Origin of the sequence: Rhodococcus sp. FH8 (assembly GCF_019266085.1) — a bacterium.
Lineage (GTDB): Bacteria > Actinomycetota > Actinomycetes > Mycobacteriales > Mycobacteriaceae > Rhodococcus_F > Rhodococcus_F qingshengii.
In genome coordinates this window covers 230,687-288,357 of record NZ_LPNQ01000057.1, presented here as the reverse complement: position 1 = coordinate 288,357, position 57,671 = coordinate 230,687, and the positions used below count along the sequence as shown (strand labels likewise).

46 protein-coding genes, 2 tRNA genes and 1 pseudogene (2 of these 49 running past the window's edge) are annotated in these 57,671 nt (G+C 61.1%); 34 read left to right on the top strand and 15 right to left on the bottom strand.

Annotated features, from left to right (window positions below; genetic code table 11):
• A protein-coding gene (gene egtC / locus ATN38_RS03975) for an ergothioneine biosynthesis protein EgtC (RefSeq protein ID WP_218747609.1) crosses the window boundary here: on the top strand, nucleotides 1-669 show its 3' portion. 78 nt of this gene lie to the left of the window's left edge; 669 of the gene's 747 nt are visible here — the last part of the coding sequence; its start codon lies off the left edge, out of view; its stop codon occupies nucleotides 667-669.
• Nucleotides 666-1,637: an L-histidine N(alpha)-methyltransferase gene (gene egtD, locus ATN38_RS03970; protein ID WP_218747608.1), complete on the top strand. Its 972-nt coding sequence runs from the start codon at nucleotides 666-668 to the stop codon at nucleotides 1,635-1,637. The genes egtC and egtD overlap by 4 nt, the downstream gene beginning before the upstream one ends.
• A 12-nt stretch (nucleotides 1,638-1,649) precedes the next feature.
• On the opposite strand, the gene ATN38_RS33350 is transcribed toward egtD, so the two are convergent.
• Nucleotides 1,650-1,994 carry a DUF4288 domain-containing protein gene (locus tag ATN38_RS33350; RefSeq protein WP_046379990.1) on the bottom strand — a complete coding sequence of 115 codons (345 nt, stop codon included), beginning with the start codon at nucleotides 1,992-1,994 and terminating at the stop codon, nucleotides 1,650-1,652.
• Here ATN38_RS33350 and ATN38_RS33345 point away from each other — a divergent pair.
• Both ATN38_RS33345 and ATN38_RS03955 read left to right on the top strand, forming a co-directional pair.
• Nucleotides 1,983-3,632, top strand: coding sequence for a DUF222 domain-containing protein (locus tag ATN38_RS33345; protein WP_374104614.1), 1,650 nt, complete (start codon nucleotides 1,983-1,985; stop codon nucleotides 3,630-3,632). The genes ATN38_RS33350 and ATN38_RS33345 overlap by 12 nt on opposite strands.
• 108 nt (nucleotides 3,633-3,740) lie before the next feature.
• A pseudogene (locus ATN38_RS03955) lies at nucleotides 3,741-4,945 on the top strand (sorbosone dehydrogenase family protein).
• Between the two features lie 3 nt (nucleotides 4,946-4,948).
• Here the strand turns inward: ATN38_RS03955 and ATN38_RS03950 are convergent.
• From ATN38_RS03950 to ATN38_RS03925, 6 genes are all read right to left on the bottom strand, one after another.
• Complete coding sequence (locus tag ATN38_RS03950) at nucleotides 4,949-5,836, bottom strand: cyclase family protein (RefSeq protein ID WP_218747606.1); 888 nt, start codon at nucleotides 5,834-5,836, stop codon at nucleotides 4,949-4,951.
• Nucleotides 5,836-7,416, bottom strand: a complete 1,581-nt coding sequence (locus ATN38_RS03945) for an SLC13 family permease (RefSeq protein WP_218747604.1) — start codon at nucleotides 7,414-7,416, stop codon at nucleotides 5,836-5,838. The genes ATN38_RS03950 and ATN38_RS03945 overlap by 1 nt, the downstream gene beginning before the upstream one ends.
• A gap of 79 nt (nucleotides 7,417-7,495) precedes the next feature.
• Complete coding sequence (locus tag ATN38_RS03940; RefSeq protein WP_030536285.1) at nucleotides 7,496-8,152, bottom strand: hypothetical protein; 657 nt, start codon at nucleotides 8,150-8,152, stop codon at nucleotides 7,496-7,498.
• A 239-nt stretch (nucleotides 8,153-8,391) separates the two neighbouring features.
• Entirely contained in the window at nucleotides 8,392-9,372 is a 981-nt protein-coding gene (locus ATN38_RS03935) for a ribose-phosphate diphosphokinase (protein ID WP_003946284.1), read from the bottom strand.
• Between the two features lie 71 nt (nucleotides 9,373-9,443).
• Nucleotides 9,444-10,895 carry a bifunctional UDP-N-acetylglucosamine diphosphorylase/glucosamine-1-phosphate N-acetyltransferase GlmU gene (glmU, locus tag ATN38_RS03930; RefSeq protein ID WP_218747602.1) on the bottom strand — a complete coding sequence of 484 codons (1,452 nt, stop codon included), beginning with the start codon at nucleotides 10,893-10,895 and terminating at the stop codon, nucleotides 9,444-9,446.
• Between the two features lie 76 nt (nucleotides 10,896-10,971).
• Nucleotides 10,972-11,042 (bottom strand) — tRNA-Gln (locus ATN38_RS03925).
• Between the two features lie 154 nt (nucleotides 11,043-11,196).
• On the opposite strand from ATN38_RS03925, the gene ATN38_RS03920 reads away from it, so the two are divergent.
• The 11 genes from ATN38_RS03920 (at nucleotide 11,197) to ATN38_RS03870 (ending at nucleotide 25,139) form a co-directional block, all read left to right on the top strand.
• Nucleotides 11,197-11,850, top strand: coding sequence for a TetR/AcrR family transcriptional regulator (locus tag ATN38_RS03920; protein WP_003946303.1), 654 nt, complete (start codon nucleotides 11,197-11,199; stop codon nucleotides 11,848-11,850).
• Nucleotides 11,851-12,039: 189 nt separating this feature from the next.
• Nucleotides 12,040-12,681: a ScbR family autoregulator-binding transcription factor gene (locus ATN38_RS03915; protein WP_003946317.1), complete on the top strand. Its 642-nt coding sequence runs from the start codon at nucleotides 12,040-12,042 to the stop codon at nucleotides 12,679-12,681.
• Nucleotides 12,682-12,967: 286 nt separating this feature from the next.
• Nucleotides 12,968-13,414, top strand: a complete 447-nt coding sequence (locus ATN38_RS03910) for a holo-ACP synthase (protein WP_003946314.1) — start codon at nucleotides 12,968-12,970, stop codon at nucleotides 13,412-13,414.
• Nucleotides 13,407-13,649, top strand: a complete 243-nt coding sequence (locus ATN38_RS03905) for an acyl carrier protein (RefSeq protein WP_003946296.1) — start codon at nucleotides 13,407-13,409, stop codon at nucleotides 13,647-13,649. Before ATN38_RS03910 ends, ATN38_RS03905 begins: the two co-directional genes overlap by 8 nt.
• Nucleotides 13,646-14,836, top strand: coding sequence for an acyl-CoA dehydrogenase family protein (locus ATN38_RS03900; protein ID WP_042448906.1), 1,191 nt, complete (start codon nucleotides 13,646-13,648; stop codon nucleotides 14,834-14,836). The genes ATN38_RS03905 and ATN38_RS03900 overlap by 4 nt, the downstream gene beginning before the upstream one ends.
• On the top strand, nucleotides 14,833-15,789 hold the full coding sequence (locus ATN38_RS03895; protein ID WP_054781160.1) for an amino acid--[acyl-carrier-protein] ligase: 957 nt from the start codon (nucleotides 14,833-14,835) through the stop codon (nucleotides 15,787-15,789). The genes ATN38_RS03900 and ATN38_RS03895 overlap by 4 nt, the downstream gene beginning before the upstream one ends.
• Nucleotides 15,789-16,775, top strand: coding sequence for a DUF1839 family protein (locus tag ATN38_RS03890; protein WP_081558197.1), 987 nt, complete (start codon nucleotides 15,789-15,791; stop codon nucleotides 16,773-16,775). Before ATN38_RS03895 ends, ATN38_RS03890 begins: the two co-directional genes overlap by 1 nt.
• Nucleotides 16,776-16,777: 2 nt before the next feature.
• Complete coding sequence (locus tag ATN38_RS03885) at nucleotides 16,778-19,363, top strand: glycosyl hydrolase (RefSeq protein ID WP_218747600.1); 2,586 nt, start codon at nucleotides 16,778-16,780, stop codon at nucleotides 19,361-19,363.
• 128 nt (nucleotides 19,364-19,491) lie between these two features.
• On the top strand, nucleotides 19,492-23,118 hold the full coding sequence (mfd, locus tag ATN38_RS03880; RefSeq protein ID WP_042449219.1) for a transcription-repair coupling factor: 3,627 nt from the start codon (nucleotides 19,492-19,494) through the stop codon (nucleotides 23,116-23,118).
• Nucleotides 23,119-23,188: 70 nt separating this feature from the next.
• Entirely contained in the window at nucleotides 23,189-24,076 is an 888-nt protein-coding gene (locus tag ATN38_RS03875; protein ID WP_080726611.1) for a MazG family protein, read from the top strand.
• 277 nt (nucleotides 24,077-24,353) lie between these two features.
• Nucleotides 24,354-25,139 (top strand): glycosyltransferase family 2 protein, encoded by a 786-nt coding sequence (locus ATN38_RS03870; protein WP_003946311.1) that lies wholly within the window; start codon nucleotides 24,354-24,356, stop codon nucleotides 25,137-25,139.
• 2,215 nt (nucleotides 25,140-27,354) lie between these two features.
• On the opposite strand, the gene ATN38_RS03860 is transcribed toward ATN38_RS03870, so the two are convergent.
• On the bottom strand, nucleotides 27,355-28,281 hold the full coding sequence (locus ATN38_RS03860) for an endonuclease/exonuclease/phosphatase family protein (protein WP_052416977.1): 927 nt from the start codon (nucleotides 28,279-28,281) through the stop codon (nucleotides 27,355-27,357).
• Between the two features lie 228 nt (nucleotides 28,282-28,509).
• Between ATN38_RS03860 and ATN38_RS03855 the strand changes: the two genes are divergently transcribed.
• The 7 genes from ATN38_RS03855 to ATN38_RS03825 all read left to right on the top strand — a co-directional run bounded on the left by ATN38_RS03855 (nucleotide 28,510) and on the right by ATN38_RS03825 (nucleotide 37,541).
• Nucleotides 28,510-29,463, top strand: coding sequence for a glycosyltransferase family 2 protein (locus ATN38_RS03855; RefSeq protein ID WP_042449210.1), 954 nt, complete (start codon nucleotides 28,510-28,512; stop codon nucleotides 29,461-29,463).
• Nucleotides 29,463-30,737: a hypothetical protein gene (locus ATN38_RS03850; RefSeq protein WP_064443930.1), complete on the top strand. Its 1,275-nt coding sequence runs from the start codon at nucleotides 29,463-29,465 to the stop codon at nucleotides 30,735-30,737. The genes ATN38_RS03855 and ATN38_RS03850 overlap by 1 nt, the downstream gene beginning before the upstream one ends.
• Nucleotides 30,727-32,529, top strand: a complete 1,803-nt coding sequence (locus ATN38_RS03845) for a glycosyltransferase family 2 protein (protein ID WP_064443931.1) — start codon at nucleotides 30,727-30,729, stop codon at nucleotides 32,527-32,529. Before ATN38_RS03850 ends, ATN38_RS03845 begins: the two co-directional genes overlap by 11 nt.
• 239 nt (nucleotides 32,530-32,768) lie before the next feature.
• The gene (locus ATN38_RS03840; protein ID WP_144245860.1) at nucleotides 32,769-34,301 is read left to right on the top strand and encodes a hypothetical protein; all 1,533 of its coding nucleotides are present in this window, start codon (nucleotides 32,769-32,771) and stop codon (nucleotides 34,299-34,301) included.
• Nucleotides 34,294-35,451: a glycosyltransferase family 4 protein gene (locus tag ATN38_RS03835; protein ID WP_042448895.1), complete on the top strand. Its 1,158-nt coding sequence runs from the start codon at nucleotides 34,294-34,296 to the stop codon at nucleotides 35,449-35,451. The genes ATN38_RS03840 and ATN38_RS03835 overlap by 8 nt, the downstream gene beginning before the upstream one ends.
• Before the next feature lie 32 nt (nucleotides 35,452-35,483).
• Nucleotides 35,484-36,287, top strand: a complete 804-nt coding sequence (locus ATN38_RS03830) for a glycoside hydrolase family 16 protein (RefSeq protein ID WP_037132772.1) — start codon at nucleotides 35,484-35,486, stop codon at nucleotides 36,285-36,287.
• Between the two features lie 729 nt (nucleotides 36,288-37,016).
• Nucleotides 37,017-37,541, top strand: coding sequence for a hypothetical protein (locus ATN38_RS03825; protein ID WP_144245859.1), 525 nt, complete (start codon nucleotides 37,017-37,019; stop codon nucleotides 37,539-37,541).
• 9 nt (nucleotides 37,542-37,550) lie between these two features.
• Here ATN38_RS03825 and ATN38_RS03820 read toward each other — a convergent pair whose 3' ends face one another.
• The 4 genes from ATN38_RS03820 to efeU all read right to left on the bottom strand — a co-directional run bounded on the left by ATN38_RS03820 (nucleotide 37,551) and on the right by efeU (nucleotide 41,833).
• The gene (locus ATN38_RS03820; RefSeq protein WP_052416980.1) at nucleotides 37,551-38,378 is read right to left on the bottom strand and encodes a glycoside hydrolase family 16 protein; all 828 of its coding nucleotides are present in this window, start codon (nucleotides 38,376-38,378) and stop codon (nucleotides 37,551-37,553) included.
• Nucleotides 38,379-38,498: 120 nt separating this feature from the next.
• Nucleotides 38,499-39,785, bottom strand: coding sequence for an iron uptake transporter deferrochelatase/peroxidase subunit (gene efeB / locus ATN38_RS03815; RefSeq protein WP_003946328.1), 1,287 nt, complete (start codon nucleotides 39,783-39,785; stop codon nucleotides 38,499-38,501).
• Nucleotides 39,786-40,916 carry an iron uptake system protein EfeO gene (efeO, locus tag ATN38_RS03810; RefSeq protein ID WP_003946291.1) on the bottom strand — a complete coding sequence of 377 codons (1,131 nt, stop codon included), beginning with the start codon at nucleotides 40,914-40,916 and terminating at the stop codon, nucleotides 39,786-39,788. It abuts the gene before it with no gap.
• A gap of 14 nt (nucleotides 40,917-40,930) precedes the next feature.
• Nucleotides 40,931-41,833: an iron uptake transporter permease EfeU gene (efeU, locus tag ATN38_RS03805; protein WP_218747999.1), complete on the bottom strand. Its 903-nt coding sequence runs from the start codon at nucleotides 41,831-41,833 to the stop codon at nucleotides 40,931-40,933.
• A 140-nt stretch (nucleotides 41,834-41,973) separates the two neighbouring features.
• On the opposite strand from efeU, the gene ATN38_RS03800 reads away from it, so the two are divergent.
• The 6 genes from ATN38_RS03800 (at nucleotide 41,974) to ATN38_RS03775 (ending at nucleotide 46,648) form a co-directional block, all read left to right on the top strand.
• Entirely contained in the window at nucleotides 41,974-42,786 is an 813-nt protein-coding gene (locus ATN38_RS03800) for a lytic transglycosylase domain-containing protein (protein WP_116058051.1), read from the top strand.
• A 214-nt stretch (nucleotides 42,787-43,000) separates the two neighbouring features.
• Nucleotides 43,001-44,287, top strand: coding sequence for a phosphopyruvate hydratase (gene eno / locus ATN38_RS03795; RefSeq protein ID WP_003946309.1), 1,287 nt, complete (start codon nucleotides 43,001-43,003; stop codon nucleotides 44,285-44,287).
• Between the two features lie 20 nt (nucleotides 44,288-44,307).
• Nucleotides 44,308-45,033, top strand: coding sequence for a septum formation initiator family protein (locus ATN38_RS33170; RefSeq protein ID WP_074447086.1), 726 nt, complete (start codon nucleotides 44,308-44,310; stop codon nucleotides 45,031-45,033).
• Nucleotides 45,030-45,575 (top strand): DUF501 domain-containing protein, encoded by a 546-nt coding sequence (locus tag ATN38_RS03785; protein WP_003946286.1) that lies wholly within the window; start codon nucleotides 45,030-45,032, stop codon nucleotides 45,573-45,575. The genes ATN38_RS33170 and ATN38_RS03785 overlap by 4 nt, the downstream gene beginning before the upstream one ends.
• Nucleotides 45,572-46,537: a Ppx/GppA phosphatase family protein gene (locus ATN38_RS03780; protein WP_054188772.1), complete on the top strand. Its 966-nt coding sequence runs from the start codon at nucleotides 45,572-45,574 to the stop codon at nucleotides 46,535-46,537. The genes ATN38_RS03785 and ATN38_RS03780 overlap by 4 nt, the downstream gene beginning before the upstream one ends.
• 34 nt (nucleotides 46,538-46,571) lie before the next feature.
• A tRNA-Leu gene (locus tag ATN38_RS03775) sits at nucleotides 46,572-46,648 on the top strand.
• A gap of 93 nt (nucleotides 46,649-46,741) precedes the next feature.
• Here the strand turns inward: ATN38_RS03775 and ATN38_RS03770 are convergent.
• From ATN38_RS03770 to ATN38_RS03760, 3 genes are all read right to left on the bottom strand, one after another.
• Nucleotides 46,742-47,428 carry a hypothetical protein gene (locus ATN38_RS03770; RefSeq protein WP_042448887.1) on the bottom strand — a complete coding sequence of 229 codons (687 nt, stop codon included), beginning with the start codon at nucleotides 47,426-47,428 and terminating at the stop codon, nucleotides 46,742-46,744.
• A gap of 962 nt (nucleotides 47,429-48,390) precedes the next feature.
• A complete protein-coding gene (locus tag ATN38_RS03765; protein WP_218747596.1) occupies nucleotides 48,391-48,585 on the bottom strand; it encodes a hypothetical protein in 195 nt (64 codons plus the stop codon).
• 289 nt (nucleotides 48,586-48,874) lie between these two features.
• Nucleotides 48,875-49,552, bottom strand: a complete 678-nt coding sequence (locus ATN38_RS03760; RefSeq protein ID WP_007728823.1) for a tellurium resistance protein TerA — start codon at nucleotides 49,550-49,552, stop codon at nucleotides 48,875-48,877.
• Between the two features lie 296 nt (nucleotides 49,553-49,848).
• On the opposite strand from ATN38_RS03760, the gene ATN38_RS03755 reads away from it, so the two are divergent.
• The 6 genes from ATN38_RS03755 to ATN38_RS03730 form a co-directional block, all read left to right on the top strand.
• Nucleotides 49,849-52,152: a bifunctional diguanylate cyclase/phosphodiesterase gene (locus ATN38_RS03755; RefSeq protein WP_225320105.1), complete on the top strand. Its 2,304-nt coding sequence runs from the start codon at nucleotides 49,849-49,851 to the stop codon at nucleotides 52,150-52,152.
• The gene (locus ATN38_RS32590; RefSeq protein WP_218747595.1) at nucleotides 52,145-54,535 is read left to right on the top strand and encodes a bifunctional diguanylate cyclase/phosphodiesterase; all 2,391 of its coding nucleotides are present in this window, start codon (nucleotides 52,145-52,147) and stop codon (nucleotides 54,533-54,535) included. The genes ATN38_RS03755 and ATN38_RS32590 overlap by 8 nt, the downstream gene beginning before the upstream one ends.
• 46 nt (nucleotides 54,536-54,581) lie before the next feature.
• Nucleotides 54,582-55,433, top strand: coding sequence for an SDR family NAD(P)-dependent oxidoreductase (locus tag ATN38_RS03745; protein ID WP_003943288.1), 852 nt, complete (start codon nucleotides 54,582-54,584; stop codon nucleotides 55,431-55,433).
• Between the two features lie 3 nt (nucleotides 55,434-55,436).
• Entirely contained in the window at nucleotides 55,437-56,342 is a 906-nt protein-coding gene (locus ATN38_RS03740; protein WP_003943284.1) for a TIGR03619 family F420-dependent LLM class oxidoreductase, read from the top strand.
• 68 nt (nucleotides 56,343-56,410) lie between these two features.
• A complete protein-coding gene (locus tag ATN38_RS03735; RefSeq protein WP_003943290.1) occupies nucleotides 56,411-57,097 on the top strand; it encodes a nitroreductase in 687 nt (228 codons plus the stop codon).
• 73 nt (nucleotides 57,098-57,170) lie between these two features.
• Nucleotides 57,171-57,671, top strand: partial view of a class I SAM-dependent methyltransferase gene (locus tag ATN38_RS03730; protein ID WP_003943278.1) — the 5' portion only. Its footprint extends 636 nt past the window's final position; only the first 501 of its 1,137 coding nucleotides appear in the window; it begins with the start codon at nucleotides 57,171-57,173; its stop codon lies beyond the right edge, outside the window.

Genomic DNA, 57,671 nt, shown 5'->3' with positions numbered 1-57,671 from the left:
CGACAGTCGTGGGCACCTCGCGAGATGCGTGGCGGCGGGACCATCAATGCCGACGGATTCGGCGCGGTGTGGTGGAACGGTGGAAGGCAGGGACGGTACCGCAGTATCTCGCCGATCTGGTCGGACCCGACAGTCGACGAGACGTTGTCCCACATCATTTCCGGATCCGTTCTCGCCGCCGTACGTTCCGCGACGGAGGGGATGGCCGTCGAGATCGGCGCCTGCGCACCGTTCGTCGACGGAACCTACGCTTTCAGCCACAACGGAGCGGTATCCGGTTGGCCTGGCTCACTCGCCGACTTGGCAGCAGAAGTTCCGGCCGTCGAATTGCTGAAGATGCCCGCGCCGACGGATGCTGCCTTGTTGTGGACAGTGCTTCGGCATCGGTTGAAGTCGAAGCCCGCGGAAGCCGCCGTGACGAGCCTGGTTCACGATGTGGCTGCGGCGGCACCGGATTCACGATTGAACCTCCTGTTCGGCGACGGGCAGGAACTGTGGGCCACGGCGTGGGGCCACACGTTGTACACGCGGGTCGACGAGTCGCGGGCACTGATCGTTTCCGAACCGTCCGATGGTTCGCCGGACTGGGAGCAGGTGCCGGACCGGCACATCGTCTGCGCGCGTCCCGGCCATTTGATCATCACCCCGATACCGATGGGAGAACAATGAAAACCCCTACGCTCGAGGTTTATCTGACACCGGCCGAATCGGTCGACGCATTGCGAGCCGAGGCCAGGGAGGGCTTGACCGCTACGCCGAAGTGGCTCTCGCCCAAATGGTTCTACGACGCGCGTGGAAGTGAACTGTTCGAGGAGATCACGGCCTTACCCGAGTATTACCCCACCCGTACCGAACGCGGCCTGCTCGCTCGGTACGCCGACGAGATCGCGGCGTTGACCGAACCCGAGATCCTGATCGAACTGGGTTCAGGTTCCTCTGAGAAGACGCGGTTGCTCCTCGACGCGATGACGGCTCGCGGAACTCTGCGAACGTATGTACCACAGGATGTTTCGGTGACGGCCCTCGAAGGTGCGGCGCAGCAAGTCGGTGCCGAGTTTCCCGGAATCGACGTGGTAGGGGTGGTCAGTGACTTCACCGGTTCGCTGCATCATCTACCCGGGGGTGGACGGCGCGCGGTCGCTTTTCTCGGTGGAACTCTCGGCAATCTCATTCCGGCAGAACGCGCCGAGTTCCTCTCGGGCATTGGCGCGGTGCTCGATCCCGGTGAGAACCTGATCCTGGGCGTGGGATTGGTGATCGATCCCGCAGTCCTCGTGCCCGCCTACGACGACGCTGCCGGTGTGACTGCTCAGTTCAATCTCAATGTTCTCTCGGTCCTGAACAAGCAACTGGGAGCGAACTTTCCCTTGGAGGACTTCCGTCACGTCGCGCTCTGGGATGCCGAGAACGAGTGGATCGAGATGCGCCTGGAAGCACTTCGTGAAGTCTCGGTGCACATCGACGACCTGGATCTGGAGATCACCTTCGCAGCGGGCGAGCAGCTGCGCACCGAGATCTCGGCGAAGTTCACCGAGGAGGGGATTGCCGCGGAACTCGCGTCCGCGGGCTTCGGGGTGCGGAAGGTGTGGACGGATCAGGATCAGCGCTTTGCGCTGTTGTGCGCGCAGCGGGCGTGAAGTGGGCGCTTGTCAGAGGATGCTGTCTCCCCCTAGAAGTGTCTCAAAAGTTCTGTAGGCGGCAATATTTGAGAAGTGTCGAGAGTAGAGATCTGCGGTGCCAGTATGGACAGCGTCCGACACCGGCGCAAGATCCACGAGATGCGCGAGTTTTACATAGGACTGGTCATCGCTCGCGCCGAGCGGATACTCCTGCTCGCCGGCCTTGCGCTCGAATTTTGACTGCGCCTCAGCGGGGTCGCCAGCCCAGATGAGATAACAGTCCTCTCGGTAGAAGCACCCGACCCCGTCATTCTTCCCCAACTCGAATATCGCTATGCCGAAGTACGGTTGATCTCGTGTCGGATGCTGAGTCATGCGATTGAACGTAGTGACATCGGAGCGCAAAAGGTATCGGTGAATATCCCGGGATTTCGCAAAAACTTGTCGGTGGGCGCCCGTAGAATCGCTCATATGTTCGAATCGAAGACTTCCGCGGACGCGCTGTTTCGGCAGCATGTGGAAATCGCGCGCGCCCACTTCCTCGAGATCGACGCGGTCACTGCGCTGTACTTGGACCGTTGTGAGGAGGATGCCGCGGTTGGAGTCAATGAGGCTTTTCGGGGTCAATTCGCGCACGTGGAGATCGCGTCGATACTGAGCATTACGGAGTACGCCGCGCAGAAAATGATTGCACTGGGATGTGACCTGCGCTGGCGACTTCCCCGGGTGGCGGCCGCTTTTGCTTGCGGTGACATCGATCTGGCCAAAGCGATGGCACTGTCCGAAGCTCTCGCCAACGTTTCCGAGCACGCGCTCGATGACATCGAGCGACTCCTCGTGGACGGTGCCTGCCGTGTAACCGGTAACAAGTTGAAGGCGCGCGCACGAGGTCTCATTGCTCGGCACGACCCTGATGGGGTGCGTGCCAGGCGAGTTCGTGCGGAGGCGGATCGGGACGTTCGGACGTGCGCGTCGCACGACGGTATGTCGACTCTGGACGGAATGCTTCCAGCGGTCGGCGCTCAGACTTTGGCCACCAGGCTCCGTGCGATGTCGATGCAGGTCTGTGGTTCCGATCCGAGAACTTTCGGGCAACGGCGTGCCGATGCACTGATCGCATTGGCGGAAGGAAAGACGTCGTTGGATTGTCAGTGCGACGGCGATTGCACCCGTAGGGATGATACGAAGACCTCCGCGCTCCCGATTGCGACAATTCTTGTGGGTGTCAACGCTTCCACCCTGCTCGGATTCGACGACCTGCCAGGCTATTTGCAGGGGTACGGCCACATCGATGCCGACCTTGCGCGCGCGATCGCCGCGGACGCCACGTGGCAGAGAGTCCTCACCCTTGCACCGTCCGAGGTGCAACATTGTTCGACTGCGGGGGCAGTCGGACCGGTGCTCGGCGTGGGTCGGTCGATGCGCTCACCGGAGATATTGCCCGCTGCGGCAAGGGATAATCGCTCGAGAAGGAACAGTGGTTCGCGGCGCGGTGAATCCACGTACCAGCCGTCCGCGGCGTTGGCGACGATTGTTAGGACGCGAGACGGTACGTGCCGCTTTCCGAATTGTGTTGTGCGTTCTGATAGTTGCGATATCGATCACACGGTGCCGTTCGATCACGGCAACCCCGCTCAGGGAGGGCCTACTGCAGAACGGAACTTGGCCTGTCTGTGTCGAAAACATCACCGACTGAAGACGTTTGGCAGGTGGACAGTGAAGCAAATCGGAGGTGGTCTTCTGGAGTGGAAAGATCCGTCAGGACGACGAACGGTTACCGCGCCCGTAGGCCCACACTGTGACCCCGAACTGAGAGTGCCCGACGCGGCGAGACTGCATTTGACGGACGACGATGCGCTGGAACGACGTTTCGGACTTCGGGACAGGGGAGTGGAAGCGGATCTCGAATACCTCCTGGACTGGAGTGTGCCTGGCTGGCGGAAGGCACGATCTGCATCAAGACGTAACGCATCCCCACTGGCGAACGCTTTGCCGGAGTTTGCCGACTTCTGAAGGGGTTTCGTTTCTCCTGTGGCCTGCGGGTATAGCGAGAGGGCCCGAAAAATGGTGTTTGTCTGTTTATAGTGAGGCGCAGAACGGTTTCCGACCCGAGGAGAACGCGTGCGTCATCCGAAGCTCGCCGCATTGACCGTGGCCCTGACTGCAGTACTGGTGATGCCGGTAACGCAGAGCGTGGCTCAACCATTCCCCTTCGACCCCGGCAGTTTCGGCAACGGAAGCACCGGATCGTTGGGGAGCGACGACCCGGACATACCCATCGAGGACACCCTCCCGCAGTTGTCGGTCACCACACTGGTCGACGGACTCGACCACCCCTGGGACGTAGTGGCGGCCCCGGACGGTGCAATCCTGACCGGACAACGATCCGGCGGATTCTTCGTTCGCCGAGGCGACAACACGACAGGTCCAGTCGCTGCTGACCTTTCGGATCTCTACGCGCAGTCCGAAACCGGGCTCATGGGCATCGCGCTTGCTCGCGACTTCGCTCAGTCGCGCACCCTGTACACCTGCCAAGGATTCAGTGCTGGGGGAGTCACGGACGTTCGAGTGATCGCGTGGACCGTCGACGCCGGATGGACCGCACTCACGCGAACCGGAACTGTACTGCCAGGAATCCCGGTCTCGTCCGGGCGTCACGGGGGTTGCCGAATTCTTGCGGCGCAGGACGGAACGCTGTTCGTCGGACGGGTGACACCGCGACGCCGAGCGTCCCCCAGGATCCGAATTCGCTGGGCGGCAAGGTCTTGCACATCAACGCCGACGGAACTCCGGCGGCGGGGAATCCGAATGCTTCCAGCCCGGTCTACACGCTCGGGCACCGCAACGTCCAAGGCTTGGCCGTGCAACCCGGAACCGGCCGGGTGTACTCGGTTGAACAGGGCACAAGCGTCGACGACGAAGTCAACCTGCTTACCCCCGGCGGAAATTACGGCTACCGCCCGGATCGGCTTCCCGGAACGTACGACGAATCCGTGCCGATGACCGACCCGGTGCGAGTGCCGGGAGCAATTGCGGCGGTGTGGCGTTCGGGTAGCTCGACGTTGGCTACCGCCAGCGCTGCCTTCACCGGTGGAGCTGCATGGGGTGCCTGGGACGGTGCGCTCGTAATGGGTGGCCTCAAGAGCAAGGAACTGATCTTCCTCCGCCTGAATGCCGACGGACGCTCGGTCGACGCGCAGACCTTCGGGTTGGAGAACCAGTTCGGTCGCTTGCGGTCGGTGACCCCGACGCCCGACGGCTCGCTCCTGGTGACCACCGACAACGGCGCCGGCGACAAGGTGCTGCGGGTGACGCCCACGCCCTGATCTTCAGTACCAGGCGATGACCCGGCACGGACCACCCGAACCACCCGCATGCGTCGGCGCTCCCACCATCACCGTGGCGCCGACCGCCGGAAGTGCGGACAGATTTGCGAGGGCTTCGACTGCGTACTTTCCTGAGCCCAAAGCACTTCGGTGAGCCCCGTGGGTGGTGCTTCGGCCCGCGTCGATGCTGAGGGTGTCCGAGCCCACGGCGACGATGTTGCGCTCGCGGACGAGAAAGTCGATCGCCTCGGGGTTGAATCCCGGTGTGTGTTGCACGCCGAGTGCATCTCGATTCGTGAAGGCGCCACCGGCACCGGCCCGGGTATCCCAACCCGAGTTCATCGCAACCAGGCTGCGGGGAGCGATGGTCCCGTGGAGGGACTCCCAATCGAGGATGTCCTGGCGGGTGAGCAGTGTGTCGGGGTCGACGGAGGCTCGGGCACTGATGTCGACGACCGCAATCGGCACGACGAGGTCGGCGACGGGAATCTTCTCGACGGTGATTCCGTCCGCACTGGCGTGTGCGGGAGCGTCGATGTGAGTACCAGTGTGTTCTTCGAGGCGGAGTTCGTTGAGGTAGAAGTTTCCACCTGACCCGGCGGAGCCGAGCGAGCCCAGAGACCCGCCGGCGTCGGCGATCTTCGCCAGGTTCCTCATCTCGAACGAGCGCGCGCCCGGCCACACCGGGAACTCCGGCGTCAGTACGTGGGTCAGATCGACGATGGTCTGACCTGGTGGTGCTGCCGACGCAGTGGGCTGTACAGCGCCGGCCATGACGGTCGCGCCGAGGGCACCGGTGCCCAGCGCCGCGAACATCGATCGACGGCTGACCTTCCTGCCTTCGCGTCCGATCGATTCGTAGACCTCCGACAAGACCTTCGGTGAGCACATCAGAAACTCCAGATCACTGGGATCAACACCGTTGCAACTATAAGGAACCACAACAACATCGGGAGTCCGAGCTTCCAGTAGTCGCCGAACTTGTAACCACCAGGGCCCATCACCATCATGTTCGCGGGAGTGGCTACAGGCGTCAGGAAGGAGGCCGCGGCAGCGACGGTGACCGTCATCAGAAGGGGCAGCACCGAGATGTCGAGTTCGATGGCGACCGAGATCGCGATCGGCGTGATGATCAACGCGGTTGCAGTGTTGCTGATCAGCTGGCCCAGAGTCGCCGTCACGACGAAGAGTCCAGCGACGACGACATACGGGCTTGCCCCACCGACGACGTCGACAAACGCATGCGCGAGCTTTTCGGCCGCGCCGGTCTGCTGGATTGCGGTCGACAGCGGGATCATTCCGCCGACGAGAATCAACGTTGTCCACGAGATGGACCGATGCGCCTGCTCGACGCTGATGACTCGTAGCAGCACCATCGCACATGCCGCGAGGAGTCCGGCTATCGCGGACGGCACCAATCCGAACGTCAGCATCACTACCATCGCCGCAACGACGACGAGAGCGATGACCGCGCGGGTTCCCAACGGGGCTGCCTGCTTACGGATCTGGGCAGGTGCGTCGACCACGAGGACGTTCGGATCGACGGAGGTGTGGGTGTCGAGATCGTCCCAGCTTCCTTGCAGGAGAAGCGTGTCACCGGCCGCCAACTTGACGTCCTTGGGGCCGCAGTCCTCACCGGCGCGCTGGACTGCGAGTATCACCAGATCTCCACTGTCGGTCACCATGCCCGGAAAAGCCCTGTCGCCGATCATTTCCGAGCGCGGCGGGATGATCACTTCGACCACGCCGTAGTGCTTGGTGATCAAGGGCTCTGCGGACGGCGCATCCTTTCCCATGAGCTGATACTGCTTCGCGAGGGTCTTGGCATGCCGGCTCAGGTCAGGCGACATCGACGTCCCCGCACGATGGGGGAGGACGTGAGGACCGAGAAGTACGGCGATCGCAATCGTTCCCAATACGAGCGGCGCACCGACCAAGGTGAAACTGAAGAACCCGAAAGCACCGGCCCCGGATTCCTCGGCGGCTTCGGAAACGATGATGTTGACCGGTGTTCCGGTCAAGGTGAGCATCGATCCGGCATGGGCGGCAAATGCCAACGGCAGAAGCAGTTGTGACGTCGATTTACCGAGACGTACCGCCAAGACGACCACCATCGGTACCAACGCGGCTACGGCCCCGTTGACGCTGATCAATGCGGTCAACGCGGCAACCAGCAACATGATCGCACTCACGAGACGGACTCGGGATTCGCCGACTTTCGCCAGCAGTTTCTCGCCCGCCCATGTGGTGACACCGGTGGCGTCGAGGGCTTCGCTGACGACAAAAAGCGCGGCGATGAACACCACCGTGGGATCGCCGAATCCGGCGAGCGCCTGCTCCATCGTGATCACACCGGTGGCGTACAGCGCCAGGGCAGTGCCGATCGCGATGATGCCGACCGGGATTCGGCCGATCACGAACAGCGCCACGACCAGTGCAAGCACGACGAAAGTGATGGTGATGTCATTCACGATTCGTAAAGGTACCTGCTCATACAGAACGGCCCCGTCTCGCAAGTGAGACGGGGCCGTGGGACGGACGCGAGGAGAATTAGTTGGAGGCGGCGATGCGGGCCTTCTCGAGAGCGGCCAGCGTGCGAAGAACCGTGGCCTTCTGCTTGTTCAGATCGCTCAGTCGTGCGCGAGCCGGCAACCCTTGTGCGAGTTCGGCGACCTTGATCTGCTCGTCGATCGAACCGAGCTGATCGAGAAGCCCTAGGACGCGCGTCTGGAGCGTGTCGATGTCCACGGTGTCGGTCTTGACCGGAGCGGCAACACGCGTCGCTGTGCCCGTGCTGGCGGGGCGGGAAGCGCGTGCGGGTGACGTGTCGGCGACAACCGTTGCGGCGCGGGGCCGAATTGCCTTGCGAACAGCGGCCGCATCGGGAAGGACGTCCATACGGATCTCGTTCAGGACTCGGCGTGCCTCGCGTGCGTTGACGCGGTACTCGCGCTCTTCGTCGTCGTCGGACTGCAGCGTGCCGCCGAGCGGGCGCAGACCGTACATGCCGAGGAAGCGCTTGGCGTCGTCGATGATGCCTTCGTTTTCACGGCATTTTCCGCAGCGGGGTTCGTTGCGGAACATGTCCACGGAGTTGTCGTCTCCGCACCAGACACAAGATCCTGGGCGCCACCGCCGGATCGTCGGAACTGATGAATTCAGGGAATGAGATTCGGGCCGGGATTCCAGGGTTTGCGCGTCGATCACGACGAGCCACACTAGGCGAAGATTGCGGCGCGGTGAACACCGCCCCAACATCGACCTGGGTTTCTCGACGGTAGCGTGATCAAGATCATGCCAATCGTCGCATTCGGCGGTATTCGTGTGTCCCACAGGTGGTTTCATGATGACCGGGTGGTCTGTTTCTGAGACCTTCACGAAGACGACGACGGGCGCGTACCGGTGACCGTGAAGTCACAGGTACGCGCCCGTCGTGCGGCGCGAGACTAGGCGCTGCCGTTGAACAGTGAAGTCACAGAACCGTTCTCGAAAACTTCCTTGATGGTGCGAGCGAGCAGCGGTGCGATGGACAGCACCGTCAGCGTCGGGAACTTCTTCGACTCGTCGATCGGAAGTGTGTTGGTGACAACAACTTCCTTCGCGCCACACGTCGACAGACGCTCGGCCGCAGGGTCGGAGAGGACGCCGTGGGTTGCAGCGATGACGACGTCACCTGCACCGGCCTCCTTGAGCACCTTGACCGCGCCGGCGATGGTTCCGCCGGTGTCGATCATGTCGTCGATCAGGATGCAGGTGCGACCTTCGACCTCACCGACGACGCGGTTGGACTTGACCTGGTTGGGTACCAACGGGTCGCGCGTCTTGTGAATGAATGCCAGCGGTGCTCCGCCGAGCGAGTCGGCCCACTTCTCGGCGACACGAACGCGGCCCGAGTCGGGGGACACCACCGTGATGTTCTCGAGGTTGTAGCCCGCGCGAATGTGGTTGGCCAACTGGCTGTGTGCGTGCATGTGATCGACGGGGCCGTCGAAAAAGCCCTGGATCTGATCGGTATGCAGGTCGACCGTGATGATGCGATCGGCGCCGGCGGTCTTGAGCAGGTCGGCAATCAGGCGAGCGGAGATCGGCTCGCGTCCGCGATGCTTCTTGTCCTGGCGGGCGTACGGGTAGAACGGAAGAACGGCGGTGATGCGCTTTGCCGATCCACGCTTGAGAGCGTCGATCATGATGAGCTGCTCCATCACCCACGTGTTCAGCGGTGCCGGATGACTCTGCAGGACGAACGCATCGGAGCCGCGAACCGACTCTTCGAATCGAACGAAGATCTCACCGTTCGCGAAGTCGCGCGCGGTCTGCGGGGTGACGCGGATGTCGAGTTCCTTCGCCACCTGCTCCGCCAACTCGGGATGTGCGCGACCCGAGAACAACATCAGGTTCTTCTGGTTGTCGATCCAATTCGCAGTCACTGGTTCATGCCGTCCTTTTGTACTTGCCGGTCGATCTGGTGGTGATCTGTGCTGTCTGTTGTGCAGGGCTGTCAGGTTGTTGCAGGGCCGTCAGGTTGTGCAGCTGCTGCAGCGGCATCGGCCGCGGGTGTGCCGGGACGATTCTTCTGGACCCAGCCCTCGATGTTGCGCTGCACCCCACCCGAGACGGCGAGCGCCCCAGGCGGTACGTCGTTCTTCAAGACCGTGCCCGCACCCGTGTATGCGCCGTCTCCCACGACGAGAGGGGCGACGAACATGGTGTCGGAGCCTGTTCGGACATGCGACCCCACCACAGTACGGCTCTTGTTCACCCCGTCGTAATTGACGAAGACGCTCGAAGCTCCGATATTGCTGTGATGGCCGATGGTGGCGTCGCCGACGTAGGTAAGATGCGGAATCTTCGAATGCTCGCCGATATCCGCGTTCTTGGTTTCCACGTAAGCGCCGATCTTGCCGTGTGCCCCGAGGCGGGTACCAGGCCGGAGATAGGCGAAGGGGCCGACAGTCGCGTCCGCGCCGACAACGGAGTCGGTCCCGTGCGAGCGGACGACGACTGCGCGCTCACCGACTCTCACGTCGTCCAAGGTGGTATCCGGGCCGATCACGGCGTCTTCGCCCACCGAGGTCGTGCCGGTCAACTGAACTCCGGGCAGGAGCGTAGCGTCCTGTGCGACGTGCACGCCGCAATCTATCCATGTGCTCGCAGGATCGACGACGGTGACGCCGGCACGCATCCACTTCTCGAGGATCCGACGGTTCATCTCGCGGGCGAGCGTCGAGAGCTGCACGCGATCGTTGGCCCCCGCGACGAGAACCGAATCCGCGATGTGCTGAGCACGAACACGCTTGCCCGCGCGACGGGCGATCATGATCACATCGGTGAGATAGAACTCGTGTTGTGCGTTGTTGGAGTCGAGGGACGCTAGCGCGTCGCGCAGAGTTTCGAAGTCGAAGGCGTAGACCCCTGAATTGACCTCGGTGATCGAGCGCTGCGAATCGGTGGCTTCCTTCTCCTCGACTATGGCGTTCACCTCGCCGTCCGTCGTACGAAGGATTCGCCCGTAGCCGGTGGGGTCGACGGCCGTCGACGTCAACACCGTCACCGCGGCCGCGGGAGCAGCCGTGTGCTGGGCGAGGAGGTCTGCGATGGTCTTGCCGTCGAGCAGAGGCACGTCGGCGGCTGTGACGAGTACGGTCCCGGAGAAGTCGGCCGGCAACCCCTCGAGCCCACAACTGACAGCGTGCCCGGTGCCCTTCTGCTCGTCCTGAACAGCGACGGTGACGGAACGGTCCAGTTCCCCGGCGACTGCGTTCACGGCTTCGGTGACACGCTCACGATCGTGACCGACGACGGTCACCAGGTGCGTGGGATTCAGTGAGGTTGCCGCGTGAAGCGAATGTGCCAGCATGCTGCGTCCGGCGAGAGTGTGGAGGACCTTGGGAGTCTTCGACTTCATTCGTGTACCGGCACCCGCTGCGAGAACGATCACGGCGGTCTGCACTGGTTTGAGCTCCCTCTGTCGATCAAACTGTCGATCAAGACATACATTCCGCTCGGGAAAGCATGTTGTTCACCAGCTCCGCCGCCAGGACTCGAACCTGAACTATCTGAACCAAAATCAGAGGTGCTGCCATTACACCACGGCGGATTGCCACGCATTGCCGAGCCTTGCGGCCGAACGCGCGAAAGAATAATCGCATGCCGACCCGCCGTAGGTCGAACCGCTCCTCCGATCGGGCCCCTGAAGTCCCGATAGGCTGAGCGTCCACAGCAGTAATTTGTGTGTCGGCGAGAGGAAGACAATGGCGACGGTGTCCGGTTCGGGTGGCGGGGATCCAGTTCCCGAACGAGTGACACGGATCCGGATGACCGGTACCCAACGTCGGCAACAGCTGATCGAGATCGGGCGGGCATTGTTCGCCGAACGGGGATACGAAGCGACCTCGATCGAGGAGATCGCCCAGCGCGCGAACGTGTCCAAGCCTGTCGTGTACGAGCACTTCGGCGGCAAGGAGGGGCTGTACGCCGTCGTAGTGGACCGGGAGATGTCGCGACTCCTCGAGATGATCACGTCTTCGCTCTCACAAAATCGCTCGAGAGTTCGAGTCGAGCGGGTTGCGTTGGCTTTGCTCACCTACGTGGAAGAGCACACCGACGGATTTCGGATACTCGTGCGCGATTCGTCCGTTGTCGCGCCCAGTGGGACATATTCGAGCCTCCTCAACGACGCGATCAGTCAGGTGGGCTACCTGTTGGCGGGGGACTTCTCCAGACGCGGTTTCGACCCCGGACTAGCAACGATGTACGCACAGGCGCTTGTCGGCATGGTGTCTACTACGGCTACTTGGTGGCTCGACGAACGGACTCCGTCGAAGGAAGTTGTCGCCGCTCACCTCGTGAATTTGTGTTGGAATGGGCTGACGAATCTGGAAGCCGATCCACAATTGGAGGGTTAACCAGGCGCGCCTGCCGCGCAGAGATGGATCGCGGTCTAAGCTGTGTTCGCTGTATCACGATCGTTTGATGGGCAAATGTCTCATTTGTTTGCAGGGTGGGTTGAATGCCGAACCGTGCCATCCATTTTGACGCTGTGAACGGGTAAGACCAAGAATTCGTTCGATGTGTGGTGATTGGAGGCCGGATCGATGGTGAGGCAAGAGCGGGCAGAAGCCACCCGTGATTCGGTGCTGCGCGGAGCAGCGGGTGTGTTCTTGCGCCTGGGCTATGCCAATGCCAGCTTGAGCGAGATCATCGCCGAGTCGCAGGTGACGAAAGGCGCCCTGTACTTCCATTTCGGGTCCAAGGAAGAACTCGCGCGGGCGGTGATAGACGAGGGTTCGGCACGTTTCGACGCAAAATGTGAGCTCTGGTTGGACCGTCGAACTCCCGCACTCGAGTCACTGATCGGTATTTCGTCGGTCATCGTCGACATCGGTGCGCATGACGCCATGGTTAGAGCGACGTTCCGCTTGTTGGTCGAGATCGGGGACTACCGGGGCTCCGGGCCGGCGACTCTGGACGTGTGGCTCGACATTTACCGTGAACTTGCCAGCCGTGCCGCCGACGAAGGTGATCTGCGTTCGGACGCGGATTCTGCTGACATTGCTCGTTTCCTGTTGGAAGTTGCGTCGGGAGTTCGGCTGATGGCAGCCGCGACCGGGACCGTTCGTGAGCTTTCGGACTCCATGAAGGCATCGTGGAATCTGATACTTCCGATCGTGGTCCCGGAATCGAAAGTGGAGTACTTCAGGCAATTCGCGGCCCGTCGCCTTGCCAGTGATCACTGAAATCACTGGCTCTCCGCACTGCTCCTTTGGTCAATTTGCTGCAAATGTCCTGGTAGGGACATTGTTCTCTTTATTCTGCATTCGAAACAAACTGAGAGTATGTTTATAGTGTTGATGGGAATCTGGAAGTCCGATCTTGCCGTCAATCTTCGGATTGCGGTATGTTCTATCGGTAGCTGAAGAATTGCTGATAATGAAGGTTTGTCAGGGCAGGGTGACGGCGTCGGCGCACCGGGCAGCATAGGGGGCTGCCCGGCGTGTACGACCCCAGATGGGGAGTCAACAGATGGGTGACACTGCGCCGACGCCGATGCTCGACATCGGCCCGCGGATCGGCTGTGACGTAGTGAACGTCGTGGATGTCACTCGAAGTATCGAACTCTTCGGGCGGAGGTATCTCGATCGGACCTTCACCCCGCACGAATTGCAGACGTGCGCCGGGCCGGCGCGGGATCAACGATTGGCTGCACGTTTCGCCGCCAAAGAGGCTGTGGTGAAGGTACTGCGGCCTGGTGACGTTCCCGTTCCGTGGAGTTCCATCGAAATCACTCGGGCCGAGTGGGGTGGCTGTGGGGTGACACTGTCCGGTAATGCCGCGGAACTCGCGCGGGCCCAGGATCTGCACGATTTTCAAGTATCTATCTCGCACGAAGCGGACGTGGCCATCGCAATGGTGATCGCAACACGCTCGGGCGCTCGCATCGAAAAGAAGGACGACATCGCTGATGATTGATCAGGCAATTCGGAAAGTGCTCGTCGAGCACGGTCGGCTGGCAGTCGACGTGAGCACGATCGACGGAGAGGCCGATCTTTACGAGTTGGGTTTGACGTCGCACGCGAGCGTGAATGTCATGTTGGCGCTGGAGGATTCGTTCGACATCGAGTTCCCTGACGAGTTGTTGCGGAAGAGTACTTTCGCAAGCGTCAAGGCGATCGAGGGTGCGTTGACGGAGTTGGGTGCTGCATGAACGCTCCGCAATCGCAGTGCTCCACCGGAACGGCCCTCGAGCGGGCCGCACGGTTGGCCGACGAAGTTGCAGCGGTGTGGGCCGACGAAGTCGATGCAGAAGCAAGGTTTCCGCGTGAAGCTGTCGACGCCATGCGAAGCGAACGGCTGCTGTCCGTAGCTGTGCCGAGGGAACTAGGCGGCGAAGGGCTCTCGCTGCAGGAAGTGTCGCAGATCGCCCGTGTGATCGGAACACGCTGTGCAGCAAGCGGAATGATTTTCGCGATGCATCAGACGCAGATATACTCGTTGGTCAAGCACGGCAACACCGAAGCACTACGCGAGTTTGTCGAAGAAACGGTCGACAAGCAATTGCTGTTGGCATCGGCAACCACTGAGCTGGGAATCGGTGGTGACGTCAGCCGGAGTTACTGCGCGGTGGAAGACTTGGGCGGTCACCTGCTGTTGATCAAGAACGCGCCTGTCATTTCGTACGGTGAACACTCCGACGCGATAGTCGTGACGGCTCGGCGAACACCGGAGAGTCAGCCGAACGATCAGGTTCTCGTGGTGTGTCGTACCCCAGACCTGACGCTCGAACGCACCACCGAGTGGAACACGCTGGGGCTGAGGGGAACTTGCAGTCTCGGTTACATCCTTCGGGCCACCTCGACGCCGGAGATGGTCGCCGACGTACCGTATTCCGATATCTCCACCCACACGATGCTTCCGGTCTCGCACGTCGTCTGGAGTTCGGTGTGGTTGGGAATTGCCGACGCTGCAGTCGAGAAGGCGCGCAAGTACGTGCGTGCCGCCGCCCGCAAGCAGCCCGGGGTCACTTCCCCCGGAGCGCTGCGGCTCGCCGAAGTTGCCGCTTCGGCACAACAATTCGCCGATCTCGTCGGCGCCTCTGCACGCAGGTACGACCGCGCAGTCCACGCGGAGGAAGGCGTTGCCGATTTCGAGGCGACGGGAGCGGTGGGATTTTCGCTCGCAATGAACAACCTGAAAGTCACAGCGTCGACAGCGGTGGTGGAAATCGTGGGGCAGACAATGTTGATCTGTGGAATCTCGGGATATCGCGAGGACACCGAATTCTCGCTCGGTCGGCACCTTCGTGACGCGCACGGCGCAGCGGTGATGGTGAACAACGATCGAATCATGGCAGGTTCAGCGCACATGGCTATCGGATACCGGGGAACGCTATGACGAACGAGACTGTGACGACCGAGACTGTGACAGGCGAGACCGATCTGGATCGGGCCCGGGCTGCATTTCAACGTGAACTGCTCGTCGAAGGACTTCTCGTCGAGACGGAGGTGCCGGGACTCTACGGGCGTTCCGGAGTGTTCGAGGACATCGTCGACGGTATCGACCGAGTGGTGATTGCAGCGGGGCCAGGCGACGCCGCGACTCGGCTGCGGTTCCCGCCGGTGTTCCCGCGGAGCAGTTTCGAGCGCACCGACTACATCGCTTCGTTTCCCAACCTCACCGGCGCCATCAACACCTTCGCCGGTTCCAATCGCGATCACGCGCGACTGCTGGCCGATCGCGCCGACGGACAATCGTGGGACCGCCACCTCGAGCCGACCGAGACCATGCTCGTGTCCGCAGCGTGCCATCCTGCCTATGCGCGGTACACCGGAGTTCTGCCCGAAGGCGGCGTGCTGCTGGACATCTACGGTTTTTGCTTCCGGCACGAACCGGCCATCGATCCGGCTCGCATGCAAGCGTTTCGGATGCACGAGTTCGTGACGATCGGTGACGCCGCGGCAGCGCGAGCGCATCGCGAGCACTGGATCGAGCGGGGGCTCGAGGTGCTCGGCCGGCTCGAACTCGACGCTACCCCGGTGATCGCCAATGATCCTTTCTTCGGGCGCGCCGGAAAGATGCTTGCAGCCAACCAGCGTGAAGAGAATCTCAAGACGGAACTGACAGTTCGGCTCTACGGAGATCTCGACGAGGGCACGGCGATCGTGTCCTCGAACAACCATCTCGACCATTTCGGTGTCAACTTCGACATCCGAACGGCGGAGGGGGAGGTGGCACACAGCTCGTGCGTCGGCTTCGGGATGGAGCGAATCGCGTTGTCCTTGTTGCGGACTCATGGTCTTGACGTGGCTGCATGGCCAACCTCCGTTCGTGAACGAATGGGCATCTGATGTCACGGCTCATCGACATTTCACCTGATCGCTACCGGCCCCATTCGTTGCACCAGGACGACCGCGTGTGGGCGCAGACCAACTGCTACACGGATCTGTGGATCGAAGTGTTGCATTCGCTGGGGTTGGACCCCGTCCCGGCATTGGCATGTGCCTTCTCATCGCGGTTCGACGGGACTCAGTGGACGTTCCTCAAGCTCAAGGCCGAGGACATCTACGCGCTGTACGGAATCGAAGTCGCCGAGATGAACGTCTGGCGGGCACCGCTGATCCATGTCGAGGACAACCTCGCGGTTGGGATGCTGTCGACGGTTGAAGTGGACGGATACTGGCTTCCCGACACTCTTGGAACGAGCTATCACGAGGGGCACACCAAGACCACGATCGTGCCCAATCGGATCGATCGCGTTGCCGGCGAGCTCGAGTACTTTCACAACAGCGGGTACTACTTGCTGCGAGGCGACGATTTCTCCGGCGTCTTCGATCTCGATCGTTCCTCACTTCCTTCGTTCGTGCCCTATGTCGAACAGATCAGGTTGAATCCGGTTCACGCGACCAACGCCGGAAACATCGCCGAAGTGGCTCGGCGGAATGTAGCGGTTCGAGCGGTGGGTAATCCCGTGCGAGAGCTGGGACGCAAGGTGATCGAAGACCTCGAATGGGTGCAGGGGGCGGGTATGGATGCCTTTCACCTCTGGTCCTTCGGGCTACTTCGTCAGTGCGGGGCCAGCGCGGAGCTGGCTGCCGACGCCAGCGAGTTCTTGGACACTGCAGGTTTCTCCGGGACAGGCGAAGCTGCGCCAGATTTCCGCAAAGTGGCATCCGGTGCCAAGAGCGTGCAGTTTCAGATGGCGCGTGCCTCCAGGGGTCGCGCGGTGGACCCGCGTGAGCAACTCGACGAGATGGCCGTGTCGTGGAAGAGGGCGATGGAAATCGTTGCCGACACAGTCGGCGTCGACTCGCATCGACACCTGAGGTTGGTCTGACAGTGCCTCGTTCGTCAGCAGACCTGCTGGCCGGCGCGATATGGCGATGCGCTGCAACCGAACCCGGATCCATATCTGACCCGGATGCCCTCGAAGCCGTGACCGAGTGGGTCGCAGCGTCCGTGCCTGGAACAGTCGTCGGTGCGTTACGTGCGGAGCAGACGGACGCCGGACGCACGAAGTCCGTTTCGTCGTCGTCTGTTTCAGAATCATCCGTTTCATCGTCGGACTGGTGGTTCGTGACTACCGTGGCCACGACTGGTGAGGGGTCGTGGCTGCTCCAGTTCGACGGTATGACGGCGTTTGCGGATGTCTGGATCGGCGGTGTCCGTGTCGCGTCCACTGAATCCATGTTCGCACCTGGGGAAGTGAGCATTCCGGCCGGAGTCGGCGCTGGTAAACGTGTCCAGGTGGCTGTTCATTTTCATTCTCTCTCCGCGATTTTGAGATCGAGGCGTCCTCGAGGACGTTGGCGATCGTCGATGGTCCGTGAACAGGGTCTTCGGTGGATACGAACCACGATGCTCGGTATGGCTCCCGTGTTCAGTGGTGTACCGGTACCGGTGGGTCCGTGGCGGGGTATCCGCTTGTTGGACAAGGGGATTGCCGCCTTAGTCTCTGCTGTCAAGCATGCGAGTGTTGACGGCACAACCGGTCGTGTTGCCGTCAGTGCTCGGCTCACCGGATTGCCGGCCTCGCTGGAGTACGTGACCGTGCGCGTCGGCGATCACTCGCGGCAATTGGCTGTATCCGCCGGACCGGATGGATTTCTCGAGGTGTCCGGCGTCGTCGAAGTGCCGGACGCGCAGTTGTGGTGGCCGCACACTCATGGCACCCCGCGCACTTATCGGGTGACGATGGAAGCGGTCGGAGTCTCCGAGCATCTCGGTTCAGTTGGCTTCCGGACGGTGGAGTTCGACAGATCCGATGGTGGATTCCGTTTGTATGTCAACGGCATCCGGGTGTACTGCCGTGGTTCGGTGTGGGTGCCGACCGACCCGATCTCGCTTCAAGGCGACGCCGGCACCACTCGCGTCTTGGAACGCCTGGCAGAGGCCGGCCTGAACATGATTCGAATCCCGGGGACGATGGTCTACGAGAGCGACCACTTCTGGGAGGAATGCGCGCGACTGGGCATTCTCGTGTGGCAGGACATGATGTTGGCGACGCTCGATCCGCCCGACACCGACGAATTCTTCGAACTCGTTGCCTCCGAGGTCACCGAGTTCTTGCACAGAGTGCGCGGAAATCCCGCTTTGGCAGTCTTCTGCGGCGGCAGCGAGACCGAACAGCAGCCGACCATGCTGGGCTTGGTCGATCAACACATCCCGCTCATTCATTCGAGACTGCCGGAGTTGATCTCGACGGTGGCACCCGAACTCGAGTACGTGACTTCGTCCCCCTCGGCGCCTCGCGGGGGCGAGCAATTGGCAACGCATGTCGGAAGCGGGGTCGCTCACTACTTCGGGGTGGGTGCCTATCGTCGTCCACTGGCCGACGTGCTCAGCGCGCGAGTACGTTTTGCGACCGAATCATTGGCATTTTCGATTCCACCGTCGAATGCGGTGATCGAGAACGAATTCGGTTCACTCGCCGTCGCGGGGCACCACCCGGCATGGAAAGCCGCGGTGCCTCGGGACAACGGATCGTCGTGGGATTTCGAGGATGTTCGGGACCACTACGTCCACGCGCTTTTCGGCGAAGACGCTCGTGAAGTCCGGTGGTCCGACCCGGAACGCTATCTCGACCTGGGGCGAGCAGCTGTATGTGAGGCGTTCGCATCGACGCTCGGATACTGGCGTCGCCCGGACTCTCGGTGCGACGGCGCCTTGACACTCGCACTGCGAGACCTGGAGCCCGGACCGGGATGGGGGGTCCTCGATTGGAGCGGCAGCCCCAAAGCTCCGTGGTTCGTGCTCCGTAGGAGCGCCAAACCGATTGCGCTCCTCGTCACGGACGACGGTATGGACGGATTGAGGCTCGACGCGATCAACGAGACCGCCGAACCTGTCGTCGGCGAGATCAGGTTTCGAGCGCACAGTCGGTCAGGTGTCGTCCCGGTCGACGTCGCGCTACCGGTCAAGGTGGAAGCGCATTCAAGTCTGACCTGGTCCGTGGACAGCCTTGTCGGCCGTTTCACCGACCTCACTCACGTCTTTCGGTTCGGGGCGCGGACATACGACGCCGTCACCGTCACACTCGAAGACGAAGACGGCGAGATGGTGGACGAAGTGGTCCACCTCCTGGGGGGTCCGGCGCGGCCTCGCGAGCGATCGGTCGGACTTGTTGCCACAGCGCGCAACGTCGGTGACTCGGAGTGGGTAGTCGACGTCTCGACGGATGCTTCAGCCCAATACGTTGCCCTCGAACTGCAGTGCTTCGAGCCCGAAGACTCCTGGTTCCACCTCGCGCCGAACGGTCGCAGGACTGTACGCCTACGGAGAACCGGTCAGGCGACGAAAGTGATCGGTCGCGTTCGGGCGCTCAACTCGCACGTGAGTGTGGCCGTGGCGCCGCCGATCACTCCGGTCACACAATCCTCGCCGTCCAAGCGGACGTCGAAGAAGACGAGTGCTACGGGAAACTGAACGGATCGGACTGCGCTGCGAGATCGCACACCGATAGAATCGAACCGGCGCACAACTCTGCCTCGGTGGGGATATTGCGCTCGGGCTGTGCGTCCGCAACCCGTCATCACTGTTCAGGAGCGCGTTCGTTGACTTCCTTGTCCTCTGCCCAGACTGCGCTCGCTGGACTCGCCGAGGTCGCCCTCGCAGATGCCGCGTTCACTCCGGTGATCGAATCCATCGGATCGGCCGCCTTGGACATCGTGGCTCCGAAGCCGGCTCGACCGTTCATCGCCGCTGCACTCGCCGCTCGCACGCCGGTGCTGCTGGTGACAGCCACCGGTCGTGAAGCCGACGATCTGACTTCGGAACTCACCGAGATGCTCGGTGGAGGAGTGGCGCAGTTTCCGTCGTGGGAAACATTGCCGCACGAGCGACTGTCGCCGAGCGCGGATACCGTTGGGCGACGGGTGGAGGTACTGCGCAGACTCGCCAGACCAGACGACGCCTCGTACGGATCGCCACTTCGGGTGATCGTCACCACGGTGCGCTCTCTCGTTCAGCCGATGGCGCCAGGCCTGGGCGAGATAGAACCGATCACGTTGCGCGTCGGCACCGAGATCGATTTCGATTCCGTTCTGGTTCGTCTGGTGGAGATGGCGTACAGCCGCGTCGACATGGTGGGAAAGCGTGGTGAGTTCGCGGTCCGTGGTGGCATTCTCGACCTGTTCTCGCCGACGGCGGATCATCCGGTCCGTATCGAATTCTGGGGTGACGAGGTATCGGAGCTTCGCTACTTCTCAGTTGCCGATCAGCGTTCGCTAGCGGACGTCGACGTCGATTCCGTGATCGCGCCGCCGTGTCGTGAACTGATTCTGACAGCTGATGTTCGTGATCGAGCTGCCGCACTCGCTGCTGAGAACCAGGCTGACGCGTCGTTGGTCGAGATGCTGGACAAGATCTCGGCAGGTATCCCCGTCGAGGGGATGGAAGCTCTGCTCCCGGTTCTCAAACCCGGTGAACTGCAACTACTTTCCGATGTACTTCCCGAAGGGGCGCACATTCTTCTGTGTGATCCGGAAAAGGTGCGCACCCGCGCCACCGACCTGGTGCGCACCGGCCAGGAATTCTTGGAAGCATCGTGGACGGCGGCGTCGATCGGCGGCGCTGCACCGCTCGACACGTCGATCCTCAACGGCGGAGGAGTCGATCTCGGTGCCTCCGCGTACCGGTCGCTTCGTCATGTTCGCGAATCTGCCGAAGCTGCCGGCCGACCCTGGTGGACAGTCAGCCCGCTGGCGTCGGGAAACGGTGAAGAACTCGAACTCCCGGTGCATGCGGCACCGCAGGTGCGCGGTTCCGACGACCTGTTGGCCGAGCTGTTCGTCAGCCTTCGGGCGCACGTGAGCACGGGCGGTCGCGCGGCGATCGTGGTGGCAGGTGCCGGAACCGCAAGCCGCGTCGTGGAGCGACTCGGTGAAGCCGAAGTGCCCGCCAAGATGCTCGATGCCGGCGCTACCCCCGCCCGTGGACAGGTCGCGGTGCTCCGCGGATCACTGCATGACGGACTGGTACTCGCCGGCGACGACTCGACGCCTGGGATGGTGATCGTCACCGAGTCCGATCTGACCGGCAACCGCGTTGCTGCGGTCGGCGACGGAAAGCGCTTGCCGGCCAAGCGCCGCAATCAGGTTGATCCCCTCGCGCTGTCGGCAGGGGACATGGTCGTGCATGATCAGCACGGTATCGGCCGGTTCGTCGAAATGGTCGAACGCACCATCGGTGGGGCGCGTCGTGAATACCTGGTCATCGAATACGCGCCGAGCAAGCGCGGTCACCCGGGCGATCGTCTGTTCGTCCCGATGGAATCGCTCGATCAACTCTCCCGATACGTCGGTGGGGAGTTGCCGGCGCTGAGCAAGCTCGGTGGATCCGACTGGGCAAACACCAAGCGTAAGGCCCGCAAGGCAGTTCGTGAGATCGCGGGCGAGCTGGTTCAGCTCTACGCAGCGCGTCAGGCTGCTCCCGGGCATGCGTTCGGCCCGGACACACCGTGGCAGAAGGAACTCGAAGACGCATTCGCGTTCACCGAGACGATCGACCAGTTGACCGTTATCAGTGAGGTCAAGGCCGACATGGAGAAGCCGGTTCCGATGGACCGGGTGGTCATCGGTGACGTCGGGTACGGCAAGACGGAGATCGCCGTCCGCGCCGCGTTCAAGGCAGTGCAGGACGGCAAGCAAGTGGCGGTGCTGGTGCCGACGACTCTGCTTGCACAGCAACATCTTCAGACCTTCACCGAACGAATGGCGTCGTTCCCGGTGAAGGTGCGAGGGCTGTCCCGGTTCACCGACGCCAAGGACTCGAAGGAAATCATCGCCGGCATGGCGGAAGGTGAGATCGACATCGTCGTCGGTACTCACAGGTTGCTGCAGACCGGTATTCGCTGGAAGGACCTCGGGCTTGTGATCGTCGACGAGGAACAGCGATTCGGAGTCGAGCACAAGGAACACATCAAGGCGCTACGCACCCACGTCGACGTCCTGACGATGTCGGCTACCCCGATTCCTCGTACTCTCGAGATGAGCATGGCCGGGATCCGTGAAATGTCCACGATCCTCACACCGCCGGAAGAACGTCATCCTATCCTCACGTACGTCGGCGCGTATGCGGACAAGCAGGTTGCCGCGGCCATCCGGCGTGAACTTCTGCGCGACGGTCAGGTCTTCTACGTTCACAACCGTGTCAGCTCGATCGACAAGGCAGCCAAGAAGATCCGCGAACTCGTCCCGGAGGCTCGCGTCGTCGTCGCGCACGGTCAGATGAACGAGGACACTCTCGAAAAGACTGTGCAAGGATTCTGGGAACGCGACTTCGACGTGTTGGTCTGTACCACGATCATCGAAACCGGTCTGGACATCTCGAACGCGAACACACTGATCGTCGAACGCGCGGATTCGCTGGGCCTCTCGCAGTTGCATCAGCTTCGCGGACGCGTCGGGCGTAGTCGTGAACGTGGATACGCCTATTTCCTGTACCCGGCCGAAAAGCCTTTGACGGAAACGGCATACGACCGACTGGCAACGATTTCGCAGAATTCGGACCTCGGCGCGGGTATGGCCGTCGCGATGAAGGACCTCGAAATCCGTGGAGCCGGAAACGTTCTGGGCGCAGAGCAGTCCGGCCACGTCGCGGGGGTCGGGTTCGATCTGTACGTCAGGCTGGTCGGTGAGGCGGTCGAAGCCTTCCGGGCTGCAGCCGACGGCAAACCGATCACCATGGACGAGGGCACGAAGGAAGTCCGGATCGACCTACCGGTGGACGCACACATCCCGCCCGACTACGTCACCAGTGACAGGCTCAGGTTGGAGGGGTACCGCAAGCTCGCTGCGGCAACTGATTCCGACGGCATCGCTGCCGTAGTCGAAGAACTGGTCGATCGCTACGGCCCACTGCCCGAAGAGGTTCGACGGCTGATCTCGGTGGCCAAGCTTCGACTGCTCTGCCGCGAGTATCAACTGGAGGAAGTCGCCGTCACCGGAACTCAGCTCAAGATCTCGCCTATGTCACTGCCCGATTCCAAACAGATCAGGCTCAAGAGGATCTATCCGAGCGCGCAGTACCGGGCAACGACCGGGCTCGTGCAACTCCCGCTGCCTCGCACCGGCGGAGTCGGCTCGGATCGCCTGCGGGACGTCGAACTACTTCAATACATCGCGGACTTCGTCCTGGCGATTGACGGGCGCGCCGCCGGTGCCGTCCTGGTCGAGGCGTGAGCACACGGTGAACGAGATATCAGATGGCGACCACCAGCCGACTGTGGTCGTGCTCGACCCGTTTCGCCCCATGTCCGTTCCAATTGATGCCTTGACTGCCCTCGCCGGTCCTGTCGAGATTGCCGAAGATGTGCCATCGCAGGTTCGGGACCGATTTGCCGAGTCTGTACCCGGCGCCCGGGTATTGGTGACGACCGACCGCGAGTGTGAGGCGGCGCGCAGCAGGCTCGAGGATGGTGCACGTTTGATTGCCGCTGAACGCGTGAAGGGCGACGGACTTGTCGCAGCGAGTGCGTTGATGGACCGGATGTGGAGTTTTGGCGGCTGGGAGGTTGCTCAGACTCACGAGAGCTTGTCGAACTACCTCCTGGAAGAGACGTATGAGGTGCTCGATGCGATTCTGGCCGGCGACCGCGAGGCGCTGAACGAGGAACTCGGTGACCTTTTGTTGCAGGTGTTGTTTCATGCACGGATAGCGGAGTGCGAGCCAACTGCACCGCCAGTCGACATAGACACGATTGCCGGCGCATTGGTGGCGAAACTCTGCCACCGGAGCCCACACCTGGCCGGCGAACCGTCGGAGTCGGTCGACATTGCGGCGCAGGAGCGAGCATGGGATCAGCGAAAGGCGGAGGAGAAGTCGCGTGCCTCAGAGCTCGACGGCATTGCACAAAGCCAACCCGCAGCGATGCTGGCTGAGCAGTATGTGAAGAGGGCTGTCCGTGGAGGGTTCCCCGAGGACCTGGTACCGGTTGAGTTGCGGGACGCGGTTGCGCGGTCCCTTGACGCCGACGAGGCTCTTCGCCTCGAGGCTCAGCGCTTTGCTGAACACTTTCGTGATGCGGAGTCGATGATTCAGTCGTCGGCGAGAAATTCGGTGAATGTGCAGGGCGAGGAGCCTTCTGCTCGTTCGACCGCACGGTGGGCTGATGCTTGGCGAATTCGGCGGCTCCCGTGATTTGATTGCCGTTCTGTAGCTGAGTGGAAGGTCACCTGAGTTCGAGGCTGCGAAATAAACAAACTCAAGGTATGTTTATCTCCAGACAAGCAAACCGTGCCGCTCTACGTGCAGGGTTGGGGGTACCAACCGTTGGTTCGGTACAGGTCAAGCGAGAGGCGAGCCAGTCTTCGTCGGACGGTGGGGCGTTCGGCGGTTGGCCAACTATTTGCTTGAAGCCAAAGGTTCACCGTTTTTGATATCTGGCGGGGGACGCAACCGGGGAGACAGAGGACCAATGAGCGTGGACACAACTGACCGCATCCAGATATCCGAGCAGGAGCATGCACCGGCTTCACAGCGTCCCTCTGTGACGGTGGTGGTGCCGGCGATGAATGAGGCGAAAAATCTGCCTTACGTTGCAGAGCGGATGCCTGACGGAATCGATGAGATCGTTTTCGTCGATGGCCATTCGATCGATGATTCGGTGGATGTTGCCAAGCGGTTGTGGCCGAAGGCGACGATCGTAACGCAGACGAGACGAGGGAAAGGCAACGCACTCGCATGTGGATTTCGGGCGGCAACGAGTGACATTGTCGTCATGATCGACGCTGACGGTTCGACGGACCCTGCGGAGATTCCTTTGTTCGTCGATGCGCTTGTGCAGGGGGCCGACTTTGCCAAGGGGACACGGTTTGCGCAAGGAGGGGGGAGCGATGACATCACTTTTTCTCGTAAACTTGGAAACAAAGCACTGAATGGAATCGTAAACATCAAGTTCCGTGCGTCTTTCAGCGACCTATGCTACGGCTACAACGCGTTCTGGCGTCGCCACATACCTGTCATGAACCTGCCGGAGACTGGTACCGCGGAGGCGCAATGGGGCGACGGTTTCGAGATCGAAACCTTGATCAATGTTCGGGTAGCCAATGCAGGACTGAAGATATCCGAAGTGCCGAGCTACGAGCGCGACCGTATCTATGGCGAGAGCAATCTCAACGCAGTACGTGACGGATTTCGAGTACTGCGAACCATCCGGAGTGAGCGTCGGGTTCCGCTACGGGAAGCGGCTCGCGCAAAGTAGTCGGTGACTGGCGAAGGCCCTCCCACCTGTCCGGCGGGAGGGCCTTCCTACGTTCAATCCCCGCACGAGACGATCTCGATGTGTCAACATTGTTGGATGTCGACATTTCGCCTCACCGGTTCGAATCTGCAGTGTCGCTGCGGACATGCAAATGACGCCCACCGGCACTTGCGGTCGGGGAGTGATTGTGGCTTATGTGAATGCACTCGATTTCGCCGCAGCAGTGGTCTCCTGAGCCGAATCACTCAAAGCCTCCGGCGGCACTGAGAGTAGTCGTGAACTCGGGATTCCAAACGTCGTCAAGATTGAATTCTTCATTTCCTTGTGAACCGAGGCGCGAATCCTTGGTCCGATCAACGCGTGATCACCCTGCGAAAGCTGTCGAATCTCGATGGTGCCGAACGCTTTCCGTAGGCGTTGGACTCCGCTGCGACCGCGATTCTCGTTAAACCATTCCTCGTCGGTTGGTGATACAAGCACTGTCGTTGCGACGCCTGCTTGGACCAACGGCGCGAGAAGCACCTCTGGGACCTGCACGAGACCAATCCGACCCAATGCGAGCCAGACGCGATACGGCAATCGGTCACGAAGCTTGTCCTTGAACCTGACGGCCCAGTTGTGTGCTCGAAGCGCGAAGGTTCCTCGCGAGCATTCTGCAGGCGCGAGAGACTGGCTTCGCGTGAACTCTAATTGTCGCGTAGTCCACCGAAGGGGGTTGACTAGTATTGCGCGATTTGCTCCGAGTTCTGCGGCAGCGATTGCGGCACTCCACGATCCGGAGCACAAGCCGGCAACTACCAGGTTTTCTGGGCACACGCCAGCGTTTCTGGCTGCCTCTACGCCATCAACGCGTTGCTCGGGTGTGTAGATGGTGCTGATTTCTCGATCCTGCGCAGCGGTCGTTTCGCCGGTTGAAGTGCGGTCGAAGCGGATAGTCGTGATTCCGTAGCCTGCCAACTCTCTTGCCAACTCAACCCAAAGGCGACTGGGACCGATCCGGTGTTCGGACGCGGTGCCATATAGAACTAGAGTCGGGCCGCCGGGGATGCTCGAGGCCGGCGCTGTGCGGATAGTCAGCATACGGTTCGTGCCGGCGTAGGAGATGTATTCGGTGATCGGGATTTCGAACTGAGAGTTCAACAAGGTCGTGGAATGACGAAGATGTGCGGTGACACTTGTGCGTGGCGAGCGCGTCGAATCGCCAATCCATTGCGCCAGAGAAGACACTGTATGCCAGGGTATTTGGACCGCGAAGTCGGCTGGCTCGATGAAGGGGGCCTGGCCGTCGATGTTCATGTGGTCAGCTGACAGTGATTCTACGAGTTGTCTTACTCGTGCAGTGTCGGCGTGCTCTGGCCGCGACGCAACTAGGACCTTAATTGAAGGGTCGATGGGCAGCGCAGTGAGATTCATACCCGAAAGACGTTGTGCAGCAAGTGGGTGCACCGACATCCCGACGAGCGGGATGAGTGGATCGTCGGCATCGGGGGCCGCTGTGAGCCGATTCAATGCCTTCTGCTGCTGAACGAACGTGCGCCCACGGATGACGGGATCCCAAAGTACCAGCGTCGTCATATCTCGTATCCTCGACGCCGCGGAAGTTGCGACCAACGCGCCTACTCGCAGCCCGACCAGTGTGATCTCGCGAACTCCGCAGGACTGGAGAAACTCAGCAGCCTCCACGACGCTCGACTCCCATATCTGGACAGCGTCTTCTCGGGTCTGTTCACCGGACGAGTCACCTGTGCCTAGATAGTCGAACCGAAGGACTAACATGCCCTGCGCGCAAAGTTTTTGAGCCAGGAGCATCAGGCCGCGATAAGAATCGACATGCTCCTTTCCGATCGGAGGGCACAGCACGACCCCTCCGCGTGCTGTGCCCCCAGCCGGAACGTGCAGTGTGCCGAACAGTGGCGAAGCCTCGTTGCCGAACCAAGTCGTGAACTTTCCGCCATCGGTGGCCACATGCGTTGAGGATGCGCTCTTGTTTATCTCGATGGTGTTCCCAGCAGTGCTCGGTGACGCTCCGAAATGACATGTCGAGCTTGCCGGTTCGACGTGACCGCGCGCTAACCGCATCTGAATCCTTCGACATCCGATTGGACTGAGAGGATGTCCTCAGTCGAGAACGTACTCATCGACAGCTGATCTGCCACAAAACAATCTACAGGTTTGTTTTGGAAATTGCCAGACAGTTGCGGAAAGTTGACTTTCGTCAGCGCTGAACGAGTGTGCTCACGATTGCGAGGTGGTCGGAGCCAGCGATCTCGACGGTATCGAACGTTGTCGCCGTCAGTTCGGGCGGGACGAGAATATGGTCGAGAGCGGCGAATGGCGGCCACGACCAGTTCGCGGGAAAGGTGTTCACGTAGAACCGACCAGCCTGCCTCGCGGCATCCTGCGTTCCACCATGCAGTAAACCTCGAAACTGTCGGTGATCGACGGTTGCGTTGAAGTCGCCGGCGATAACGAGTGGGTTGAGATTCGTGTCCAATAGTGCGCGGATTTGTGCGAGTTCATTGATCCAGTTCGTGGAATCCTGATCTTGTATCGGGGCTGTGATGTGTGTCGCCACCAGGTCGTATTTTCCGCCTTTGAATTCGATTGTTCCTGCGACGCAGGCAAACCCGAACCCTTCCATTTGACGGGGTTCGCTGATCGGGAATCGGCTCCACAGTCCGGTTCCTCGTGCGTCATTGTCTGGCCGGATGACGCTGAACGGGAAGATCCCGGGCATTCCTGCAACTTCCAGTGCGGCCGCAAAGGCCGGGGTCAATTCCTGTACCGCGACAGCGTCGACGTTGTGAAGTCTCGCTGCATCGACGACTGCGTCCACGTCGGCCGCACCCTTTGCGACATTGATCGACATGATTCGCATGGCCTCGCCTGTCCGAGGCGGGGTGACGGGCACCGCGACCTGTGTGCCGATTGCAAACATGATCATCGCCAGCCCGATGATCGAGCCGACCCACTCGCGAGTGGCGAGCAATGTCAGCGTTGCAGGCACCATTGCGAGCGGTAGGTATGGCACTGCGATCACCAGTGAAAGCAGTGCGGGGTTGCGTAGCGGCAAGTATCGAAGGACGAGCAGTCCTGCGCCCACGACGAGGGTGGTCCAGCATGCCCATTTCAGAAACGTCACAACCTCGGTTGTACCGCATCGGTGAAATGATCGCTGGGACGTTACTGGGGTACATTGGTCCACGACAGTCGGCGGGGGAACCGTCAAGTAAATAGCCAAAGAACAGACCGATAGTCTGTCAATCTGGGCTTTTGTGGCGACTGAGATGTTTTGGTCTGTGTGTCCAGGCGGTGGTCCGGACGCGAGCGGGACGGGAAATCGGCCGGCACGATGATTGGAGACGTGACCATGGTCACACGACATGGCCTCAATTCGAATAGCGGTGCGGTAAGCGTCGTCATGGCTTGTTATTCGATGGAGCGGTTGCGGGGGATAGTTGCTGCTGTTCATTCGATTGCAGCGCAGACCTTGCAGCCTGCCGAGATCATCGTTGCGGTCGACCACAATCGCTCGCTCGCGCACACCTTGCGCCGCGAAATGCCGGGCATCTGTGTGATCTCCTACGAGGACGGGCCTCGAGGTGCGTCTGGCGCTCGCAACGCTGGAGTTGCTGTCGTGTCGACGCCCTACACTGCCTTCATCGATGACGACGAGATTGCTGACAGCAGCTGGTTGTCGGAGCTGATCAAACCGTTCGCGGACGAGCGGGTCGTCGGGACGGGCGGACGGTACAGGGCAGTATGGCGATCACCCAAGCCTGATTGGTTTCCGGACGAATTCGGGTGGGTCGTCGGAGAATCGTTTCACGGAATGCCGATCGAGACCTCCCGTGTTCGCAACGTCTGGAGTGGCAGCATGGCCGTTCGTACAGCGGCTTTCCGCGCGGTCGGAGGATTTCGAGTCGGGTTCGGCAAGAGCGGCGAGCGATCGCAACCCGAGGACACCGACCTGTGTATCCGAATGGCGGAACTTGGCAACGACTTTCATTGGATGTACGTGCCGACATCGGTGATCGATCACGATATTCCTTTGGAACGCAGCACGTTTCGCTTCTTCCTGGCCCGCTGCTATTCCGAGGGGAAGGGAAAGATCGAACTGCGAGACGACCGGAACGGCTCGGAGGAACTCGACGATGAGCGTGACTACGTGCGCAGTGTTCTCACCAGCGGGCTTCGGCGATACGTCTTGGGGGGTCGGGTGTCCCTGTCGAGGGCAGGGGCCGTAGTTGCCGGAATCGTTTCGGCGGGTATGGGCGCCCTGTCCGCTATCGTGTGCAGGCGTCGGCACTTTGTAGGCCCGTGATGACGAACAAGGGACCGCGAATCTACGCGGATGCAGCGTCGATGGCGTCGTCCCAGGTCATCAATGCCGCACTAGGCATGGGATTTTGGGCAGTCGCGGCTGTAGTTTTACCGCCGGCACAGCTGGGCGTCATGACAGCGCTGCTTGCGCTCGTTACCGCTCCGGCAATGGTAATCGGTACCGGAGTCGGCGATGTCTTCAATTCGATGATGCCCGCAGCAGGTGCAAGCCTCGGCGCCGTGCACCGGCGAGGTCTGCGGGTGTTCTACATGTTGTCGGTTCCTGTGGGCGTCATTGCAGCAGTCGCGGCGGTTTGGTTCATTCCGGAAGTGAGGGGCTCGATTCCGGTTGCCTGCCTGGTGTTTGTGGGTGTTGTCGTCTGGGGCATGTTCATTCTGCAGAACAGCACTTTGACCAGTTTGGACGAGTCCCGGAAGCTGCCCTTGATCAACGGGATCGTCAGCGCTGGTCGCATTGGTGTTCTTCTCGCGTTGGTGTGGTTAGCGAATTGGCAACCGGTGGTCATGTCGACGGTCGTGGTAGGCGGAGCGTCGGTTGTGTTCATGCGGTTGATGATCGGCCGTATCGTCGAACGGCGATCGGCTACCTCGCCCCCTGGCCTGTGGACTGAAGGCAACGCGTCGGCTGAGGTCGTGAGAATGTGCAGGCAAGCTGTCCCGACCCAAGCCATGGGTGTCGGGGTGATCCTTCTGATGCCATTTCTCGTCACCGCCTATTCCGGTCCAGTTCAGGGCGCAGTTTTCTCTCTTTCGATGAGCATCGCACAGACTCTCGAATTCGTCGGCTCTGCCATGGGGACTTCCCTCGTGGTTCACGCCTCGAAGAACCCGAAAGATGGTTCCAAGATGGCGTTGGTTTTGTTTGTGAGGGTTTCTGTTCTGGTCGCGGTGGGCGGGGTATTGGTCTCGCTGGGTGCACCGATTATCTTCGGAATACTCGATCCCGAGTATCTGGATTTGGATGCCGAACTTGTCGTGATCATCCTTGCGATCGGGTCGTTGATGAGAACGATGTTCGTGGTGTGGTCTGCGTTGCAGCGAGCGAGGCGCGAGATCGGACCATTGGTGGTCATCAACGGTCTGTTCGCCGGACTTCTCATGGTGGTCTTGCCTTTCGCGTGCTTTCTCTGGGGAGCTGTGGGTGCTGCGGTTGCTGTCGGTGTGGCCCAGACGGCGGCTAGCATCGCCGCAGTCTTCGGGATAGCTCGGCGTCGAGATGCAATAAGAAGGCGGGTGTTTCAGTATGAGGTTTGAAGAAGATGTCAGAAATCAGGACGCCGGTGAGCCAGCCGCACAGGGCCTTCGGCGTGATGGACTCACGAATCTCGATCCGGTGATGACGCCGACGGCCGGAATCGAATTGTGGGCAGGGGCCATTTGGATAGGTCAGGTGGACGAGTGGGAGCTACTTGCATCGAGTGTCATCGAATTGACCGGGGGAACAGCGTACGGACGTGCTCGCCTGCTGGTCGCCCGACTCAACGGATCATTTGCCTTTGTCGAGGTTCAAGTCGCGAACGGAATGATCAGATCGAAGGAAGTACTGGCCTACTTGCCGGATTCCGAGCCTGTAACCACTTCACCGGCTCCCGAAGTGCCTGTCACATTGATCATTTGCACGATGAATCGACCGGACATGCTCCGTGAAGTTTTGACTTCACTCGCCGATCTCGACTACCGAAACTACGACGTGCTTGTCGTGGACAACGATCCTTCGTCCGGGTTGACACCGCCGATAGTGGACGCTTTTGCCGGAGTTCGGATCGTTGATGCGCCGGAACGTGGCCTGTCCAAGGCACGAAACATAGGCCTAGTTGCGGCCACTGAAGAGTTCGTGGCATTTACGGATGACGATGTCGTGATTGACAAGAACTGGCTCCGTGAGTTGGTCGGCGGATTCGCAGTCGCGGAGGACGTCCACATCGTCACAGGTCTCGTGCCGACAGGTGAGGTATCGACTCCTGCTCAAGCCTTTTTCGATCGTCGCGTGAGTTGGTCGAAGAATCTTGTGCGAACGACGTACCGCTTGTCAGCTCCGCCTGAGAACGACGCTCTGTTCCCTTTCCGTGTGGGCGATTTCGGGACGGGTGCCAATTTCGCGGTAAGACGATCCGTGATGCTCGAACTCGGCGGATTCGACGAGGGGCTAGGGGTGGGATCGCCGTCAGGCGGCGGTGAAGATATCGACATGTTCGTCAGGGTCATTCTCGACGGGGGTGCGCTGGTCTACGCGCCTGCTGCGCGAGTCTGGCACCGCCATCGCATCGATTCAGCGGGATTGAGTAAACAGATGGCCGACTACGGCCTCGGCTTGGGAGCCTGGTTGACGAAACTCGCTATGGATCCGCGAATAGCGATGATGTTGGCGACGCGTATGGTCAAGGGACTTTCGCACTTCGGGAGCGTCTCCCAACCTGAAGAAGGTCAGATTCGACTTACACCCGATCTTGACAAATTGCCTTGGATCGAGCGGCGCGCATTGTTGCGAGGCCCCGCAGCGTTGGTGCGCTCGCGTTTGGGGGGATTGCGGGGGCGACCACTTCTCCCGAAGGGAACGCGCCCGGTGCGCAGTTCGATAGCCGTCGAATTTCCCGGCGCTAGGTCGATTCGTCGGGCGACTGCGATGGTTGACGCGCGGTGGCCGACCGACGAGCACAGACTGGCAATTCTGGGATTGGTCGGTGGAGTTTGTGGTCTGGTCGGCGCCGGCCTGGGCGCGATCGGCGCTCTCACCGGTGTAGCCGTGATCGTTTTTGTCGCGGTCGGCCCGGGTGCGGCAATTATGTCGTACATGCCTGATCAACCTGGCTACGTACGGGTCGCAGCTGTTCCGGCCCTGGGGATCTCGATCGTCGTGCTGATGACATTCCTGATGACCACAATCGAGGAGTACTATCCCTTTTCGCAGCTCGTGATTCCCAGTCTCGCTACCATCGGAGCATCTCTAGTTCGACTTCTCACCCTCGATAATCGCCCGGAAGTTTCCGGTCGCGAAAACCTCAAGCGACGTATCGGGGCTGTCCTGTCGGGGTTCCGGCGGTCATGACGAGATTGAAGGAGCGTAACGAGCTGTCGTCGACGAAGTCATATGATGCTCCGACTGACCGGCTGACGATTGCTGTCGTATCCGACAGAAAGAGGCGCGATTGGATTTCGTGGGGGATTCTCGTTGCAGCACTGGTGAGTTGGTGGATCGCTGCCCCTTCGCTGTCGACTGCACAGGCGTCGGATTTCGGCCTGCTGTTCGCGGCGTCACCGTTCTTCGCCGGTGCAATCACTTTGTCGGTGATCGGCTTCGCAGTCGCAATGTCACGAAGGAACGACCGTGCAGCGTTCGGCGCGGTGGTGACTGTTGCGCTCGTGCAGAGGACCGCGACACTCATGGCGTCCGATGTGCCGCTGTATACCTGGACGTACAAGCATCTTGGGGTCACGGATCTGATCCAGCGAAGCCATTTCCTGGCACGAGGTGTCGATGTGTACAACGGGTGGCCTGGCCTCTTCACGGCAACGGCTTGGTTCTCTCGCGTTACCGGCGTGCCGGACATAACCGTTGCGAACTGGTTCGCGATCGCTGCGCATCTCCTCATGGTGATTCTGTTCTACTGCATGGCGAGGGCGTGGAGGCTGGATGTCCCGACCGCTATTTCCGCCACGTTTCTCTTCGAGGTGCTCAATTGGGTGGCGCAGGATTACTTCGCCCCTCAATCGCTGGCTCTGATCCTAGTTCTTGCGTTCTTAACCCTGGTTGGATCCTCGCGAGACCGACCTAACCTTGTCGTCGTCATGATCGTGGTCTTCTGCGCGATAGTAGTCACTCACCAACTCACTCCGTATTGGATGGGATTGATCCTGTTGGCGCTCATGATCTTTCGAATGCTTCGGCCGTGGTGGTTGACATTCGTGTTCGCTGCAATAGCCATTGGTTTCCTCATCTACAACTGGGACAGTGCAGGTGACTTTGCGAAATTCTCTTTCGACGTGACGTCGAACGCGAAGTCCAACCTCGCCGGAGCGAATCTCACGCCGACTGCAGGACAGGCATTTGCAAGTAAGACGATGCGTTTCTTGACTGTCGGACTGTTGGTTTCCTCCGCGGTCACGGCAATTATCATGTGGCGCAAGAAGATGCCGGTACTTGCTCTCGCGATTGTCGCGTTTTCTCCCCTCGCCATTCTGGCCGGGCAAGGCTATGGTGGTGAAGCGATCTTTCGTGTCTATCTTTACTGTTTGGTGGGTTGTTCCCTGCTGCTTGCATTTCCGGTCACTGCGATGCTCCGCGCGTGCCGAGCCTCGAGGATGAAGCTAATAGCGGCGGGCATCCTGCTCATCGGTGTCACGCTGTCTTCATCAGAAGCGTATTTTGGTGCGTGGTTCGCCTACTTGACGAAACCTGCAGTAGTCAAGGGCGCTTCCGAGGTGTTGGAGTCGGCGGATCCCTATGGTGTACTGAGGGTTCCGTCCCCGGCGTGGCCTGATCGGCCAACTCAGGCTTATCTGCGGTTGGCCGGCCTCGATCCGAAGTTCGATGTGCAACCGGAGGCCGCGACTCTTTTCTACGGTGCAGACTTTGCGACTGACGAAGAGTACGCGAAGTTCAATGAATACTTCGTCGCTGACCACCGGACAACGTACTTCGCGATTTCCGATCAAATGGTTTTCTACAATTGGTACTTCGGGCTCTCCCCACGGGACGCATTGCCGAATCTGGAGGCACGAATGCGGTTGGACCCGATGTGGAAAGTCTTCCTCGAAGGTAGTGGATTCGTAGTCTTCGAGCGAGTGGCCGTTAAGGATGAAAGTGGTAACGATGGCTGATCGCAGGCTGCGAATTCTTGCGTCGACGCTGACTCGCGATGTCACGGGTATCGAGCACAGTGTTATTCGGTTGCTCCCACGTCTCGGTGAGCAAGGTGTGAACGTTGTCATGGCCGCGCCCTCTGGTGGTGAGCTCGAACAGACGTGGAACGAGATGGGACTCGAATTCATACCGATGCCAGACGGGGCGCGTGTCGGTCTGCGTGATTCCTCTGGCGCTTCTCAGACTCCGGCGAAGTTGTTGTCGCAGATCCCGCGGTCTGCGACGTGGGTTTCAAAGCTTTTGGTACATGCTCGGCGTGCTGATGTCGTCCACTCGAATTCGCTCTTGTCACATCTGGATTGCGTTGCGGCTGGCAGGTTGGCGCGAACACCTGTTGTGCTCGAGATTCACGACATACTCGACCCGGGGCGAGGTCGGAGTCTGCTGAGTTCGGCCGTTCGTGGGGCCTCAGCCGCGATCGCAGTGAGTAATGCTGCACGGCAGCAGCTTTCGAAGGCGGCTCAGGGAAAGACGACAGTAGTTCCTCAGGGCGTCGATTCGGCGGTCTTTGCGCCAGGACCAGCTACGGTGCGAGCTGAGCTCACCGATGCCCCCGATTCTGCATTGGTCGCAGTCATTGGACGGGTCGACCCTGTCAAAGGAATCGACACCTTGATCGAGGCAGTATCCCAGATCCGTTCCCGCGGCAAGGACTTACATCTGGTCATCGTTGGCAGGTCGAGCCCGGGGAACGAGCGCTATGGCGAGAATCTTCGCCGAAAAGCTGCGGAATTGGCTCCTGGTGCTGTCAGATTTGTCGGACAACGGAACGATGTTGCGGCCATTTTGCGGTCGGTTGACATCCTGTGTGTTCCCTCCGTGCGAGAACCCTTCGGGCTCATAGCGATCGAAGCGATGTCAGTTGGTACTCCGGTGGTGGCCAGTCGGACCGACGGTTTCCTCGATTACGTCGTCGATGGTGAAAACGGACTGCTGTCCGTACCGGGTGATTCCGCAGACGTGGCCGGGAGAATTCTGTCCCTTCTGGATGACAGGCAGCTTCGCGCTCGGTTGGTGACCGGTGCACGCAGGTCGGTATTGGAGGACCACGCGGTCTCAGCGCGAGCTGATCGACTGATTGACGTCTATCGAAGGGTTGCGAAATGAGTGGGAGTACGCGTGTCGTGGTGCGGGCTGGGATGATTCTCTCGGTGGCCTCACTACTATTGGCTACTTCGTGCACCACCGGTGAACCCCCGAGTCCAATGATGCGAATGGTCTCAAGCGATTTCGGCACAGACGAATTCGATGGTGCTGCAGGGGATTCTCCTGACGCGGCGATGTGGGGATTCGATGTCGGGGGCGGAGGTTGGGGAAATCAGGAGAAGCAGATCTATACCGACAACGCCGAAAACGCGCGTTTGGATGGAAACGGTAATCTCGTGCTCGAAGCTCGTCGGGTCCTGGGGGGATTCACTTCGGCGAGGATCGTGACAAGGGACAAGTTTTCGTTCACCGAGGGCACGATTTCTGCCCGCATAAAGTTCCCGATGGCGCAGGGAATCCATCCGGCATTCTGGTTACTCGGCGAGAATTTGGCGACGGTGGGCTATCCGGAGAGCGGCGAGATCGATGTAATGGAGTTGGTGCACAATGCCACTGAGTATCACAACGCAATCCACGGTCCGTGGTCCGATCCTTCTGCACACACAGAAGGCAAGTGGAAGATGTCGTCGGATGGTTATCTCGGCGGTGATGCCTCGGACACCTTCCATGTCTACGAGGTGACGAGAAGATCTGACTCCATCTCGATCTTCATCGACGGTGTAATGGTGGGCGAGTATTTGCGCAGCGAGTCGCCGGACGGCTCCAAATGGGTATTCGACAAGCCGTTCTATGTCGTAATGAACATAGCGGTGGGCGGAGAATGGCCCGGGCCGACGGATGCAACCACCCCGGAGGTGTCGACCTTGACCGTCGACTGGATTCGATTCACGCCTTGAAAGTGAATAATGTCTAGGTACAAAATTTCTGCAGTTGATCAGATGCGGGTTCGTGATCGTGCGCTCGTCATCGGCGGACCAGTTGGTGTCATCTCGTCGAGTGATCTGCGGAGCGCGCTGATCGAGATTGCTCGGATCGGTCCGCAGACGAGGTTCGGATTGCGCGCGGATTCCTCTCGCCGTCGTTGGCTGTTCGATCCGGATGCTGTTGGCGCGGCAGTCGAAGAAGTTCCGCCCACCGACGCGGCGGACATTTCGAGATTTGCGACCGCCGTATTCAATTCGGATTTGACGCACTCGTCGATCCGAATCGTTGCGTCGGGGGAGTATGTTGCATGTTTGGGTTCGCACGGCATCTCCGACGGGATCGGTGGTTCGCGATTGTGGGCTGCCCTTGTCAGCACCGCTCAATCAGGGCAACTACCCTCATCTCTGCATACAGCGGAGTCGAGACTTCCTTTGTCGCGCACAATTATTCGGTCTTTTGCAGCTGATCCTCGGCGGCTCGGAGCGGCCGTTCGATGGCATTCGCACGTGCGTGGAACACGGATTGAGGCGGTTTCGGCGACTCGCCGAACGCCCTGGCGGCCCAACCCGGTCAGTCTTTCGCTCCCGATGGATCCGCAAGTTGCACGTCGACTAGTGTGCTGGCGCGACGAGCACGCACCGTCGGCGTCTCTGCGCGCGATAACACTGTTTGTTTTTCTTGCTGCCTTGCGAGGTCATGGAGTGGAAACCGCGTCCAATGCGCTCGTGTTGATGGACGCGCGCAGATATGCGCATCCGTCGACCGTGGTCAATGGTAATTTTGCTGTGGGGCAATATGTTCCGGTGGGTGAATCCGTGACTTTGTCGGAGGTCAGTCGGGGTATCGCGGGGGCACTCGTTTCGGGTCACCCGTTGCTGACCCTTTCAGCGATCAGTGCGAAGGCGACTGTAGCTTCGGTCCTCGGGAGGTCCCACGCCACGGTCGCCGAGGCGAGCGTGAGCATCAAGCCTCACGCCTTGGTTTCATACTCGGACATAGGTCGTCTTCCCAATTCGGATGAAATCAGATGGACAGGCGATCCGCTGTGTGTGGCGGCCACCGATCCATATGGAGCGGAAGGAATCGCGTTCCTCGGTGCAGAGATCGATGGGCGACGTCACTTTTCAGTTACCTTCCACAGCAACGTATTCGATACCGAAATGATCAGGAGGGTGCTTCGAGCGGTCGCTTGCGATCCCACCGCACTGCTGGATGAATGTCGGTAACTCCGCGTATCAGTTCTCGTGGAACCAACGTACGTAGTCGACAGTCATCGTGGATGGCCAAGGTGTGGTGGAATCGGTTAAACCTGGCCAGGTTCCACCAACGGCAATATTCAGTAAGGTGTATGCGGGAGCGTCGAACACCCATGCCTCCGCTCCGGATACCTGTGACCGATCGAGGTACAGCATTCGAACGCCGTCGATGTAGGTCTCGATTCGTCCGGGCCGCTTGAGTATCCCGTAGGTGTGGAATGCGGTGAAGTCGGTGCCGGGTCGTGCGCCGCCGACACTGCGGTCCCAAACTCCGGTCACTCGTGTTCCTGATTTGGTAGGGCCGTGCACGGCGCTCGTGTATGTCTTCGCATCGTTGATGGTTTCGATTGCGTCGATTTCGCCACAGCCGGGCCAACCGGCTGTATATAGATTCGTGCCGAGCGTCCAGAATGCCGGATGCATGCCCTTTCCTGCTGGCAGTTTTATTCGCGCCTCGACTAGTCCGTAAGTGAAGTCGACCTTGCCGAAAGTTCCAAGTCGTGCGGAAGTGATTGTGTTGCCTACTTTTTGGGCCTGAATGAGGAGATTTCCTTGCCCATCCAGTCTCGAGTTGGACCGCGAGTCGGTGTACACCTGCTTTTCGTTGTTCCCCCAACCTCCGCCGGTTTCGTAGCGCCAGATGGCTGGGTTGGGGGCTGAATTTGCAGGGCCATTGAACTCGTCGTATGCATAGACCGTAAAACGATCTGCTGCGCGTGCTGGCGACATAAGAGGAGGCAAGCTAATCGTTGCCGTCGCCAGAGTCGTTGAAAGAAGGGCAATTCGAAGAAGTGCTGAAATTCTCATGCGCAGATCGTATGGGCGAGATATCACCTTCGGGACCATTGATCCCAAGATTGTTATCAGTTCGATATATAAAATTACTCGAAGTTTGTTAGCAAGTGTGGTATCCAACCAATTGATCGACTATTTGGGGTTGAACAGTGTTTCGCCCCAGTAGCTCCCGTCGGCGAGACCGCCGGGGCAAGCGAAGACCGCAGAACCGACGTGCTGGATGTATTCGTTCAGCGCATCGTGTCGTGAAAGGTTTTGCTGCATCGGAACAAACTGCTCGACCGGATTCCGGCAGTATGCAACGAAGAACAGTCCCGCGTCCAGGTGGCCGAAGCCGTCGGAGCCGTCCGTGAAGTTGTATCCGCGGCGCAAGATCTGAATCCCACCGAGTTCCTCGGCAGAGGCCAGGCGCACGTGTGAATCCTCCGGGATGACGAAGTCGTGTCCCATTTTGGAATCGAGATCGAGCTCGTCGAACTCGTCCTTGCCACCGAGCGGCGCTCCGCTCCGTTTGGAGCGGCCGATGACAGCTTCCTGTTCCTTGAGTACTGCGCGATCCCACTGCTCGATCAGCATGCGGATTCGTCTGGCGACGAGGAATGATCCGCCTGCCATCCAGGCCTGATCGTCAGTGGGATCAACCCAGACGTGCTGGGCGAGTGCGTTTGGATCTTCCGCCTTGATGTTGGCTGTTCCGTCCTTGAACCCGAACAGATTTCGTGGTGTCGCCTGCGTCGTCGAGGTCGAGGATGTTCGTCCGAACCCGAGTTGCGACCATTTGACCGACGCGGTCCCGAACGCGACTCGCGCGAGGTTGCGGATCGCATGGACGGCAACCTGGGGATCGTTGGCGCACGCTTGGATGGCGATGTCGCCCCCGCTCCGATTCGGGTCGAGGTTGTCCGCACGGAAGTGGGGGAGATCGAGCAGGGCAGCAGGTTTCTTGTCTGCGAGACCGAACCGGTCGTCGAAAAGTGACGGTCCGAATCCGATGGTCAGGGTGAGTTGCGACGGCGCGAGATCGAGTGCCTCACCCGTATCGCTCGGTGGTGCATACGGACCGTCGCCGGTCGCTCCGTCCTCGGTTGCTTCCTGACCCGCCGTCATTCGTTCGGCCATCGCCGTCCACGTCTGCAGCAGCGTGATCAGTTCGTCGCGCGACTTCGTCGTCACATCGAAAGCGACGAAGTGCATACGATCCTGGGCCGGCGTCGTGATGCCTGCCTGATGCTCGCCGCGAAAGGCCACCACGTCTGCGTGATCGGCGCCGGAACTCTCGTCGGCGGTCACCCGCCCGATGACGGCACCGGCACCGGCCAGGACGGCGCCGGCCCCCACCGCGCCGAACAGTCGGCGCCGTGAGACTGCGTGCGGTGCTGCGTTTTCCGCAGCGGGTGTGCCTTCTGGTGAATCAGTCATCTACTGTCCCGCGACTACTTCCTGGACCTGGCTGACCTCGGCGGACAGTGCATCGATTTTACGCGAGAGTTCCTGACGCTGCGCCTCGGTGACGGTGTCGTAGTACACGAATCCGTCGCCGACCCGGAACTGCGCCAGCGCAGCGTCGAGGTCGGCGAATCGGTCAGCGATGCGCTGGGCGAGCTCGGGATTACGTTCCTGCAGAATCGGGTTCAGTGCCGCGATCGCCGCTTGCGAGCCGTCGACGTTGGCCTGGAAATCCCACAGGTCGGTGTGCGAGAAGATGTCTTCCTCGCCGGTGATCTTGGAAGTCGAGATCTCGTCGAGCAGTCCTTGGGCGTCGCCGGCGATCTTGGTTGGATCGATCGTGTAATCCTCGGCATTCAGCTGGTCGGCAAGATACTGAATGTCTTCGAGCAGTTGATCGGCGACCGCGTTGGTATCCGGCTGAAGCCCGGTCACCCACAAATCTTTCTCGAGGCGGTGGAATCCCGTCCAGACCTGACCGGGCTCCAGATCCGCTTCGCGCAGGTCCAGCTTGGGATCGAGTTCGCCGAAGCTCTCGGCTTCGGGTTCGATGCGCTCGTAGTAGGTACGTGCGATCGGGAAGAGTGCCTTCGCCTGGTCGACGTTGCCGGACTGGACGGCGGCGACGAACTGAGCTGCGGTGTCCTGCAGCGCGACGATCTGGCTGCGGATGTACCTCCGGTAGCCGTCGGCAGCTTCGGCGAGTTGGCCGCTCTCGTCGGTGGCCGCCTGCGAATCGCCCGTGACGACGAAGTCCTGACGGATGCCGGTTCCGACCATGCCCGGCTTGCACGCGAGTTGATAGGTCGCAGCCTCGGGGAGGGAGACGATCAGCTGCCGGGTAAGGCCGGGGCCGATGTTCTCGACTTCGCCCATCGCTCGATCGCCCTCGGCGAAGACGTAGAACTCGGTGACCTTCGAGCCGTTGTTCGTCACCTGGAACGTCGAACTGCCAGTGGTTCCAGTGGTGGCACTGACGTCACACGAATCGTCGGTGGCCGTGACGACGATGTCGCCGTCGCTCGCGGTCGTCTTCTCGGTGCATGCGGCGAGGGAGAAGGGAAGTACCGCGGCCGTGGCCAGTACGAGGGTGGATTTACGCATGTCGGCAATGCCTCTCAGGATTTTTCGGGAACGTGTGTGTCGTGCGCAGGCGGGGTTGTCGGTTCCGATGGGCTCGACGGAAGGGGACGTAGGAAGAGCGCGAGGACGACTACGAGGTAGACGACCCATGCGACGGCTTGCAGGACGGTCGGGTCCGGGCGGAAGTTGAAGATTCCGGCGAGGACGGTGCCGTACCAGGTCGACGGGTCGTAGCCGGGTGTCAGGTTGAACGCGAGATTCGAACCGCCCGGCAGGACGTTTCCGGTCTGCAGAGCGCGAACACCGTACGAGAGGATTCCGGCGGCTACGACGATGAGGAAGATCGCCGTGTACCGGAAGAACGTCGTCAGGTTGAGACGGAGGGCGCCGAAGTACATGGCGACGGTCAAGACGGCGGCCAGGAGAATTCCGAGGAGCAGTCCGACCAACGGCCAGGAGCTGCCTGCGGTGTTCTCGGCGTAACCGACCATGAGCAACGCAGTCTCGACGCCTTCACGACCGACCGCGAAGAACGACAGCGACAAGATGGCGACGGGTCCGGCGATCAACGCCTTCTCCATCCCCGCTTTCAGATCTCCGGAAATGTTTTTGGCGGCCGTGCGCATCCACAAGACCATGATCGTGACGATGACGACGGCGATCAGGGAGGCAACGCCCGCGATGATCTCTGCGGTCAGGCCGTCGACCGTCGACGTTCCGTAGTGGATCGCGAAGAAGATGATCGCCACCATCGCGACGGTGATCGCGACGCCGAGCCACACCCATTTCAGTGCGTCCTTGCGCTGGGCCTTCACGAGGTAGGCGGCGAGAATCATCACCACGATGCCCGCTTCGAGGCCTTCGCGCAGACCGATCAGGCCACTGCCGAATAGCTGGGTGGCAACTGATGGTGTGCTCGCGGCAGCGAGTACCGACACGGGCACGGGCGACTCCTGACTGAGTGAGTGCAACAGCTTCTGACGAACGCATGAGGCTAGGCCAGCCTTAACTCAGAAGAAGATACTCCATCATCGACGGCGAACCATGCTCTCACCTGTACTTTTGCTGTTCTTTACCAATGGATTCGGGAGTAGTTCACTCGCATGTGGATGATGGAGGGGTGTACCGAACTCCCGCAGCCCGCAGAAGTCCCCGGCGTCTCTCGCGAGCCGTAGCAGCAGTAGCTGCCGGAACAGCTTTGCTGGGCGCAGGCGTCGTGGCTTGCGGATCGAACGAACCGAAGGTTGCTATTCCCGAGGGCATACCCCCAGGTACCGGCTCTCCGACGCCGCCGATCGACATCAATGCTCCCGGCCGCAGTGCTGATCAACTCGCCGACTGGGCAGCGGGATTGTCGGACGACATCGGGATCGGGACGACGGCACTCGAGGCCTACGGGTACGCCGCCGCGGTGATGGCCGAGACGCTTCCCGGCTGCGGAATCGGGTGGACAACTTTGGCCGGTATCGGCAGCGTCGAGAGCCGCCACGGGACCTACGACGGCTCGTCGGTCGACGCGTTCGGCCAGGTTGCTCCGATCATTCGGGGAATCCCTCTCGACGGTGGCCCGGGAGTTGCCGAGATCCCCGACACCGACGGCGGGGCGATGGACGGCGATCCAGTGCACGACCGTGCGATGGGGCCCATGCAGTTCATCCCCGAGACGTGGCTCAAATGGGGAGTCGACGCCAACGGCGACGGCCGGGTGGACCCCGACAACATCGACGACGCTGCCCTCACGGCCGCCCGCTACCTGTGTGCACGCGGGGGAGACCTCACTTCCGCTGCCGGATGGCAGCAGGCACTGATGGCGTACAACCTCTCGGGCGACTATCTCGCGCTCGTTCGTGATCGTGCGTCGGCGTATTCAGTCGGGGTACGGCCGGACTGACGGTGATCGATCCGCAGGTCGGACCCGTGACCGCGCGTCGATAAAGAAGCCTTCGGCCCGTGCGGTTAGGCTGTGTGCTGGCACTACAGAGGTGCTGGCACTGCAGAGGCCCAGCCGCGATCGTGGTCCTCTTTCGACCGGAGGGGTCGGAGCCCAAGTGTCAAGCACGCAGAGCGTGCCCCAATGCGAAGCCCATTCGAAGGAGAACCACACAGTGGCCAGTATTGAGCAGGTCGGAGCTCGCGAGATCCTTGATTCCCGTGGTAACCCCACGGTTGAGGTCGAGGTTCTGCTCGAAGACGGAAGTTTCGCCAGGGCTGCGGTGCCGTCCGGCGCTTCGACGGGTGAGCACGAAGCCGTCGAACTGCGCGACGGTGGCGCACGCTACGGCGGAAAGGGCGTCGAGAAGGCCGTGGAGGCTGTGCTCGGCGAGATCGCTCCTGCCATCATCGGCATCGACGCAACCGAGCAGCGCACGGTCGACCAGGCGCTGCTCGACGCGGACGGCACCCCGGACAAGTCGCGTCTCGGCGCAAACGCTCTGCTCGGTGCCTCGCTTGCCGTGGCTCGCGCCGCCGCCGAGTCCTCGGGCCTCGAGCTGTTCCGCTACGTCGGTGGCCCCAACGCTCACGTTCTCCCTGTCCCGATGATGAACATCCTCAACGGTGGCGCACACGCAGACACCGGTGTCGACGTCCAGGAGTTCATGGTTGCTCCCATCGGCGCACCGAGCTTCAAGGAATCGCTGCGCTGGGGCGCCGAGGTCTACCACTCCCTGAAGTCGGTTCTCAAGGAGAAGGGCCTCTCCACCGGTCTCGGCGACGAAGGCGGATTCGCGCCCGACGTCGCAGGCACCAAGGAAGCACTCGACCTCATCACGATCGCCGTGAACAAGACCGGCCTCAAGCTGGGTACCGACGTCGCGCTCGCTCTCGACGTCGCTGCCACCGAGTTCTACACCGACGGCACCGGCTACAAGTTCGAGGGCAAGAACCGCACCGCGGCCGAGATGGCGGCGTTCTACGCCGAGCTCATCGACGCCTACCCGCTCGTTTCCATCGAGGATCCGCTCGACGAAGACGACTGGGACGGCTGGGTCGCACTCACCGATCAGATCGGCAACAAAATCCAGCTCGTCGGCGACGACCTCTTCGTCACCAACCCCGAGCGCCTCGAAGAAGGCATCGTCAAGGGTGCGGCCAACGCACTCCTGGTGAAGGTCAACCAGATCGGCACCCTGACCGAGACCCTCGACGCCGTCGATCTCGCTCACCGCAACGGCTACAAGACGATGATGAGCCACCGTTCCGGCGAGACCGAGGACACCACCATCGCCGACCTCGCGGTTGCCGTCGGCAGCGGCCAGATCAAGACCGGTGCTCCGGCACGCAGCGAGCGCGTTGCCAAGTACAACCAGCTGCTGCGCATCGAGGAAAACCTCGGCGACGCAGCACGTTACGCCGGCGAGGTTGCGTTCCCGCGCTTCGCTTTCGAGGCCTGACGGAAATCTAAGATTCAGTAGTGTCTGCACAGCGCGGTAAGCCACGATCCCCCGGCGGAAGTCCGGGGGGTCGTGGTTCCCGTCGTGGGGACACACCGTCGCGTGCGCGTCGGGACAGCGCCCGACGCCCGCGCGTGTCGGAACCTTCGGTAGATCCGGAAGCAGTCGATTCCGCTGTGACAGACCCCGCGCAACCGGGGGTCTCCGCCGAGAAAGCGTCGGCGCGAGGGTCGAAGTCGGCCCGGGGGAAGAGCGGAACCAACAAGTTCTGGTCTCGGCTTCCGAAGTCGGACAACACCATTTTCGGCTTGTCCACCAGTCGGGCAGTTGTGCTCGCGATGGTTGTGCTCATGCTGGCGCTGACACTGGCAGTGCCGCTCCGTACTTACATCAGCCAGCGTTCGGATGCCGCGCAGGTGGCGGCCGAACGTCAGGTACTCGAGGAAGAACTGCGAAAGCTGCAAGGGCAGAACGCGCGCTTCGACGACCCTGCGTACATCGAAGCTCTTGCACGAGAACGCCTTCGGTACGTCAAACCGGGCGAGACCCCGTTCCAGGTTCAGCTTCCCGGTGACTACAAGGAACCCGAGAAGAAGCAGGAAAAGGAAACACCGCTCACAGGTCCGTGGTATCGCGATCTGTGGCAAACGATTTCGGAACCGCCAGTGGTTCCCGAGACGACGACACCGGCCCCGATGCCGTTGGCGCCGATAGAGCCAGAAGAACAAGGAGTACCCACCGGGTGAGCAACACGTCCGAAAATTCCCCACAGGTTTCACAAGCGGATCTCGACGCCGTTGCCGCTCAATTGGGCCGTGAGCCACGCGGAGTGATCGAGATCGCGTACCGCAGCCCGGACGGTCAGCCGGGCGTGGTCAAGACCGCCCCCAAACTTCCGGACGGAACACCGTTCCCGACGTTGTACTACCTCACGGACCCGCGACTGACTGCCGAAGCGAGCCGTCAGGAATCCGCCGGCGTCATGCGTGAAATGACCGAACGCCTGACCCAGGATCCGGAACTTGCCGCGGCCTATCGACGCGCATACGAGTCGTACCTTGCCGAGCGTGACGCGATCGAATCTCTGGGAACCGACTTTGCCGGCGGTGGGATGCCGGATCGTGTCAAGTGCCTGCACGTGCTGATGGCACATTCGCTTGCCAAGGGACCCGGCGTCAATCCGCTCGGTGACGAGTCCGTCGCGTTGGCCGGTCACGGAAAGCTGCGCGGCACTGCAATTCCCGCGGACTGGCCTGGCATCGACGATGCCGACAACACCGACCGGTGACTCGCCGTGTCGCCGCAGTCGATTGCGGTACCAACTCCATTCGACTGCTGATCGCCGACGTCGGCGCCGACGGTCGTCTGGTGGATGTCCGGCGCGAGATGCGCGTCGTGCGACTCGGTCAAGGTGTTGATGCGACAGGGACATTCGCGCCCGAGGCCATCGAACGCACCCGGATCGCGCTGGTCGAGTACGCGTCGATGATCGCCGATGCCGGAGCAACCGCCGTTCGCATGGTCGCCACCTCGGCTACTCGCGACGCTGCGAATCGGGAAGAATTCTTCACGATGACGCGGGACGTGCTCGGCGCGGTGATTCCCGGATCCGGAGCAGAGGTCATCACCGGCGACGAAGAGGCGCGCCTCTCGTTCAGCGGTGCTGTGGGAGAACTCGATCCGTCGGAGGGCCCCTTCGTGGTGGTCGATCTCGGCGGCGGATCCACCGAAGTTGTCCTCGGCGACACGTCGGGCGTCCAGGCTGCGTACTCCACCGACATCGGCTGTGTGCGCGTCACGGAGCGTTGCTTACCGTCGGATCCGCCTACAGCAGAGCAGGTTTCCGAGGCGACGGCTTTCGCGACCGCGAAACTTGCCGAGGCGTTCGAGGCCGTACCCGTCGAGAAGGCGCACACGTGGGTGGGTGTCGCTGGAACCATGACGACGCTGGCCGCGATCGCGCAGGATCTTCCGGAGTACGACGCCGAGAAGGTGCACCTGTCGAGGATTTCGTTCAATCAACTGTTCGACGTGTGCGAGCGTCTCATTGCTATGCCTCGGGTTGATCGTGCTGCCTTCGGCCCGATGCATCCGGGGCGGGTGGACGTCATCGGCGGCGGAGCGATCATCACCACGGTGCTGGCTCAAGCGTTCGAAGCCGAAGCCGGGATCACCGAACTGGTTGTCAGCGAACACGACATACTCGACGGCATCGCGATGTCGGTAGCTCAGACCGACCCGATAGTCTGATCCCTGCCGCACCCGACCCGTCGGGTGCGGCAAGGCCCCCATAGCCCAATTGGCAGAGGCAACGGACTTAAAATCCGTCAAGTGTCGGTTCGAGTCCGACTGGGGGCACCACGTAGATCCTCCTGCACATTGAATCGAAAAACCCCGCTCGTCCTCTTCGGGCGGGCGGGGCTTTCCGTGGAGCAGCAACTGACCACCAAGTGGCTACTGAGCCCAGACGGTCGTCCCGGCAGGAGCATTCAGCGTGTTGACGAGATCGATGCCGGCTACGACAGCCGCGCCGCCGCCGCCGAGGATCGTTCCGGCGACACCGCCGATTCCGGCGCCTGTTGCGAGGCCACCCAGACACAGTGCCGCGGCGACGGGGAGTCCGACGATGGTCAAGCCCAGCGGAGCGCCGACAGCGCAACCGATTCCGGCGCCGACGATGGTGCCGAGCAGGCTGCCGACCTGAGTGCCGAGTCCGAGTTGGCTCTGGAAGTGCGCAATCGCCCGATCATTCTCCTCGGGCGAGGCGACGGGCGTCCATTCTTTTGCCGCAGGCGCACTCTCGGGTCGAGGTGTTGCCTTCGCCGAATCGGTGATCGGTGTCAGCGTGAGGGTCTTACCGTCTTCACTGATCGTGCGATCGAAGGGGAACTGTAGATCCCCGAGGTTGTATGCGAGAGGCAGGGAAACAAGGTCGGCTCCCTTGCTGTCCTGCAAGACGACGGACTTGCCGTCGCCGGATACCTTGAACAACCCGGCGTCGATGGTGGTGACGATCGACTTGTCGACGACCTTCGCTTCGTAATTCACGTCGGTCGACGGATCAGCTGATGCGATCCCTGTTGATGCTCCGACTGCAGTGACCGCTAGAGCAGTCACAGCCGCCTTCTTGAAGAAACCCATAGTTCAACCCCGTGTTCGCCTGCGTGTGCTCGCAGAAACTCGACAACTTCGGACATTGGTAAACCCCCGACAAAGCCTTCGTATTAAAGCAGACCGAAGTGACGGAAGGGATAGTTGCGCTCGGGCCGACCGGAAGCGGCCGGTGCAATCGAATGTGCAGCGTGCAGTACCAAGTTGTCGAACATGTGTGCGAAAATGTGGAGATGCGGTTGACCGAGCAATCCCCGGACTGCTGCCCCAACGGACACCGGCTCACGGCGAACACATGCCTTGTCGGTTGGGAGGTCTGCGGGTGTGCCTCGGCGGAGAATGGCGGACACAGGACCCATTACTGCAGGCGATGTGGTGAAACTGTCCGGACGCCGGAGTGCGTAGGCGTGAATCCGCAGAAAAGTCGGTGGAGTTGAAGTGCTGTTACGTTGTGTTTCAAAGAGATTGGCGAGAGCCTCACCCGGCGGATCGGTGCCGGGTGAGGCTTGTGGATCAGGTAGGCGGCGCGACGGGTGCGTCGCTGCTTCCTCCCGAGCTCCCGCTCGACGAGCCGGTGCCGAACGGTAGGCCGAAGAAGCCGGAGATTGCGCCGAAGAAATCGAACATGGGCGAGCCTTTCGCGAGGACGAATGCGGTCACGACAAGTGGCCGACTTGTGGTGGTGTTCAGAGAAGTTCCGTCGACATTGACGGCAAAGGCGTCGGACGAAGGCCGACTGCCGGATGAAATGTACGATTCGCCCCGGTTTGATACAAGTCTTTCCCGAGTAACAGTTACTTGAGGCTTAAATTATCGGGGGTGCCTGCCTGATCTGGGGTGCCTGCCTGATCTGGGGTGCCCTGCCTGCTTGGGTGGGGCAACCAGGCAGGGCAGTGGTTGGCCGTCCCTCTCAATACCGACCTACGGCGAACCATCGGCGTTGAAACTACCCACAGTTCGTGACGTGCGCCACTTACGTACCGGTACCTTCGTTAGCTGAGGTCGGACGTTGCGGCGAAGGCGGTCGTCGACGTCCCCGCGGGGACGTGGTTCATCGAGAAATCGCGGTCCCGATCAGGGTTGACGACGCTTGCCAACAGGAGCATGGCGGCGACAAAGAGAACTCCTGCGGCGAGGTAGGCGATTCTCACGGGCAGGCGCGGGCGTCGATCTGAATTCGTGGACATTCACGTTCTCCATCGGTGCATGTTGGACGAACGCCTAGTTTAACGATCAACTAATGAAAGGGTGCGAACAGTGACGCAAGATACGAAAAGGCCCTCGATCTCGGGGGAAATCGAGGGCCTTTCCGGTCGAACGTCGGCGCCGCCAAGCACATAGCGTCACCGACCCACTATCGGTGTCGAGCGTGACCCCTCATGTCCGACCCCACTTCTCGACACTATCCAGTAACTTGCGACATTGTGGATGATTCGGACATTGTCGTTCGGATGGGGGAGATCCCGTCCGCAGCCCCTACTTTCGTCCGGCAGCCCATTTCATTCCCCAGTTGTAGGCCCGATCGAGATCTGACTGACTGCCGTTGATGTACTGAACTTCGCGCGTCACCGTCACGCCTTGACCTGAACTCTGGATGAGAGCGATCGCGCACAGTCGCTCCTGGTTGCTGGCGGAGTCGAGTCGCACTTCCACCTCCGGCCCGTTGGTGGGATACAAGGTGACGACGCCGTCCACCGCCGCCCAGTTGGGAGCGCCGTCGTAGATCATCGCGAAGATCAGGATTCGCCGGAAAGCGCTTGGGTCACCAAGATTGACGTGCATGTTCTCGCCGCCGGTGTTCGCACCACTGCGGTCGTCGCCGTCGAGGGAGATGTAGGGCGGAGAAGTCAGTGAACCGAAACTGTTACCCAAGGCCTGAACTACTCCCTTGGACCCGTCGGCAAGTTCGTAGAGGCATCCGAGGTCCAGGTCGACCGCACCAGAGCCTGCGCCGGCGAGCTTGGCGAGAAAACCGGTCTTCTTCGGTGGTGCCCCCTGTGACCAGTTGAGGTTCACGCGCATATTGCCTTGTCGTTCACCCGCCTTCGCGAGGTTGACCGTCGGCGCCGATTTTGTGAGCGTGATCTTGCTCAAGCTGACCGGCGCTTGCGACGGAGTGGACTCGCCGGAACGTCGGGTGTAGTCGATTGCCATCGTGATAGTCCTTGTCTGAACTCGAATGAGTCCGATCGTGTTACCCGTCGAGGAATCTCCACCGACGTGATCGGCGATCTCCGGCCATTGTCCCTCATGTCTGATTTCAACCCATGGGCATCAAACTTGCGGCGCCAACTTGCGGCAGACCAGCAGTTTGCTGATTACTGTGTCTGTGGGCAGACGCGACTCCGAAATAGGGTGGACGCACTGGTTGACACGGCAACGTCCAATTACGGAAGAATTGCTGAGTCGGACGTCCGATTCAATTGCGTCGTGGGAGCGGGAGGTAAGTGATGCCAGTCCTGTCGCTTCTGCAACCCCGCCAGAGAGAAAGACTGACGCCCGCCCAACGTGATGACGTAACTCGTGAGCAGATAGCCGTTACCTTCGGCGTGCTGCCATGGGCCGCTGCCGTCCACCTCGTCGTCACACTCGGGCTGACGTTGTATGTAATTCCCCCGGACGGCGGACCGCTGCCGCGTGTGTGGCCATTGCTGTCCGGCGTGATCGGGTTGGTGGGGATGTGCGTGGGTCTCGCCATTCATTTCAACCTGATCACACCCACGTACCGGATGTCCTACGCGTTTCTCATCGTCGAATTTGCTGTAGTCGGGATCCTGTATTCCTCGCTCGCCCTGGTCCTGTACCCGATCCTGGACGATTCCGGCGATCTGATCCTGATAGCGGTCACCACATCGATCACCGGTGCCGGAGCCGTGGCCACCGCGATGTTGCGAGTGGTGGGGGTCACCTGGGTCCTGTCCAATCTGATAATCCTCGGGGTGGCATTCTGGCTTCAGCCGGGACCCGAGTTCGAACGAATTCTCATTGGAATGATCGCCTATGGCGCGGCTCTGATCGGCGGCACGATAGTGGTCTCGGGCAACCTGGAATCTCGCTATCGAGCTGAATTGAGCGCCGCGTCGGAACGATCGGTCGTGCAGATGCTTCTCGAAGACTTCGAAGGCAACGCCGGGGACTTCGTGTGGGAGACGGACCAGAAAGGCAAGTTCAACCGAATCCCGACGCGGCTCGCGGTCGAAGCGGGGCTGGACTCCACCGAGTTGCAGGGAACGGCGTGGCAGGACCTGTTCATGGAGTTGGGCACCCTACGGATCCCCGGCGGGATCGATGCGCTCATGGAGTTGCAGCAGGCCCGCCACACGAAGACCGCATTCGTCGACGTGCTCGTTCCGGTCCGAGTTCACGGTGAAATTCGGTGGTGGCAGATCTCCGGACGCCCGCGCCCCGGCCGTACACCCGACGAGTTCGTCTGGCGAGGAGTCGGTTCCGACGTCACGGAAGTAAAACTGCAGAGTGACGAGATCGTGCGGATGGGTCGTGTGGACGCACTCACCGGTATGCCGAACCGGCACAGCTTCTGGACCGAGCTCGAGCGACTGCTGCGCGAGCCGTACACAAGCGAAAGTGGTCTCGCGTTGGCCATGCTCGACCTCGACAACTTCAAGTCGGTCAACGACACACTGGGACACACCGTTGGCGACGCGGTTCTGCGAGAGGTCGCGGATCGCCTGTCCGAAGCCGGCGGGGTGTCACAGTTGTTCGCACGTCTGGGGGGAGACGAGTTCGCGGTTCTTTTCACCGATGTGGGCGACAGCTCACAAGTTCGTACTCTGCTCGGCCGCTACATCGAAACTCTGCACGAGCCGATCACAGTGGCCGGTACGCGGTTGGAGATCGGATGCAGCATCGGGTACTACCTCCCCGACGAGCTGCCGTCCTCCGCCGACGAGATGATGGGCGCTGCGGACCTGGCCTTGTTCGCGGCAAAGGAATCCGGGCGCGGGGCCGTACGTGAATATCGAGACTCGATGAAGTCCGTGGCCGATCGGCGGGCCCGCCTGCTCGAAGATCTGGGAAACACTGTCGCGGAGAAGGACCTCGAACTCGAGCTGTTGCCCAGGATCGACGTGGTTTCCCGCGAGATCGTGGCCGTGGAAGTCCGCGTGATCTGGCACAACGCCCGCCTCGGTGCCGTTACGTCCGCCGAATTCATGAGCGTCGCAGACGACACCGGTTTGGCGTACTCACTGGGGACTACCGTCTTCGAGTTGGCCTGCGAGGCGGCGTCCCGCCTTCCTGATCACCTGCGGGTAGCCGTCGCGGTATCGACGCGTCAGCTCGAATCGGATTCCTTTGTCGTCGCGATAGGGGACTCGCTTCGACGATCAGGTGTCAGTGCACATCAGCTCGAGCTCCAACTCAACGAATCATCGGCGATCACCGACGAGTCCAAGTTTGCGTTGCACGCCATCGCGGACATGGGAATCGCGCTGACCGTGGACGAGTTCGGCGCCGGATTCTCCTCGCTCGCATCACTGTCCGGCCTTCCGTTCACCCGAGTCCGGATAGAACGCTCCATTTCGGGTGCAGTGCCTGGTGGACGGTCGATCCTCGAAGCTGTCGTGGATCTGGTCGACGCGTTGGGAATGGAGGTCGTCGTCTCGGGAGTCGACGGTGAGGAGGACTTGAAGTCCGTGGCCGCTGCAAGGGTGAGGACTGTTCAGGGATACATCGCCGGCGGAGCCATGTCGGTCGACGCGGTCGCAGCGGCGGTAGCAGGCCGACGTGGATGACCCGGCAGTACTCCGTAGGCGTCGCGTCGGGACGTCGGTGCGCAAACTCGGTCGCAGCGGCACGGAACAACACCTCTCGGATTACGATCGCCGTCGCCTACTCGATCGACGACTGCGGTTCACCGCGCGCGTACTGCCGTGGTCGTTTCTGACCGCGGCGGTTGCCTTGTCAGCGATCGTGGTGCTTCTGCCGGTGGATGCCGGATGGTTCACCTTCGCCTGGTCGAGCGTCATGCTGTTGTCGAGCGCTGGATTCAGTGTGTATTGGCTCCGGCGCTCGCGTCTCGGCGTCTCCGAGTCCCAGACCACCGAACTGGTGGTACTCACAGTCGAAATCATTGTCTGGGGAGTGCTCCTGGCGTGCTTGGCTCTCGTTCTCTTCCCGATGCTCGATCCTCGTGACGAGTTGGTACTGAGCTCGACCTTGATCGGTGGGATCGCGGTCGGCGTGTTTCCCACCATGATGTTTCGCGGAATCACTGTGGTCTGGATCAGCCTGGTGGGAGTCGGGTTGGCCGGGGCGTTCTGGACGGAACCGGGCACATCGCGTTTCGTGCTGATCGGGGTGCTGGTCGTCTTTGTAGGTTCGCTCTACAGCGGAACTTTGCTGTTGGCCAAACTTTTCGAGAGACGGCTACGCGCCGAACTCATAGCCGAGGACGAACGAGATCTCGTCGAGTTGTTGCTCAACGATCTCGAAGACGGAGCACAGGATTGGCTCTGGGAGACCGATTCGCGCGGTATCGCCAGTACCGTGTCGTATCGATTCGCCGAGCAGGTCGGTTTGCCGGCAGCACAGATTCGGGGCCGCACAATGCACGAGATCCTGATCGGGATCGGCGCGTCCCGAACAGATGTGGGCAGGAAGTCCCTTGATCTCCTCGCCGCGAATTTTCAAGCCGGGACGGCGTTTCGGGACCTCACCATGCAGGTCGTCGTTCGGGGCGATACTCGCTGGTGGTCGATGTCAGGTCACCCGGGCAGTGGCGATGGGGCGACCTACGGGTGGCGCGGTGTCGGATCCGATATCACGCACTCGTATCACCAGCGCCAGAACATCTTGCGATTGGCAGAGATCGATTCGTTGACCGGGCTCAGAAATCGGTACAGCTTCAACGCTCAACTGTCTTCGCGGATTCGGGACGGACACAGGGTGTGGCTGGCAATTCTGGATCTGGACAACTTCAAGTCGATCAACGACCGGTTGGGACACCACATCGGAGACGACGTGCTTCGCGATGTTGCCGGCAGACTGCACAGCGTTCTGCGATCGAACGAGATCTGTGGCCGACTGGGGGGTGACGAGTTCGCCATCGCCTTCGACGACGTAGCCTTCGACGACATCGGGAGTGCAGATGAGGTGGAGAAGAGATTCCAAACGATTCTCGACTCATTCGAACGACCATTTTCACTGGTCGGCAACCAGATTCGCATTCGTGCCAGTCTGGGGTACGGCTCGATGCCCGACGACGCCGACAGCCTCGAAGACCTGGTGATTGTCGCGGACCTCGCGCTTTACCACGCAAAGGAGAGCGGTCGGAACCAGATTCGCGCCTTCGATGCGACTTTGCGGGATCGTGCGACGGGTAGGGCCAGGGCATTGTTGGATCTTCGTCGTGCGTTGATCGACGAAGAGTTCGAGTTGGTTTATCAGCCACAGGTCTCGGCCGCGACGGGAGTTGTCGTCGGGTTCGAGGCTCTGCTGCGGTGGAACCATCCGACTTCAGGTCTCGTCTCGCCGGGAGACTTCATTTCGGTCGCCGAGGAAACCGGCTTGATCGTGCCGATCGGTGCAGGTGTTCTGAGGGCTGCCTGCACGGCGGCGACAACGTGGCCGGAGGACATTCGGGTTGCCGTCAATGTTTCTCAGGTGCAACTGCGTTCGAGTCGATACGTCGACTCGGTACGCCGGACACTGATCGAGGTGAACCTCCACCCCAGCCGACTCGAGATCGAGGTGACCGAATCGTTGGTCATCGACGACGCCGACCGAGATGTGTTGGTACAGCTCTCGGCGCTCGGCATCGCCATTGCGATGGACGACTTCGGCACAGGGTTCTCCTCGGTTGCCAGCTTGGCCCGGCTGCCGCTCGATCGGTTGAAGATCGATCGGGCGTTCGTCGCACCGCTGGACGCGGATCCCTCGAATTCGAGGTTCGCTGTCTTGCGAGCCGTCATCGCGATTGCCAAGTCTCTGGGGCTGGACACCGTCGCCGAGGGCGTGGAGACGGAGAGGCAGCGCGCGATAGTGACCGAGTGCGGATGTGACGTGATCCAGGGGTACCTCGAGGGAATGCCGATACGGGCAGCCGAGATTCCGCACTATTTGAATGGGCGACTCGGCGGTTCGAGCAGGTTGGGTGTCGCGGCTACCACTGAGTGAGAACTTTGCGCCCGTTTTGCCGATCGATGTGTGACGGTACGCCGAAGTGCTTCACATCGAACTGCAGAAGGGTGTCTTCGTGGTGGTCGGATCGGCGTACTCCCCAGGGCCGATGTTGGTGGGTAAGAAGGCAGTGGTCACAGGCGGTTCCCAGGGAATCGGCGCAGCGATTGTTCGAGCATTTGCATCGCATGGCGCGTCAGTTCTGGTTGTCGACGTGGCTCCTCTTGGCGACGTCGAATTCGACTCGGCTGCAGGTGGTTCGATCAACTATCTCGAGTACGACGTGCGGACGCGGGAAGTCCCCGTCGCGTTGACCGAGTTCGCGCCGGACGTCCTGGTGAACAATGTGGGTCATTTCCTGAACCCGCCGACAGAGTTCACCGGTACGGATCCAGGTTTCTGGTCCGAGGCCGGCAGCATCAATTTCGATCACGTCGTGCGTCTGACCCATGCCCTGCTTCCCGGCATGATCGATCGCGGTTTGGGTGGATCGATCGTGAACCTGACGACGGTGGAGGCGCATCGAGCGATCCCGGGCCACACGATGTACTCGGCATACAAGGCCGCGCTGACGCAGTTCACCAGAAGCCTTGGTGTGGAGATCGGTCGAACCGGAGTGCGCGTCAACGCCATTGCCCCAGATCTGATCGAGTCGGTACAGGTGCCGTATCGCAAGATCGTTCCTGCCGACGACTGGGACAAGTGGCCGGGGTGGGCACCGTTGGGCGGACCGGGCCAGCCGGTCGACATTGCCGGCCCCGCACTGTTCCTGGCTTCCGACCTGGCGAGATACATCACCGGAACCGTGATCCACGTCGACGGCGGCTCGCACGCTGCCGGAGGCTGGTTCCCCACAGAAGAGGGTGGCTGGACCAACCGGCCCCGAAAGGCTTGACACATGACAACTTTCAGTCTGAACGTTCCCAACTTCGGCACCACTCTCGCGGAGGACTCCTACGCGAAACTCGTGCAGGTCTGTCAGAACGCGGAAGCTGCCGGCTTCGACCGGGTCCTCGTCACCGATCACGTGGTGATGGGCTCGGACAACTCGGCGTACACGTGGTCGGCGTTCCCCACCGAGCCCGACGCCAACTGGCTCGAGCCGCTGACCGTCCTGGCTTTTGTTGCCGGACAGACGAAGACAATTCGCTTGGGGACCGGAATCGTCATCGCGGCGCTGCGCGGGGGAGCGGTACTGGCCAAGACGGCCGCGACACTCGATCTGCTCTCCGGGGGCCGACTCGACCTGGGCGTCGGAACAGGTTGGCAGGAACGTGAATACGAGGCGGCAGGTATGGACTTCGGTAAAAGGGGACCACTGCTCGACGACGCTCTCGCAGTATGCCGGGCCCTGTGGAGTTCGGCGCCGGCGAGCATCGACACCCCTCGTCTGAAGTTCGACGACGTGTACTGCGCGCCCCGTCCGGCCGCTGGAATCCCGATCTGGGTGTCCGGTTCGCTCTCCAAGGCCGTTGTACGACGCGTCGCAACCTGGGGTGACGGGTGGATTCCGATCATGGGTGCCGCGGACGACGACCTACGTGAAGGGATCGACGTCATCGGCAAAGCGATGGCGGATCTCGGACGCGATCCAGCGGAATTGCAGGTCCGTGGGCGACTGACCGTCGTACGCGGGTCCGACGGTTCGATCGACCTCCCGGCGACGATGATCGGCGCCGAGCAGCTGCTCGAATCCGGTGCCACCGATGTGCTGGTTGCGCTGGCAGCAGTAGATCCGGATCCGGATGCGGCGATGGCAGAGTTCGGCGAGCTGGTGGCGGCCTTCGCAAAGGTGACCCGCTGACTATTGCGTCGAGGCGGTAGTTCTATCGTGCGAAGTGTTGTAGTGCAGCCTGATCGAGGAGAGAACACATGACCGAGAGCATCGTCGTGGATACGAGCCTGGAAGCGTTGCTCGACGCCCGGATCAGCTGCCGCGCCTACGAGGACCGTCAGGTGCCACGTGAGGTGATCGAGGAGATCCTTCGGCTGGCGCAGAAGACGCCGTCGTGGTGCAACACGCAACCGTGGCAGGTCGCGATCACCGAGGGGGAGGGCACCGAACGATTCCGCGCCGGCCTCGGTGAGTACGTGATGGCCAACGCCCAGGAGTCGGACTTCGAGTTCCCGCGCGCGTACCAGGGCATCTACAAGTCGCGTCGGTTCGACTGCGCGATGGCGCTGTATTCGAGCGTCGGAATCGAGCACGGTGACCGCGCCGGATCCGCGGCACAGACGATGAAGAATTTCGAGCTCTTCGGCGCTCCTCACGTCGCGATCATCACCACCGACGAGGCATTGGGCACCTACGGCGCAGTCGACTGCGGGTTGTACGTGAACAGCTTCCTGCTCGCGGCCCAGAGTCTGGGGGTCGCCACCATCCCGCAGGCGGCGCTCGCGGGCAGCTCCAAGTTCATTCACGAGCATTTCGGTATCGACGACACTCGCAAGGTTGTCTGCGCGATCTCGTTCGGATACCCCGACGCCGACCACCCGGTGAACGGATTCCGCACCGAACGCGAAACCGTCGACAACGTCGTGCAGTGGATGTCGAACTGACAGGGATGTCGAACTGATCACCTGCTGGTCGGGGGATTGAGTGTTGCGTAGTTCCACCTGAAAGACTGGTGGCATGTCCGACACACCCGAACTGTTCGATCGTCTGCGCCGATTCCCCGATGTCGAGGCACCCAATCTCTTTGCCGTCGATGCGGCTGATCGTCTGATCCTCGACGAGGCCGCCGACGCTCTGGCCGCAGCGCCGGCGGGCACCGTCGTCGTGATCGGCGATCACTACGGTGCGCTGACTGCCGGTGTTGCGCTCGTGCACGGAATCGCCGGCGTGCGCGTTCACCAGGATCCGCTCACCGGAGAGTTGGCCCTCGCGAACAATGCGCGCGAACTCGGATTCAGTGACGCCTTCACCTCGCACGGACTGGACGAGGAGTTGCTCAGCGGCGCCCGCGTCGTGCTCATGCAATTGCCGCGTAGCCTCGCCGAACTTGCCGAGATCGCTCAGCTGATCGCGCTCCACGCCGACCCGGCGGTTCGTGTCTTCGCCGGTGGGCGTGACAAGCACATCACCCCGGCGATGAACAAGGTTCTCGGCGAATCGTTTTCCGACGTCAGCGCC

Bases quoted from the DNA above. Each gene is read 5' to 3' on its own strand.
- ATN38_RS03850 (WP_064443930.1), top strand. From the start codon at position 29,463: ATGACGAACAAGGGACCGCGAATCTACGCGGATGCAGCGTCGATGGCG.
- ATN38_RS03900 (WP_042448906.1), top strand. From the start codon at position 13,646: ATGAACGCTCCGCAATCGCAGTGCTCCACCGGAACGGCCCTCGAGCGG.
- ATN38_RS03760 (WP_007728823.1), bottom strand. From the start codon at position 49,552: ATGGCAATCGACTACACCCGACGTTCCGGCGAGTCCACTCCGTCGCAA.
- ATN38_RS03755 (WP_225320105.1), top strand. From the start codon at position 49,849: ATGCCAGTCCTGTCGCTTCTGCAACCCCGCCAGAGAGAAAGACTGACG.
- ATN38_RS03800 (WP_116058051.1), top strand. From the start codon at position 41,974: ATGGATTCGGGAGTAGTTCACTCGCATGTGGATGATGGAGGGGTGTAC.
- ATN38_RS03845 (WP_064443931.1), top strand. From the start codon at position 30,727: ATGAGGTTTGAAGAAGATGTCAGAAATCAGGACGCCGGTGAGCCAGCC.
- ATN38_RS03915 (WP_003946317.1), top strand. From the start codon at position 12,040: ATGGTGAGGCAAGAGCGGGCAGAAGCCACCCGTGATTCGGTGCTGCGC.
- ATN38_RS03875 (WP_080726611.1), top strand. From the start codon at position 23,189: ATGTCCGTTCCAATTGATGCCTTGACTGCCCTCGCCGGTCCTGTCGAG.
- ATN38_RS03740 (WP_003943284.1), top strand. From the start codon at position 55,437: ATGACAACTTTCAGTCTGAACGTTCCCAACTTCGGCACCACTCTCGCG.
- ATN38_RS33350 (WP_046379990.1), bottom strand. From the start codon at position 1,994: ATGACTCAGCATCCGACACGAGATCAACCGTACTTCGGCATAGCGATA.
- ATN38_RS03895 (WP_054781160.1), top strand. From the start codon at position 14,833: ATGACGAACGAGACTGTGACGACCGAGACTGTGACAGGCGAGACCGAT.
- ATN38_RS03820 (WP_052416980.1), bottom strand. From the start codon at position 38,378: ATGAGAATTTCAGCACTTCTTCGAATTGCCCTTCTTTCAACGACTCTG.
- ATN38_RS03890 (WP_081558197.1), top strand. From the start codon at position 15,789: ATGTCACGGCTCATCGACATTTCACCTGATCGCTACCGGCCCCATTCG.
- ATN38_RS03855 (WP_042449210.1), top strand. From the start codon at position 28,510: ATGGTCACACGACATGGCCTCAATTCGAATAGCGGTGCGGTAAGCGTC.
- ATN38_RS03905 (WP_003946296.1), top strand. From the start codon at position 13,407: ATGATTGATCAGGCAATTCGGAAAGTGCTCGTCGAGCACGGTCGGCTG.
- ATN38_RS03950 (WP_218747606.1), bottom strand. From the start codon at position 5,836: ATGTGCTCACCGAAGGTCTTGTCGGAGGTCTACGAATCGATCGGACGC.
- ATN38_RS03765 (WP_218747596.1), bottom strand. From the start codon at position 48,585: ATGTCCACGAATTCAGATCGACGCCCGCGCCTGCCCGTGAGAATCGCC.
- ATN38_RS03870 (WP_003946311.1), top strand. From the start codon at position 24,354: ATGAGCGTGGACACAACTGACCGCATCCAGATATCCGAGCAGGAGCAT.
- ATN38_RS03910 (WP_003946314.1), top strand. From the start codon at position 12,968: ATGGGTGACACTGCGCCGACGCCGATGCTCGACATCGGCCCGCGGATC.
- ATN38_RS03735 (WP_003943290.1), top strand. From the start codon at position 56,411: ATGACCGAGAGCATCGTCGTGGATACGAGCCTGGAAGCGTTGCTCGAC.
- ATN38_RS03770 (WP_042448887.1), bottom strand. From the start codon at position 47,428: ATGGGTTTCTTCAAGAAGGCGGCTGTGACTGCTCTAGCGGTCACTGCA.
- efeO (WP_003946291.1), bottom strand. From the start codon at position 40,916: ATGCGTAAATCCACCCTCGTACTGGCCACGGCCGCGGTACTTCCCTTC.
- efeB (WP_003946328.1), bottom strand. From the start codon at position 39,785: ATGACTGATTCACCAGAAGGCACACCCGCTGCGGAAAACGCAGCACCG.
- ATN38_RS03920 (WP_003946303.1), top strand. From the start codon at position 11,197: ATGGCGACGGTGTCCGGTTCGGGTGGCGGGGATCCAGTTCCCGAACGA.
- ATN38_RS03830 (WP_037132772.1), top strand. From the start codon at position 35,484: ATGATTCTCTCGGTGGCCTCACTACTATTGGCTACTTCGTGCACCACC.
- ATN38_RS33345 (WP_374104614.1), top strand. From the start codon at position 1,983: ATGCTGAGTCATGCGATTGAACGTAGTGACATCGGAGCGCAAAAGGTA.
- egtD (WP_218747608.1), top strand. From the start codon at position 666: ATGAAAACCCCTACGCTCGAGGTTTATCTGACACCGGCCGAATCGGTC.
- ATN38_RS03835 (WP_042448895.1), top strand. From the start codon at position 34,294: ATGGCTGATCGCAGGCTGCGAATTCTTGCGTCGACGCTGACTCGCGAT.